General features: G+C 67.8%; 46 protein-coding genes and 2 tRNA genes (2 of these 48 only partly in view). 28 read left to right on the top strand and 20 right to left on the bottom strand.

The window, feature by feature from the left end; translation table 11 throughout:
* Nucleotides 1–2,074, bottom strand: partial view of a Tex family protein gene (locus tag PW734_00820; protein ID MDE1169744.1) — the 5' portion only. 203 nt of this gene lie to the left of the window's left edge; only the first 2,074 of its 2,277 coding nucleotides appear in the window; its start codon is at nt 2,072–2,074; its stop codon lies beyond the left edge, outside the window.
* A 102-nt stretch (nt 2,075–2,176) separates the two neighbouring features.
* On the opposite strand from PW734_00820, the gene PW734_00815 reads away from it, so the two are divergent.
* The 3 genes from PW734_00815 (at nt 2,177) to PW734_00805 (ending at nt 5,694) form a co-directional block, all read left to right on the top strand.
* Nucleotides 2,177–3,559: a hypothetical protein gene (locus PW734_00815; GenBank protein MDE1169743.1), complete on the top strand. Its 1,383-nt coding sequence runs from the start codon at nt 2,177–2,179 to the stop codon at nt 3,557–3,559.
* Nucleotides 3,560–4,141: 582 nt separating this feature from the next.
* A complete protein-coding gene (locus PW734_00810) occupies nt 4,142–5,338 on the top strand; it encodes a thiamine pyrophosphate-dependent enzyme (protein MDE1169742.1) in 1,197 nt (398 codons plus the stop codon).
* Entirely contained in the window at nt 5,335–5,694 is a 360-nt protein-coding gene (locus PW734_00805) for a hypothetical protein (GenBank protein MDE1169741.1), read from the top strand. The genes PW734_00810 and PW734_00805 overlap by 4 nt, the downstream gene beginning before the upstream one ends.
* Nucleotides 5,695–5,747: 53 nt before the next feature.
* On the opposite strand, the gene PW734_00800 is transcribed toward PW734_00805, so the two are convergent.
* The 3 genes from PW734_00800 to PW734_00790 form a co-directional block, all read right to left on the bottom strand.
* A tRNA-Met gene (locus PW734_00800) sits at nt 5,748–5,821 on the bottom strand.
* Between the two features lie 66 nt (nt 5,822–5,887).
* The gene (gene trxA, locus PW734_00795; protein MDE1169740.1) at nt 5,888–6,217 is read right to left on the bottom strand and encodes a thioredoxin; all 330 of its coding nucleotides are present in this window, start codon (nt 6,215–6,217) and stop codon (nt 5,888–5,890) included.
* A gap of 20 nt (nt 6,218–6,237) precedes the next feature.
* Nucleotides 6,238–6,975: a hypothetical protein gene (locus tag PW734_00790; GenBank protein MDE1169739.1), complete on the bottom strand. Its 738-nt coding sequence runs from the start codon at nt 6,973–6,975 to the stop codon at nt 6,238–6,240.
* Between the two features lie 130 nt (nt 6,976–7,105).
* Between PW734_00790 and treY the strand changes: the two genes are divergently transcribed.
* On the top strand, nt 7,106–9,916 hold the full coding sequence (gene treY / locus PW734_00785; protein ID MDE1169738.1) for a malto-oligosyltrehalose synthase: 2,811 nt from the start codon (nt 7,106–7,108) through the stop codon (nt 9,914–9,916).
* Here the strand turns inward: treY and PW734_00780 are convergent.
* From PW734_00780 to PW734_00765, 4 genes are all read right to left on the bottom strand, one after another.
* The gene (locus PW734_00780) at nt 9,913–11,562 is read right to left on the bottom strand and encodes a hypothetical protein (GenBank protein MDE1169737.1); all 1,650 of its coding nucleotides are present in this window, start codon (nt 11,560–11,562) and stop codon (nt 9,913–9,915) included. The genes treY and PW734_00780 overlap by 4 nt on opposite strands.
* Nucleotides 11,563–11,743: 181 nt before the next feature.
* On the bottom strand, nt 11,744–14,806 hold the full coding sequence (locus PW734_00775) for a glycoside hydrolase family 38 C-terminal domain-containing protein (GenBank protein ID MDE1169736.1): 3,063 nt from the start codon (nt 14,804–14,806) through the stop codon (nt 11,744–11,746).
* 4 nt (nt 14,807–14,810) lie between these two features.
* Nucleotides 14,811–16,415 carry a sialate O-acetylesterase gene (locus PW734_00770; GenBank protein MDE1169735.1) on the bottom strand — a complete coding sequence of 535 codons (1,605 nt, stop codon included), beginning with the start codon at nt 16,413–16,415 and terminating at the stop codon, nt 14,811–14,813.
* Between the two features lie 4 nt (nt 16,416–16,419).
* Nucleotides 16,420–17,919 (bottom strand): sodium/solute symporter, encoded by a 1,500-nt coding sequence (locus PW734_00765; protein MDE1169734.1) that lies wholly within the window; start codon nt 17,917–17,919, stop codon nt 16,420–16,422.
* 165 nt (nt 17,920–18,084) lie between these two features.
* On the opposite strand from PW734_00765, the gene PW734_00760 reads away from it, so the two are divergent.
* Nucleotides 18,085–19,221, top strand: a complete 1,137-nt coding sequence (locus tag PW734_00760) for a hypothetical protein (GenBank protein MDE1169733.1) — start codon at nt 18,085–18,087, stop codon at nt 19,219–19,221.
* Here the strand turns inward: PW734_00760 and PW734_00755 are convergent.
* A complete protein-coding gene (locus PW734_00755; GenBank protein MDE1169732.1) occupies nt 19,205–20,281 on the bottom strand; it encodes a CocE/NonD family hydrolase in 1,077 nt (358 codons plus the stop codon). The two genes, PW734_00760 and PW734_00755, sit on opposite strands and share 17 nt — an antisense overlap.
* Before the next feature lie 76 nt (nt 20,282–20,357).
* On the opposite strand from PW734_00755, the gene PW734_00750 reads away from it, so the two are divergent.
* Nucleotides 20,358–20,430: transfer RNA gene (locus PW734_00750), tRNA-Ile, on the top strand.
* A gap of 6 nt (nt 20,431–20,436) precedes the next feature.
* Here PW734_00750 and PW734_00745 read toward each other — a convergent pair.
* On the bottom strand, nt 20,437–20,982 hold the full coding sequence (locus PW734_00745; GenBank protein ID MDE1169731.1) for a hypothetical protein: 546 nt from the start codon (nt 20,980–20,982) through the stop codon (nt 20,437–20,439).
* A gap of 22 nt (nt 20,983–21,004) precedes the next feature.
* On the opposite strand from PW734_00745, the gene PW734_00740 reads away from it, so the two are divergent.
* Nucleotides 21,005–22,120: a serine hydrolase gene (locus tag PW734_00740; GenBank protein ID MDE1169730.1), complete on the top strand. Its 1,116-nt coding sequence runs from the start codon at nt 21,005–21,007 to the stop codon at nt 22,118–22,120.
* 12 nt (nt 22,121–22,132) lie between these two features.
* Here the strand turns inward: PW734_00740 and PW734_00735 are convergent, their stop codons facing one another.
* Entirely contained in the window at nt 22,133–22,546 is a 414-nt protein-coding gene (locus PW734_00735) for a hypothetical protein (protein MDE1169729.1), read from the bottom strand.
* A gap of 114 nt (nt 22,547–22,660) precedes the next feature.
* Between PW734_00735 and PW734_00730 the strand changes: the two genes are divergently transcribed.
* Nucleotides 22,661–23,302: a DnaJ C-terminal domain-containing protein gene (locus tag PW734_00730; protein ID MDE1169728.1), complete on the top strand. Its 642-nt coding sequence runs from the start codon at nt 22,661–22,663 to the stop codon at nt 23,300–23,302.
* On the opposite strand, the gene PW734_00725 is transcribed toward PW734_00730, so the two are convergent.
* Nucleotides 23,299–23,625, bottom strand: a complete 327-nt coding sequence (locus PW734_00725) for a lipid-A-disaccharide synthase N-terminal domain-containing protein (protein ID MDE1169727.1) — start codon at nt 23,623–23,625, stop codon at nt 23,299–23,301. The genes PW734_00730 and PW734_00725 overlap by 4 nt on opposite strands.
* Nucleotides 23,626–23,693: 68 nt before the next feature.
* On the opposite strand from PW734_00725, the gene trmFO reads away from it, so the two are divergent.
* The 8 genes from trmFO (at nt 23,694) to PW734_00685 (ending at nt 31,975) form a co-directional block, all read left to right on the top strand.
* Entirely contained in the window at nt 23,694–25,034 is a 1,341-nt protein-coding gene (gene trmFO / locus PW734_00720) for a methylenetetrahydrofolate--tRNA-(uracil(54)-C(5))-methyltransferase (FADH(2)-oxidizing) TrmFO (GenBank protein MDE1169726.1), read from the top strand.
* A gap of 13 nt (nt 25,035–25,047) precedes the next feature.
* Nucleotides 25,048–26,718, top strand: a complete 1,671-nt coding sequence (locus PW734_00715) for a putative manganese-dependent inorganic diphosphatase (protein ID MDE1169725.1) — start codon at nt 25,048–25,050, stop codon at nt 26,716–26,718.
* 42 nt (nt 26,719–26,760) lie between these two features.
* The gene (locus PW734_00710; GenBank protein ID MDE1169724.1) at nt 26,761–28,251 is read left to right on the top strand and encodes a circularly permuted type 2 ATP-grasp protein; all 1,491 of its coding nucleotides are present in this window, start codon (nt 26,761–26,763) and stop codon (nt 28,249–28,251) included.
* 4 nt (nt 28,252–28,255) lie between these two features.
* Nucleotides 28,256–29,242: an alpha-E domain-containing protein gene (locus PW734_00705; protein ID MDE1169723.1), complete on the top strand. Its 987-nt coding sequence runs from the start codon at nt 28,256–28,258 to the stop codon at nt 29,240–29,242.
* An 18-nt stretch (nt 29,243–29,260) separates the two neighbouring features.
* Nucleotides 29,261–30,145, top strand: coding sequence for a transglutaminase family protein (locus PW734_00700; GenBank protein MDE1169722.1), 885 nt, complete (start codon nt 29,261–29,263; stop codon nt 30,143–30,145).
* Nucleotides 30,146–30,268: 123 nt separating this feature from the next.
* Nucleotides 30,269–30,604 carry a hypothetical protein gene (locus tag PW734_00695; GenBank protein MDE1169721.1) on the top strand — a complete coding sequence of 112 codons (336 nt, stop codon included), beginning with the start codon at nt 30,269–30,271 and terminating at the stop codon, nt 30,602–30,604.
* A 13-nt stretch (nt 30,605–30,617) separates the two neighbouring features.
* On the top strand, nt 30,618–31,052 hold the full coding sequence (locus tag PW734_00690; protein ID MDE1169720.1) for a hypothetical protein: 435 nt from the start codon (nt 30,618–30,620) through the stop codon (nt 31,050–31,052).
* Nucleotides 31,049–31,975, top strand: a complete 927-nt coding sequence (locus tag PW734_00685; GenBank protein ID MDE1169719.1) for a hypothetical protein — start codon at nt 31,049–31,051, stop codon at nt 31,973–31,975. Before PW734_00690 ends, PW734_00685 begins: the two co-directional genes overlap by 4 nt.
* A 6-nt stretch (nt 31,976–31,981) precedes the next feature.
* Here PW734_00685 and PW734_00680 read toward each other — a convergent pair whose 3' ends face one another.
* Nucleotides 31,982–33,487 (bottom strand): efflux transporter outer membrane subunit, encoded by a 1,506-nt coding sequence (locus tag PW734_00680; protein MDE1169718.1) that lies wholly within the window; start codon nt 33,485–33,487, stop codon nt 31,982–31,984.
* Nucleotides 33,488–33,687: 200 nt separating this feature from the next.
* Between PW734_00680 and PW734_00675 the strand changes: the two genes are divergently transcribed.
* Nucleotides 33,688–36,966: an efflux RND transporter permease subunit gene (locus PW734_00675; GenBank protein ID MDE1169717.1), complete on the top strand. Its 3,279-nt coding sequence runs from the start codon at nt 33,688–33,690 to the stop codon at nt 36,964–36,966.
* Complete coding sequence (locus PW734_00670; GenBank protein ID MDE1169716.1) at nt 36,963–38,660, top strand: efflux RND transporter periplasmic adaptor subunit; 1,698 nt, start codon at nt 36,963–36,965, stop codon at nt 38,658–38,660. The genes PW734_00675 and PW734_00670 overlap by 4 nt, the downstream gene beginning before the upstream one ends.
* A gap of 8 nt (nt 38,661–38,668) precedes the next feature.
* On the opposite strand, the gene PW734_00665 is transcribed toward PW734_00670, so the two are convergent.
* Complete coding sequence (locus PW734_00665) at nt 38,669–39,166, bottom strand: hypothetical protein (protein MDE1169715.1); 498 nt, start codon at nt 39,164–39,166, stop codon at nt 38,669–38,671.
* An 83-nt stretch (nt 39,167–39,249) separates the two neighbouring features.
* On the opposite strand from PW734_00665, the gene PW734_00660 reads away from it, so the two are divergent.
* Nucleotides 39,250–40,431: a trans-2-enoyl-CoA reductase family protein gene (locus PW734_00660; protein ID MDE1169714.1), complete on the top strand. Its 1,182-nt coding sequence runs from the start codon at nt 39,250–39,252 to the stop codon at nt 40,429–40,431.
* Here the strand turns inward: PW734_00660 and PW734_00655 are convergent.
* Both PW734_00655 and PW734_00650 read right to left on the bottom strand, forming a co-directional pair.
* A complete protein-coding gene (locus PW734_00655; GenBank protein ID MDE1169713.1) occupies nt 40,428–42,062 on the bottom strand; it encodes a hypothetical protein in 1,635 nt (544 codons plus the stop codon). The two genes, PW734_00660 and PW734_00655, sit on opposite strands and share 4 nt — an antisense overlap.
* A gap of 36 nt (nt 42,063–42,098) precedes the next feature.
* Nucleotides 42,099–43,595 carry a hypothetical protein gene (locus tag PW734_00650; GenBank protein MDE1169712.1) on the bottom strand — a complete coding sequence of 499 codons (1,497 nt, stop codon included), beginning with the start codon at nt 43,593–43,595 and terminating at the stop codon, nt 42,099–42,101.
* Between the two features lie 346 nt (nt 43,596–43,941).
* Here PW734_00650 and PW734_00645 point away from each other — a divergent pair, with 346 nt between their 5' ends.
* Nucleotides 43,942–44,577 carry a ferritin-like domain-containing protein gene (locus PW734_00645; GenBank protein MDE1169711.1) on the top strand — a complete coding sequence of 212 codons (636 nt, stop codon included), beginning with the start codon at nt 43,942–43,944 and terminating at the stop codon, nt 44,575–44,577.
* Nucleotides 44,578–44,595: 18 nt separating this feature from the next.
* Nucleotides 44,596–44,880 carry a hypothetical protein gene (locus tag PW734_00640; GenBank protein ID MDE1169710.1) on the top strand — a complete coding sequence of 95 codons (285 nt, stop codon included), beginning with the start codon at nt 44,596–44,598 and terminating at the stop codon, nt 44,878–44,880.
* 76 nt (nt 44,881–44,956) lie between these two features.
* Here PW734_00640 and PW734_00635 read toward each other — a convergent pair whose 3' ends face one another.
* Together PW734_00635 and PW734_00630 are read right to left on the bottom strand one after the other, a co-directional pair.
* On the bottom strand, nt 44,957–45,916 hold the full coding sequence (locus tag PW734_00635; GenBank protein ID MDE1169709.1) for a ferritin family protein: 960 nt from the start codon (nt 45,914–45,916) through the stop codon (nt 44,957–44,959).
* A 44-nt stretch (nt 45,917–45,960) separates the two neighbouring features.
* The gene (locus tag PW734_00630; GenBank protein ID MDE1169708.1) at nt 45,961–46,596 is read right to left on the bottom strand and encodes a hypothetical protein; all 636 of its coding nucleotides are present in this window, start codon (nt 46,594–46,596) and stop codon (nt 45,961–45,963) included.
* A gap of 76 nt (nt 46,597–46,672) precedes the next feature.
* On the opposite strand from PW734_00630, the gene PW734_00625 reads away from it, so the two are divergent.
* The 7 genes from PW734_00625 (at nt 46,673) to PW734_00595 (ending at nt 55,663) form a co-directional block, all read left to right on the top strand.
* On the top strand, nt 46,673–49,306 hold the full coding sequence (locus tag PW734_00625; protein MDE1169707.1) for a VWA domain-containing protein: 2,634 nt from the start codon (nt 46,673–46,675) through the stop codon (nt 49,304–49,306).
* Nucleotides 49,307–49,444: 138 nt separating this feature from the next.
* Nucleotides 49,445–50,356 carry an ankyrin repeat domain-containing protein gene (locus tag PW734_00620; protein MDE1169706.1) on the top strand — a complete coding sequence of 304 codons (912 nt, stop codon included), beginning with the start codon at nt 49,445–49,447 and terminating at the stop codon, nt 50,354–50,356.
* A 29-nt stretch (nt 50,357–50,385) separates the two neighbouring features.
* Nucleotides 50,386–51,135 carry a hypothetical protein gene (locus PW734_00615; GenBank protein ID MDE1169705.1) on the top strand — a complete coding sequence of 250 codons (750 nt, stop codon included), beginning with the start codon at nt 50,386–50,388 and terminating at the stop codon, nt 51,133–51,135.
* Between the two features lie 2 nt (nt 51,136–51,137).
* Nucleotides 51,138–52,028 carry an ankyrin repeat domain-containing protein gene (locus PW734_00610; GenBank protein ID MDE1169704.1) on the top strand — a complete coding sequence of 297 codons (891 nt, stop codon included), beginning with the start codon at nt 51,138–51,140 and terminating at the stop codon, nt 52,026–52,028.
* A 4-nt stretch (nt 52,029–52,032) separates the two neighbouring features.
* Nucleotides 52,033–52,827: an ankyrin repeat domain-containing protein gene (locus tag PW734_00605; protein MDE1169703.1), complete on the top strand. Its 795-nt coding sequence runs from the start codon at nt 52,033–52,035 to the stop codon at nt 52,825–52,827.
* 24 nt (nt 52,828–52,851) lie between these two features.
* Nucleotides 52,852–55,362, top strand: a complete 2,511-nt coding sequence (locus tag PW734_00600; protein MDE1169702.1) for a hypothetical protein — start codon at nt 52,852–52,854, stop codon at nt 55,360–55,362.
* Between the two features lie 4 nt (nt 55,363–55,366).
* Complete coding sequence (locus PW734_00595) at nt 55,367–55,663, top strand: hypothetical protein (protein ID MDE1169701.1); 297 nt, start codon at nt 55,367–55,369, stop codon at nt 55,661–55,663.
* Here PW734_00595 and PW734_00590 read toward each other — a convergent pair.
* Nucleotides 55,660–57,042, bottom strand: coding sequence for an efflux transporter outer membrane subunit (locus PW734_00590; GenBank protein MDE1169700.1), 1,383 nt, complete (start codon nt 57,040–57,042; stop codon nt 55,660–55,662). The genes PW734_00595 and PW734_00590 overlap by 4 nt on opposite strands.
* On the bottom strand, nt 57,039–57,671 hold the 3' portion of the coding sequence (locus PW734_00585) for an HlyD family secretion protein (protein MDE1169699.1). The gene runs 255 nt beyond the window's last position; only the last 633 of its 888 coding nucleotides appear in the window; its start codon lies off the right edge, out of view — the gene reads right to left on this strand; its stop codon occupies nt 57,039–57,041. Before PW734_00585 ends, PW734_00590 begins: the two co-directional genes overlap by 4 nt.

Here is a 57,671-nt window from a genome sequence, read left to right as displayed (position 1 = left end):
TGACGTTCACCTTCTGCTGTACCTTCACCACCTCCGCCGGGTCGGAGACGAAGTGGTCGGCCAGCTGGCTGACGTGGATGAGGCCGTCCTGGTGGACGCCGATGTCGACGAAGGCGCCGAAGGCGGTGACGTTGGTGACAATGCCGGGCAGCTTCATGCCGGGCTTGAGGTCCTCCATCTTCTCGACGCCCGCCTGGAAGGAAAAGACCTCGAACTGCTGGCGCGGGTCGCGGCCGGGCTTGGCCAGCTCCGCCAGGATGTCCCGCAGGGTGGGCAGGCCGACGGTCTCCGTGACGTAGCGGGCGGGGTCGATCTTCTTGCGCAGCTCGGCGTTCTTCAGCAGGTCGGAGACGGCGCAGCCCAGGTCCTTGGCCATGGCGTCGACCAGGGCGTAGCTCTCCGGGTGGACGGCGCTGGCGTCCAGGGGATGCTCCCCGTCCCGGATGCGGAGGAAGCCCGCCGCCTGCTCGTAGGCCTTCGGCCCGAGGCGCTCGACCTTCTTGAGGTCCGCGCGGGACTTGAACGGGCCATGGGCGTTCCGGTGGGCCACGATGCTCCCGGCCAGGGCCGTCCCCAGCCCGGAGACGTAGCCCAGGAGCTGCTTGCTGGCGGTGTTGAGTTCCACGCCCACGCCGTTGACGCAGCTCACGACCACGTCGTCCAGGCTCCGCTTGAGGGCGCCCTGCTCGACGTCGTGCTGGTATTGGCCGACGCCGATCGACTTCGGGTCGAGCTTCACCAATTCCGCCAGCGGGTCCATGAGGCGGCGGCCGATGGAGACGGCGCCGCGCACGGTCAGGTCCTGGTCGGGGAATTCCTCCCGCGCCGCCTCGGAGGCGGAGTAGATGGAGGCGCCGCTCTCGTTGACCATGACGATGGGGATGGTCAGGCGGAGCTTCTTCACGAAGGCCTCCGTCTCCCGGCTGGCGGTGCCGTTGCCGATGGCGACGGCCTCGATCTGGTATTTGCGGATCATGCTCAGGAGCGCCTCGGCGGCGTCCCGCATCTCCATGACGGAACCCGCCGTGGGATAGATCACGTCGTTGTGGAGGAGCTTCCCCTGGCGGTCCAGGCAGACGATCTTGCAGCCGGTGCGGAAGCCCGGATCGATGGCCAGGACGCTCTTGCGCCCCAGCGGGGAGGCCAGGAGGAGCTCCCGCAGGTTGTCGGCGAAGACGCGAATGGCGGCCGCGTCGGCCTTCTTCTTGGAGTCCATCCGCATCTCCACCTCGATGGCGGGGAGCAGGAGGCGCTTGTAGCCCTCCTGCACGGCCTGGCGCACCTGGGAGGCGGCGGGGCCGGTCCCGATGGCGAAGAGCGGCTCCAGCAGGGGCAGCGCCTCCTCTTCCTGCACGGAGATGCGCATGAGGAGGAAGCCCTCCGTCTCCCCGCGGCGGATGGCCAGCAGGCGGTGGCTGGGGATGGAGGAAAGCGGCTCGGTCCAGTCAAAGTAGTCCTTGAACTTGGCCCCCTCCTCTTCCTTGCCGGTGAGGACCTTCGACTTGATGACGCCCTGCTTGAGGAAGAGCTCGCGCAGGCGGGCGCGGGCCTGGGGATCGTCGCTCACCTGCTCGGCGATGATGTCGCGCGCGCCGGCCAGGGCGGCCTCCACCGTCTCCACCCCCTTCTCCGCGCTGACGTAGGCCTGGGCCTCCTTTTGCGGGTCGGTGGCGGGGTCCTGCTTGAGGATCAGGACGGCCAGGGGCTCCAGGCCCTGCTCCTTCGCCACGGTGGCGCGGGTGCGGCGCTTCGGGCGGTAGGGCTGGTAGATGTCCTCCAGCTTGGTGAGCGTGTCGGCGGCGCCGACGGCGGCCTTGAGCGCGTCGGTCAGGAGGTTCCGCTCCGTGAGGGACTTGAGGATCGATTCCCGGCGCTGGTCGATCTCCGCCAGGCTCAGGAGCCGTTCGCGGATGGCGGTCACGGCCACCTCGTCCAGGGAGCCGGTGGCCTCCTTCCGGTAGCGGGCGATGAAGGGGACGGTCGCCCCCTCGGCAAAGAGCTTGGCGGTGGCGGTGACTTGCCGGGGCTGGATCTTCAGCTCCTGGGCGATCGTTTGGATGTAGGCCTCGTTCATGGAAGGAAAGCAGTCTTTTTATCAACCGCCCGCCCGGAAGCCAGCCCTATCGGCCCGCCGGAAACTCTGGCGCAAACGCGCGCGAACGCTAAAAGCAAAGGGGTGCAGCGCCGCCCCTTCCGCCTCCTCTCCTGGGCCTTCCTGTGCCTCTGCGCGGCGGTCCCCCTGGACGCGGCGGAGGAGGTCGAGAAGGCGAAGGAGGACGACGCCATCTCCAACACCCTCCACGGCACGCTGCCGCCGGAGGTCAGCACCTTCCCGGACGTCTTCGCCAAGGGGCGCTTCACCCTGGGGGCGCGCTACAAGTTCGAGCGCCTCAGCCAGGACGCCGGGCCCAACCCGCCCGCCAACGGGCCGGTCCAGCACGTCGGCTACGCCTCCACCCTGCGGCTGGCCGTGGGCTACGAGACGGCCCCCGTCCACGGCCTGACCGCCTACGGGGAGGTGGCGGGCGTCTACGGCCTCGGCTTCGACGACGACTACCGGGTGACCACCCTGCCGGACCAGAACCACGCGGGCTATCCCTTCATCAACGACGGGCGCGGCACGCAGATGAACCAATATTGGATCGACTGGAAATCGCCGGAGGCGCCCGCGCAGCTCCGCTTCGGGCAGGAGGAAACGCAGCTGCTCAACGGCCGCTTCGTCAGCTCCCAGCTCTACCGGCAGACCCACCAGACGCTCGACCTGGCCAGCATCCGCCTGACGCCCGTCACGGTGGCGGACGGCCAGCTCTCCGCCCGCTACGCCTATGTCTACCGGGCCCACCGGCCCAACACCGACGGCGCGACCGACAATCCCCTCGACATGTCGACCCACGTCATGGAGGCCGCCTGGACGAAGAAGGACCGCGGCACCGTGGCCGCCTACGCGCTCCTGCTCGACTTCAACGTCTCCGACTACGCCCTGGCCGGTTTCAACCCCAACACCGTCCAGTCGACCCGCACCACGGGAATCCGCGCCGAGGGCCCGTGGAAGATCGACGACGACTGGGGCGTCCACTACGTCGCCGACTTCGCCCACCAGGCCGATTGGGGGACCAATCCCCACCACGTTTCCGAGAACTACTGGGAGGCCGAGCTAGGCCCCGTTTACAAGAAGCACCACTTCTTCATCGGCGGCACCGGCCTGGGCGGGAAAAGTGCCACCGACCTGCTCAGCACCCCCCTCTCCCCGCCCATGAACGGATGGAGCGAATTCTTCGCCGCCAATCCGGCCCTCCCCGCGCGGAGCGCCTACGGCCTGACCGCCGCCTACGTCACCGCCACCGGCCCCCTCCCCGTGGAGGGCCTGACCTACACCGTGACCGGCTACGACTACTGGGCCTCCAACAACGGCACCCACTACGGCCGGGAGCTGGACGCGGGAATGGACTACAAATTCGCCAGGCACTACTTCGCCGGGTGGCGGGTGGGCGGCTACTTCGCCGACGCGCTCTACACGGACAGCGTCCGGACCTCCGTCACCGTGGGCCTGGCGTTCTGACCGGCCCCTGTTTTGCTTCGGGGCGGATTGGGCGTAAGGTAAACCCACTTTATGAGCAAAAAAACCGTCGCGGCATTGATGGTCGACACCCTGGTCGCCGCCGGGGTCAAGCGGGTCTACGGCGTCGTCGGCGATTCCCTCAACGGCTTCCTGGAAGAGATCGGCCGGCGGAAGGAAATCGTCTGGATCCCCGTCCGGCATGAGGAAACCGCCGCCTTCGCCGCCGGGCCCAGGCCCACCTCACCGGCGAGCTGGCCGTCTGCGCCGGCAGCTGCGGCCCGGGCAACATGCACCTCATCAACGGCCTCTACGACTGCCACCGCAGCCGCGTCCCCGTCCTGGCCATCGCCGCCCAGATTCCCAGCGCGGAGATCGGCAGCAACTACTTCCAGGAAACCCACCCCGACCAGCTCTTCCGCAACTGCAGCCACTACTGCGAGCTTATCTCCCAGGCCTCCCAGATGCCCCGCGTGCTGGAGACGGCCATCCAATCGGCCCTCGCCCACCGGGGCGTCTCCGTCGTCGCCATCCCCGGGGACGTCGCCCTGCGGCCCGCCGAAGCCCGGCCGCCCCAGCGCCAGCGTGCGCCCCGCCGCGCCCGTCCTGCGCCCCTCCGACGCGGAGCTGGACCAGCTGGCCGCGCTGCTGAACCCCGCCAAGCGCGTCACCATCCTGGGCGGCGCCGGTTGCGCGGGCGCCCACGCCGAGCTGATGGAGACGGCCGGAAAACTCAAGGCCCCCATCGTCACCGCCCTGCGCGGCCGCGAGCACATCCAGTACGACAACCCCTACGACGTCGGCCTCACCGGCCTGATCGGCTTCTCCTCCGGCTACCACGCCATCAAGGAGGCCGACACCGTCCTCCTCCTGGGCACCGACTTCCCCTACACCCAGTTCTACCCGGAGAAGGCGACCGTCATCCAGGTCGACCGGCGCGGGGAAAACCTGGGCCGCCGGACGCGGATCGACCTGGGCCTCATCGGCGACGTGCGGGAAACCCTCTCTGCCCTCCTCCCCCGCCTCCCGGCGAAGGAAGACGACGCCCACCTGCGCCGCTTCGTCGGCGACTACGAGAAGGTCCGCAAGGACCAGGACGAGCTGGCCGTGGGCAAGCCCGGCAGCAAGCCGATCCACCCGCAGTTCGTCGCCAAGACGGTGGATGAGCTGGCGGCCGAAGACGCCGTCTTCACCTGCGACGTGGGCACCCCCACCGTCTGGGCCGCCCGCTACCTGACCATGAACGGCCGGCGCCGGCTCCTGGGCTCCTTCAACCACGGCTCCATGGCCAACGCCCTGCCCCAGGCCATCGGCGCCCAGCTCGAATTCCCCGGGCGGCAGGTCGTCACCTTCTCCGGCGACGGCGGCCTGGCCATGCTCCTGGGCGACCTCCTCTCCCTGCGGCAATTGAAGGCGCCGGTGAAGATCGTCCTCTTCAACAACGGCGCCCTCGGCTTCGTGGAGCTGGAGATGAAGGCCATGGGCGTCCTGGAAAACGGCACCACCCTGGTCAACCCAGACTTCGCCGAGCTGGCGCGCGCCGCCGGACTCCACGCCGCACGCGTGGAGGACCCCGCCGACCTGAAGCCCGCCCTGGCCGCGGCCTTCCGCCATGACGGCCCGGCCCTCGTCGACGTGGTGGTGAACCGGCTGGAGCTTTCCATGCCGCCCACCGTCCAAATGGGTCAGGCCATCGGCTTCAACCTCTGGGCCGCCAAGGCCGTCCTCAACGGCCGGGGCAGCGAGGTGATCGACCTGGCCGTCACCAACCTCCTGCGATGATCCGCGCCTACCGGCTGCACACCGGTCCCGACGGCCACTCCCACGTCTCCCGGGGCAGCGTGCGGCTCCATCACGCCGCCGCCGTGGAGACAATCCATGTCGAGGAATCGCCGCCCCATTCCTCCCTGGACTGGCACCCCGCACCCACCACCCAATACGTCATCACGTTGGCGGGGACGCTCGAATTCGTTACGCGGACGGGAGAGGCCTTCACCCTGCGAGCGGGGGAAATTTTGATCGCCGAAGACACCGCCGGCAGCGGCCACGCCTGGAAATTAGTCGATGACCAACCCTGGCGACGCGCCTACGTCACCTTCCGGAAAGGGACCGACACCGGCTTCCAGGCCGGATCCTGAAAAACAAAAAGCCCGGCGGAAGCCGGGCTTTTTTTCGTACGATCGGAAATGGGTTGCGGGGCTAGGATTTGAACCTAGGACCTTCAGGTTATGAGCCTGACGAGCTACCGGGCTGCTCCACCCCGCGGTGAGGAGGGGCGAAGATGCACGATCCGCCCCGAATAGGCAACTAAAAAGATGCCCGCCGCGCCGCTTAGGCGACGGCGGCGATCTTTTCCAGGAGGGCCTTCTTGGAAAGGAGGCCGACCTGCGGCTGGCCCTGAGGCTCGCCGTTCTTGAAGAAATAGAGGGTGGGGATCGACTGGATGTTGTACTTGGCAGCCAGGGGGCCTTCCTGGTCGACGTTGACTTTCAGGATCTTCACTTTGCCGCCCTGTTCGGTGGCGATTTCGTCCAGCAGGGGAGCCAGCGCCTTGCACGGGCCGCACCATTCGGCCCAGAAATCGACGATGGCCACGGGGGCGGATTGGACGGCGGCATCGAATTCGGATGCCGTAACGGTTTTGACGTGTTCGCTTGCCATAAATTTCGGGGAGTTGCGGGTTAGTAGCTGAGGATGCCCAGATAGGTCAGCGCCATGTAGGCGGCGGCCGCCAGGTTGACGGCGGCGGCGACGCCCGCCAGGACCAAGGCACCCTTGTCATCCGCAGGCGCGGCCTGGACGACGGGCGCGACGGGAGTGGGCAGGGGCTTGGCCGGAGCGGGCGCCGGGGCCGGCGACGGAGTGGCCGGTTTCGGCGCGGCGGCCTCAAACGGCGCGGGCGCGGGAATGGAGCCCGCCGTCGGCGCGGCGGAGGGCAGCGACGGATGGAGGGGGGAACCGCCCAGGGGAGCCTTGAAGGGGGCTCCGCCGGAAGAGGCCTTCGGCGGCACGGGAATGGCCGCGGTGGAGGCGCTGGCGGAGGAGGCCGGATCGGGAGGCAGGGGGTTTTTGGCGATCGGCCCCGGAGGGGGGCGGAAGCCGCCCGGCGCGCCGCCCATGGGAGGCGCGGGCGGGGCGAAGGGCGCGCCGCCCGCCTTGGGAGGCAAGGGATTGACCGGCGGAAGCGGGGCGCCACCGATGGAAGGAAGCGCGCTGGGCGCGCCGGGGGGGGGCGGCAAGGGCGCGGAGACGGCGGGAGGGGTCACGGCCGGAAGCGGGAGCTTCGACGGAGGGGGGGAGATGGTGAATTCCCCTTCCACGACGGCCGGACGAGGCGGCACAGGCTCGAGCGGTTCCAGGTTGGCGAAGATGTCGTCGGGAATCTGGGGAGTTTCGTCGGGGGGGGGAAGATCGGCCATGATGGGAAGTGCCTTTCTGTGGAAGGAAGATTCAATTTATGGGAGGCCGGAGGGGATGGCAAACGGTAATTTGGCCCTGGGGGGGGGCAAGTTGACGCGGGCTTTTTCCTGGCGGAGGTTACGGCACTCCATGGCCTTAAAGACCGCCTCCCACCTCCCCACCGCGACTTACCGATTCCAGCTTCACAAGGACTTCCCGTTCAAGGCCCTGCAGGCGCTCATTCCGTATCTGGACGATCTGGGCGTCTCCGATTGCTATCTCTCCCCGATCACCCGGGCCGTTCCCGGCAGCCTTCACGGCTACGATGTGAGCGACGCCGCCGTTCTTAACCCGGAGTTGGGGGGCGAGGAGGGTTTCCGCTCTCTGGCCGCGGACTTGAAGGAACGAGACATGGGCTGTCTGGTCGATTTCGTCCCGAACCACATGGGCATCGCCAGCGCGGTGAACCGCTGGTGGTTTGACGTGTTGGAGAACGGCCGCCAGAGCCGCTATGCCCATTATTTCGACATCGAGTGGTATCCCCGCCACCAGCAATTGCGGGAGCGGGTCCTGGTGCCGATGCTGGGGGACTACTACGGGCGGCTGCTGGAAAACGGTGAGCTGCGCCTCACTTACGCGGAGGGGAGCTTTGCCGTCGCCTATGGGGAGGGGCCGCGCTTTCCCGTCCGGCCGGAGCACGTCCCGCAAATTCTGACGGCTCTGGAAACCGCCGCCCAACCCGCGCTGGAAAACGCGGCCCAGGAGCGGCTCCACCACGCGCGGAGCCTCTTCCAAATCCTCCCCCAGCCCGCCGACCGGGAGGCGCCCGCCCCGCAGGAGTTCGAGGAGCGGGAGCGGCTCCTCCTGCTGGCGAAGGAGGCCCTGGCCGCCCTGCTGGAAGGGGAGCCGGCCCTGGCCGCCGCGCTGGAGGAGGTGCTGCGGGACTACAATGGCCGCCCAGGCGACGCGCGGAGCTTTGACCGGCTCCACGCGCTCCTGGACGACCAGAACTACCGCTTGGCCTTCTGGAAGACCGGAGCGCACGAGACGAATTACCGCCGCTTCTTCGCCATCGACACCCTCGTCGGCCTGCGCGTGGAGGAGATGGAGGTCATGCGCGCGACGCACGCGCTCCTGGCCTCCCTCATCGCGGAGGGGCTGGTACGGGGCGTCCGCCTGGACCACATCGACGGGCTTTGGAATCCCACCCAATACCTTCAGGACTTCCAGGCTCTCTGCACGCCGCCGGGCGGCGGCCCTCTCTACGCGCTGGTTGAAAAGATCCTGGCTCCGGGAGAGACACTCCCCTCCGTCTGGCCGATCCACGGGGCGACGGGCTACGAGTTCATCCCGCAGCTGGCCGACGTCCTGGTGGACGGCTCCGCCGCGCCCCACCTCACGGAGACCTACGAGCGCTTCACCGGGATCACGGCCACCGCGGCGGACACGGTTTACGAGAAGAAGCGCTTCGTCCTGGAGGAACTCTTCGCCAACGCCATCGGCAACCTGGCCATCGGTCTGGACCGCATCATCGAATACGACCGCCGCTGGCGCGACCTGACGATGCACGACTTGCGCGTGGCCGTGCGGGAGACGATGGCCTGCCTTTCCGTCTACCGCACCTACCGGCAGCCGGGGTTTCCCTCCGGCCCCGCCGACGGGAAGGTGCTGCGCGAGGCCTGCGAGGAGGCCAAGCGGCGCAACCGCTGCCTGGATCCCCTTCCCTTCGACTTCGTCCACGAGGTGCTGCGCGGCGCCTATCACGAGGACCCGCTGGCCGGCCTGCGCAAGCAGACGACGGACGACTGGACGCTGAAGTTCCAGCAAGCCACCGGCGCGGTGATGGCGAAATCGGTGGAGGACACTTCCTTTTACGTCTACGTCCGCTTCTTCGGCCTGAACGAGGTGGGCGGGGAGATCGGCCGCCTGGGCGCGGGCACGGTGGAGGAATTCCACGCCGCCAACGCGCGGCGGCTGGCGGAGGAGCCCCAGGGAATGCTCACCACCTCCACCCACGACACGAAGGTGAGCGAGGACGTCCGCGCCCGCCTCTACGCCCTTTCCGAGCGGCCCGGGCGGTGGCGGGAAATTTTGGGGGCCTGGTCGGCCCACAACCGGCCTTTCAAGACCGTCGTCGACGGGCGGCTGGCTCCCGACGCGAACGAGGAATACCTCCTCTACCAAGTCCTCCTGGGCGCGTGGGCGCCAGGGGCGGAAGAGGCGGACGCGGACTTCGTCTCCCGCATGAAAGGCTACATGCGGAAGGCGGTGTCCGAGGCGAAGGTGAACACGAACTGGGTCTACCCGAACGAGGCGTGGCTCGCCGCCGTGGAAAACTTCGTCGAGCGCATCCTGGCCCCCGCCGGGCGCTTCCTCCCCCTCTTCCTGCCGGAAGCCCGCCTTTTGGCGGAGCACGGCATGGTCAACTCCCTGGCTCAGACCACGCTGAAGCTGGCCGCCCCCGGCATGCCCGATATCTACCAGGGAAACGAGGTGTGGGACTTCAGCCTCGTCGACCCCGACAACCGCCGCCCCATCGACTTCGCCGCGCGGCAGGCCCTCCTCTCCGGCCTGGCGGGGCGGACGCCGGAGGACCTCCTGTCCGGCTGGCAGGACGGCGGCATCAAGCTCCACCTGACGCGCACGCTCCTGCAACTGCGGCGGCGCTTCCCCGCGCTGTTCCAGCAGGGGGAATACCGCCCCGTCCTCGCGGAAGGGCCGCTGGCGGAACACGTCGTCGCCTTCACCCGCGCGTGGGAGGGAAAGACCCTCACCGTCGCCGTCCCCCGCCTGCCGGGGAACGTCGGCCTGCCGCCCGTGGGCGAAAAATGGAGGGAAACGCGGCTCCTCTGGGAAGAAACGGACGGAGTGGAACTCTTCACCGGCCGGCCGGTGCGGGGAGGCCGCCTTTCCGAATGGCTGGCCGCGTTTCCCTGCGCCGCCGTTCTGGGCGGCATCTAATCCGGCATCGAGAGGTCGAGCCAGACCAGGTTCGCCGTCGCGCCGTGCTTGAGCGTGATGTCGATCCGGTTCTCCCCTTCCCGCGCCAGCGCCGCCGGGACATGCCAGGCGCGGTGCTCCTCCGGCGTGCCGGTAAGCTGGCGGTAAACGGACGGATAGGGTTCTGCCACGTCGGGCGTCCAGGTCAGGGGCGTGCCGTTGAGATGGGCCTCCCATTCCCCGGGGCCGAAGGGATGCTCCGCCTGGATGCGGAGCCGCCCGCAACGCCTCCAGCCGCCGACAGGCGGCGCCATCCCCAGCGTCACGGTGAAGGGCTCGCCGAGCTTCGGCTCCTTCGGGAAGATGTAGGGGCGGCGCGGGTCGCTGTTGTAGGGGAGGCCGATGAAATAGAACTGCGGGAACTCCGCGACGCGCGCGGGATCGCCCTGCGGGCGCACGATCTGGAAGGGCGGCTCGGTATAGGGCGGGTCGGCGGGCTGACCTGCATCCCGGTAGTCCCGGTAATACTGGAAGTTGAAGAGCGCGACCCCGTCCGCCCCGCCCGCGTAGGCCAGGTGGGCGGTGGTGGCGTACATCTCCGGCGTCATCCTCCGCTGGGAGCGGCCCGTGGGGCGGTTGTTGAAGGAGGCGATCTGGGTCATCTCCTGGTAGACCGCCGCGCCGGGGACCTGCCGCCGGATCTCGGCCAAATCGTTCCGCTGCTCCGTGTGCGCGTAGGTGGAGAGGTCGAACATGTCGGCGCCCGCCGCAGCCATCGCCGCGCAGTCGATGCCCATGGGATCGTGCAGCACGCGGAGGGCCGGGACGCGGACGGAGAGCCAGCGGCGGCGGCCCCCTCTCCGGCGGGCGGTCTCGTCCAGGCAGCGGCGGACGCGGGCGACGAACTCGGTCATGATCTGCCGCCGCTGCGCCGCATCGGTCTCCCGCAGGCGGAAATAGTAGGGAGCGCGCTCGAAGTCGAGTTCCAGGCCGTCCAGGTCGTAATTGCGGCAGAGCTCCTGAATGAGGGCAAACTTGAAGTCGCGCACGGCTGGGATCGCCCAATTCTGCAGGTCCTTGGCCCACGCGGCCTGGGTTTCGGCGGGTTGCGCGCCCAGGAGATATTCGGGATGGTCGGCGTAGAAGCGGGGGAGCGAATCGATATGACCGGGAGAGGGCGTCGCCGCCTTGTCCTTCCCGTGCGCGTCGTTCAGCCGGTAGCTGATAAACGCCGCCATCCCCTTGGCATGGCAGCGGTCGACCGTCTGCTTCACGAAGTCGCCGCCGTTCAGGACGAAGCGGAGGTAGGGATTGTCCGCCTTCGGGAAATGGAAATGCTGGCGGAACCAGGCGACGTGCTCGGAAAGCGGCAGCACCCGGCTGGGCCACCAGGGCACCCAGCCCAGGCCGGGTTGGAGGAGAAAGGCATCGGCCCCCGCGGCAGCGGCCTCATCCACCACCGCGTCAAACATCGGGGCGGCGAGCGGCGCGCCCTCCGCATGCCACGGGCTGACGCAGGTGAGGATGTTCGTCGTGTCGCTGCTGTAAAGGCGGCGGAAAGGCGCCCTGCGGCTTTCCCCTGGCAGGGCGAAGGCGGCGGCGGGCAGGAGCGACGCCAGCGAGGCCCCGCCCAAGACCTTCAGGAATTCCCGGCGGGCGACACGCACCCGGCTATTCCCGTTCGTCCGCCCCAAAGGAGCCGACGCTGAAATCCTGACGGACCGCGAAGGGAAGCGAGGCCGCCAGGCAAAGCATGAAGAGGAAGCGCATTGAATTTTTCCTGCGCTTGAGGATGGAACCCGCCCCCCTCCCCGTCAACGCCAAAGCTGCCATTAAAGCAACAGATATTTATTGGCGGATTTCCAGCCCCAGGACAGCGAAGGGGGCCACCTCGATCCGTCCGCCCGGCAGCGCCCGGTCTCCCGGGCCGGGGAATGCCTTTTCCAGACGGCGGATCGTCCAGCCCGCAGGCATGGCCACGCGCAGTGTACCGCTCCGCCCCATCGTCTCGTGAAGGCGAAGGACCCAGCGGTTTTTTCCGATCGGCGCGGCCCATGCGGGCAGCACGGAGGGCATCCCCTCCAGTACCGGGAACGGGAAGGCCCGCCGGGGCGCGGGCGCGGCCAGGGGCTCGGCAAAGAGCGTCTCCGCCAGGGCGGCGGGGTAGGCTTCCCGCCGGGAATGCGCCCCCAGGACGCCCAGAGCGATCCGGATGCGGGACTTGCCCAGGTCGGAAAAGGCGTCCCGGCGCGGCCCCGGCACGCGGAAGGCGGCCGGGAAGGCGTTGGTAAGAGTGACCTTGGCCGACTTGAGAAGGCTGACTCCCAGGATGCCGTCCCGGGCGGAGAAACCATACTTCGCCTCGGCCAGGAGGAAGACTCCCTGCTGCCGCCCGTCGTCGCTGGAGAGGACCCAGCGGCTGGCGGGCGCCTCCCATTGCGCGGAGGCGCGGGAATCGCCCGGCTGCTGGGGCCGCCAGGCGCCCCCGTACGGCGCGCCGAAGAGGGCCGCCTGGCCGCGGAAGGGCGTCGGCACCTCAAAGCGCAGGAGCGTTTCCGGCTCGCGCCAGTCGACGTCCAGCTCCGCCTCCAGCGCGGAGAATCCGGAGCGGAGCTTCCAGAACAGGTCGACCGTGGAGCCCCCGGCCGTCTTCCACCGCTGGCGGACGCCTTTCCAGCCGGGGCCGGAAGCGGGCTTCCCCGCGCCGTCGAGGACCAGCGGCGTCCCGGCGTCGAGGGCCTGGCGGTCGATCTCCCAGGCTTCCAAATCGTACGGCACGTCGCGGTAGGCGACGAGGCGCGTCCCGGCGACGTCCTGGCGGTCGAGCGACCGCAGGGAACCCTTCGCGTCGAAGCGGGCCTCGGCGAGGCCGTTGGCCAGGGTGCTTTTCTCCCACGTCACGCCCGCGGCGGCGGCGCCGGAGGACGAGTGGCCGAGCGGCGGGACGACGACGGTCTTTCCCCCCGCCTGGGCCGGGAGCGGATGGGGCTGGGGATTGAAGAAGCCCGCGCCGCCCTTGCCCGCGCCTAGGGAGGCCTTCGCCTCGCGCAGGGCCTCCTTTTCGAGGGCCTGCAGCTCGGGGACCATCTCCTCGTAGACCTCGTGGATCGAGCTGCCGGGGAGAAAGTCGTGGAACTGGGCGAAGACGAGGCGCTGCCACGGATGGGCGGGGATCGGTCCCCCTCCCCCGGCGCAGCGGGCCGCCTCCCACGCCTGCAGGGCGCGCTCCAGGCGGCGGTAGGCCTCCTTCATCCACCCGTGGGTGGTGTAGGTGCCGCGGTGGGCCTCCAGATAGATCTCCCCCTGCCAGACGGGGAGCGCGGCGCGGACCGCCTCCATCCGGCGGTAGAAGGCGTCGATGCGGCCCCACTGCGCCGGGGGCTGGTTGCGCAGGTCGGCCTGGCGGCGGACGCGCTCGATGATGTCGGCCGTCGGCCCGCCGCCGCCGTCGCCCCAGCCGCTGGGGAGGAGGAACTCGGGATGGCGGTCGGCCTGGCGGTGGGCCTCCGCCTCCAGCCGCAGGTTGCGCGGCCGGGCGGGGTTGTTGTAGCCGGTCGCGCGGGAGACGTGGGCCAGCACCTCGCTGCCGTCCGCCCCGCGCCAGACGAAGCTGCTGTGCGGGAAGCGGTGGATCATGTTCCAGGAAAGCTTGTTCGTGTAGAAGCCGGTCACGTCGGCCAGCCGCATGAGCGCGGGGAGGCACGCGGTGAAGCCGAAGGCGTCCGGCAGCCAGAGGACGGGCGAGGGCTTGCCGTTGATCCGGCGGAAGTCTTCCTGCCCCAGGGTGAGGCTGCGCAGGAGCGCCTCGCCGCAGGCCAGCAGGGTGTCGGACTCGATGTACATCGCCCCCAGGGCCTCCCAGCGGCCGCCCCGGATCTGGCGCTTCACCTTCCGCATGAGGCCCGGCGCGCGCCGCTGGACGGCGGCGTAGCTGGCGGGCTGGGAATAGCCGAAATAGAACTCCGGGTAGGCGTCGACCAGGCGGTTGACGGTGGCGAAGGTGCGGACGGCCTTCTGCTCCCCGGTCTTTTCCGGCCAGAGCCAGACCAGGTCGATGTGGGCGTGGCCGGTCAGGGTGACGCGGGGCTGGGCCGCCTCCTGTTCCCGCAGCAGACGGTAGACGGGGGCCAGCTTCCGGCGCAGCGCGGCGGGGCCGCCCGCGTGGAAGGCGGTGACCGCCTCGTCCAGGAGGGCGAAGACGGAGCGGAGGAGCGGCGGCAGGCGGTCCATGTCGGGCCGGTGGCGGTTGGCCACACCGGTGCCGACGCCGTCCGGCAGGAAGGAGCCGCTGGCGCCGTCCATCTCCGGCCAGGCGCGGAAGCCGGCCAGAAGGTTCTCCGCGTCCTGGGGCAGCACGCGGCGGATCTCCTCCTCCAGCCAGTCGGTCAGGACCTCCAGGTCGAAGTAGGCCTGCCAGGCCTCCTCGCTCTTTTGCACCAGGCAGGCCTGCGTGAGGACGGAGCCGAGGGGGCCGATCCCCTTGGCCGCCGCGTGCCAGATGCCGGACTGGCAGAAGATGCTCTCGATCCACACCTCCCGCGCGCCCGCGGGCCAGGGCCACTGGCGGTGCGTCGCGTCGAAGCCGTAGAGGGGCTCGCCGTCGGCCCAGGCGGTCGCCTCGGCGTTGTCCTCCCAGCGCAGGTGGTCGCCGGGGCGCGCCTTCCGCCCGGCGGGCAGGCGGACGCGGAACCAGGTGGTGGAAAAGCCGGGGGCCTGCCACACGCCGGGCAACGTCATCGGCTTCCGCTTGGCGCGCCGCGCATCGGCGAAGGGAAACTCCCCCCGCCGCGCCTCGGTGCGAGAGACTTCCAGGTTGAGCGGGTCGTGCCAGATGCCGAGCGCCAGGCGGTTGAGCGCGCGGCGCAGGCGCGGGAAGAGGAGCTGCGGAAACGGGAGGAGCGGGGAGCGCATAAGGTTATTTGACGGGAGTGCCGATGGGGACGGGAGCGGGAGCGTCGGGAGTTTCGGGGTCGGTGCGGAAGGGGCGCAGCGGCAAGCCCGCCGCGTTCTCCACGGAAAGCGTGGGATAGGAGGCCCAGCCGTAGCGGACCGCCGCGGGCGCGGAGACGGAGGGGCTGGAGACGACGATGTCCTGGCCGTCGATCCGCGCGTCGCCCCAGACCCAGTCCCCGTGCGCGCCGCGGAGGGCGAAGCCCTTGAGCGGGCCGCCGTCCTTCGCGCGGAGCCCCTCGGCGTGGGTGAACTTGAGACGGACGGAGTTCCCCTCCACGGCGAAGCCCTCGAACTGCGGGCTGTCCACCCCGCCCACCCGCTGGCCGTAGACTTTCTCCAGGGCCAGGCCCGCCAGGCGGTTGCCGACCTCTTTCTTGAACGGCGGGTGGATGTTCTTCGGCAGGCCCAGGTCGACGGCGATGGCGACGCCGGTCTTCGGCAGCTGGAGGACGCCCGCCTGCGCCTCGCGGATGTAGGCGGTGCCTCCCTCGGCGGGCTTCTGCGGCGGGTTGCCGCAGCCCGCCAGCTCGACGTAGAAGAAGGGCAGCTCCGCCTCCCAGTCCTTCCGCCAGGCGTTCACCAGGGCGCGGATCTGCTCGGCGTACTGGGTGGGATTCTTGCCGTCGGCCTCCCCTTGGTACCACAGGAAGCCGCTCAAGGTGTAGGGCGCCAGGCCGTGGATCATGCCGTTGTAGAGGCGGACGGGGGCCAGGCTGCATGTGGCGTAGTAGGGCATACGCGGCATCTTCCGCTTGTTTTCGGCCTGGAGTTCCGGCGTCGGGTTGGCGGCCTTCCAGGCGGCCAGATCGGCGTCGTACTTCTTTTTGGCCGCGGGGAACTGGGCGATCAGCTCCGCGTGGTGCTTCCAGATGTCGGCGGCGACGGAGGTGGCGTCGAGCGCCTCGCGCGGGAGCCAGGACTGGACCGGCGTGCCGCCCCAGGTGGAGAGGATGAGGCCGACGGGCTGCCGCAGCGCGTCGTGCACCCGCAGGGCGAAGTTCCAGGCCACCGCGGAGCACTCGCCGACGTTCTCCGGGGTGACGACGATCCAGCTCCCCTTCACGTCGTCCTGCGGCGCGTCGGCGCCGAAGCGGGTGACCTGGAAGTAGCGGATGGCTCCCTCCAGCGGCGCGGCTTCCTTGTGCGCGAGGGCGACGTTGCCGTCGACCTCCTTCTCCCGCGGCGCGTAACGGCTGGCGGGGGCGTCGACGTTGTATTCCATGTTCGACTGGCCGGAGCAAAGCCAGACTTGGCCGGCGAGGACGTCGGCGATCTCCTTCTTTGTCCCCTTCGACTCGACGGCGAGCGTCCCCCGCGCGCCCGCGTCCAAGGCGGGCAGCGCCGCCTTCCAACGCCCGTCGGAACCGGCCGCGGCGTGGACGGGCTCCTGGCCGGAGAAGGTCACGGTGACCTCCGCACCCGGATCGGCCCAGCCCCAGACGGCGGCGGGCGCACCCGCCTGGAGGACCATATGGTCGGCAAACAGCGCGGGAAGGCGGAGGGCGGCCCAGGCCGGAGAGGCGGCCAGGAGCAGGACGGCGGCGGCGATCCGAAGGAGCTGCTTCATAGAATCAATGCCCCGCGTCTTCTTTCCGCAGGGTGAAGATGGTGAGGTCGGTCAGGCTGTGCCGGCAGCGGCGGTTGAAGAGCCGCGCGATGAGCCAGGCCAGCGCGAAGAGGGAGACGTTCGAGAAGACGGAGAGCCAGAAGAGATTCGGCAGGTAAGGAGATAGCCCCGGCCAGCGCAGGCGGGCCCAATCGCTCTGCAGGAAGACCCACAGGCTGACTCCCGCCACGGTAAGGCCGGTGGCCCAGGCGGCGGAGAAGTTGTCCACCCGGCGGCTGAGGAAGCCGATCATGAAGAGGCCGAACGACCCTGCGGTGATGATCATGATCATGAGGGCCTGGAGGTCCTGGAGAGTTGACTGGCGGAACCAGTAGACCAGCAGCGCCATGCCGATCATCCCCGCGCCGAAGAGGCAGGAGATCCAGCGCCCCGCGCTCAGATAGTGGCGGGGGGGCCGGCCCGGGGCGATGAAGCGCTCGTAGAAATCGCTCGTCGCCGTGGCGGCGCAGGCGTTGAGGCTGCCGTTGATGGCGCTGACGGAGGCCATGAGCATCCCCGCCAGGACGATGCCGCCCAGGCCGGAGGGGAGCTGGGTGAAGATGAAGTAGGGGACGATCTTCTCCGGGTTGGCCTGCGCCATCGCCTGCACGTGGGGATCGGGGAAGGCCTGGTAGAAGGCCCAGAGGACCGTGCCCAGGAAGCTGAAGAGGAGCCACACCGGCACCATGGTGAAGGCGCTCACCCCCAGGGCGATGCGGGCCTCCTTCTCCGACTCCGGCGCGCGGTAGCGCTGGATGGCGTCCTGCGCGGTGGTGGAGGCCGAGCTCATGGAGAAGATGCTGGTGATGACGATCGTCCAGAACGTCCGCTCCGTCAGGCTCAGGTCCATGCTGCCGAGGGACATCTTCCCGCCGTGGTAGGCCGTCGCGGCGACGTGGGAGAAGCCGCCCGGCACGCCGTGGAGCGCCGCGCCGATGCAGACGACCGCGCCCACCAGGAGGATGCCGCTCTGGAAAAGGTCGGTCCAGATGACCGCCTCCAGGCCGCCGGAGATGGCGTAGACCGCCGCCGTGACGCCCAGGACGACGACGATCCACGGCAGGCGGATGCCGGTGGCTGTCTCGAAGGTGAGCGCGATGGCGTAGAGGATGATCCCCATGCGGAAGCTGTTCATCACGACGTAGCCCAGCGCCAGGTAAACGCGGGCCCACGTGCCGAAGCGCCGCTCCAGATATTCGTAGCCGCTCGGCGTCTGCACCTTCCGAAAAAACGGCATGATGAAGTACATGGCGAAGACCGCCACGAAGATGTAGACGCAGCTGGAGGAGACCCACAGGTAGTCGTGCTTGAACGTGAAGGCCGGGATCGCGGTGAAGGAAAGGCAGCTGATCGTGGTGGCGAAGATCGAGATGCCGACGAGCCAGCCCGGCAGGCTCCGCTTGGCCAGGAAGTAGTCTTCCGAGGTCTTCACCTTGCGCGAGATATAGAGACCAATTGCCACCATCGATGCGATGGCGAAAATCAGGATGGCACTGTCGAGGACCGAAAGATAATTTTGTGATTCAGGCAGACGAAACCAGGAAGAAGCACCCATTGTTATAACCTTGGTGGGATGTTAAATTCCAATTCCCCAGTCTGTCAGTATTCTATTTCAAGTAATTTGGACTTTTTGCCTCGCATCCTTTTCCTCCCCGTCTTGGGATGGTCTCTGGCCCTCGCGCCGGCGGCCCCCTCCCTTGTCTTCTCCGCCAACGACCAGGCCAGCGGCTACCGGGACGCCCGGATGTTCGTCGCTGCTCCGGCAGGCCCAGGCAGCGTCACCGCGGCCGACTTCTCAACCCTTCCTCCCCGTACCTGGACGCTGGAGGGGGTGCCGTGCAGCGTCATCGGCCCGCCCACCTGCATCGCCGCCACGCGGGACGGCGGCACCGTCCTCGTCGCCGGGGCGATGGCGCCGGACGCCTCCCAGCCGAAGGGCTTGCGCGTCGACCGCCGCCTGACACGGCTGGCGTGGACGCCCGGCGGCCTCCGGCAGGTCGCCCAGGCGGAGATCGGCCTCCAGCCCTCCGGCGTCTCCCTGAGCCCGGACGGGGAACGCGCCTACGTCACCCTGCGCGGGGAGGGAAAACTGGCCACCATCGACCTGCGCGGGGGCGGCCTTAAAATCGCCGCCCTCCTGCCCCTGGCGACGAAGGAGGAATCGCTCTCCCACTTCGCCCTCTCCCCGGACGGCACCCGGGCCCTGGCCTCCCTGCACGACGGCGGGGCGGTCCTGGCCTGCGCGGTCACGCCGGAGGGCGTCCGGCAGACACAGCGCCTCCCCGTCGGCAAGGGGCCCTATGACGTCGAGTTCTTCGCCGACGGCCGCCGCGCCCTGGCCGCCGACAATTACGGCGACGCCCTTTTCCTCCTGGCCGAGCGGGATGGGACGTGGAGCGTGGCGCAGCGGCTCCCGGTGGGCCGCAACCCGGAAGGGATCGCCGTCTCCCCGGACCAGTCGTGGGTCGCCATCGCCTGCTTCGACGGGGCCAACGCCGAGACAGGCAGCCCCTGGTACGGGGAGCCCTCCCGCGTCTACCTCTTCCGGCCCGGCGCGCACGGACGGCTGGCACAGCAGGGCGCGCTAGAAATTCCCTGCATGCCGCAGGGCTGCGCCTTCACCCCGGACGGGCGCTACCTGGCGGTGAGCCAATATGGCCTGAAGACCCTCCGCGTCTTCAAGCTGGAGGAGGGGCGGTGGATCGACGCGGACGCGGGCGTTTCCCTCTCCGGCGACTCCGCCGCGCTGGTCAGGGCTGGCCGTTAGGATCCCAGACGACCTTGTCGTCGATCGCGTAGATCCCGCACTCCAGATTGTGCTGCGCGGCGAAGGCCTCCGCCGCGCCGACCGGATCGTAAGGAGTCCGCAGCGCCACGCCGCGCCCCTGGGAGGTGATGAGGAAGACGCGGGGCCATTCCATCTTCAGGAATTCCCGGTACCGCTTCCGGTCCTCCTCCTCCGCCACCGGCACGGCGGAGACGTCCTCCAGCGGAGCAAAGCCGCTCGGCTTCGGGAAAGGCTTCGGCAGGTAGCCGGGATAGAGGGGCTTGGCGGGGAGGTTGAGCCGGTCGAGGAACTCGTCGATGCGCGGCGTCCAGATCGGCATGGCCTCCACTTCTCCCAGGAAGAAGTGGCCTTCCCTCATGAAGCTGCCGAAGTTGACCAGCTGCGCGTGGCCGCCGGAGCCGGTGTAGCGGTTGAACATCGCCTCCCGCGTCTCCTTCGGGAAGAGGCTGTCGTTGTCCCCGTAGAACCAGAGGGACGGGATGGAAGGCGTCTGCGCGCCGAGGCGGCCCGCCGCGGCGGCCAATTCGTCCGACCAGGTCGTCAGCGCCTCATAGCGCCGCCCGCCGGCGAAGACGATGAGCCCCTTGAGCCCCGGCATGCCCAGCGCGCCCAGGGCCAGCGTGTTCCAACCGCCATAGCTCTGCCCCAGCGCGACGACGCGGCCCATGTCCAGCGGCACGGAGGCGTGGCTCCCCACATATTGCACGGCCTCCTGGATGTCCTGGGCCTGGAGGAGGGCCTCCTTGGCCGGATCGCCCCGGAACCAGACCGTCCCGCCCGATTGGGAAAAGCCCCGCAGCATCGGGATGACCACCGCGTAGCCCCGGGAGAGGAAATAGCGGGAAGCCAGCACCGCCCGGTCCCGGGGCTGCCGGTGGGCGTCGCCGCCGTCCTTGCCGTGGTTGAGGACCGCCACGGGGAAAGGCCCCTCCCCGTCCGGGTGGTAGAAAGTCACCTCCAGCGCCACCGGCGGACTGCCGACCGGCACGCGCAGGACTTCCTCATGGACGTCCGCCGCCGCCCGGGCCGCGACGGCCATCCCCAACATCAGGACGATGGAGAAAAGCGCCTTGATCCCCCCACCCTGCCAGAAGCACCATACGGAGGCAACCCGCGGGGGTGTAGCTCAATGGTTAGAGCAGGCGGCTCATAATCGCTTGGTTCACGGTTCGAATCCGTGCGCCCCCACCGCCCCTACTTCGCGCGCTCGTCGAGGATCCGCTTGGGGTCGAAGCTCATGGAGAGGACCGCCCCGCCGCCCGTCGCGTGGCGCTCGAATTCGACGGCGTGGAATTTTTTCTCGTACAAGGCCTTGGGGCCGCGCTCGTTGACGGAGAAGACGATTTCCGGCTTTCCGTGCTCCACCGCGCCGGTGAGCATCGGCTGCGTCATCGGCTCGAAGAGGCCCGCCCCGCGATAATCCGGGCGGATGAAGATGGGGCCGAATTTCGTCCGCGGTTCCCGGCGGCTGTGGTAGGCCTGCACGAAACCGACCAGTTCCCCCTGCGGCGTGAAAACGACGTTCGCCAGATAGTCGCCTTTTTTCTGGCCGATGTTCCGCACCGCTCTCTCGATGCCGGAACGGCCATAGAGCCAGGGCCGGAGCGGGACCACGCCCCATTGCCGGCGCGCCGCACGGCTGACTTCCAGGTAAAGCTGGTGGATGGCCTCCATGTCCCCCGCCTCGGCGGGGCGCATGAGGACTTGCCGGCCGTCCTTGAGCTTGATTGTCTCCCTCACTAAGACTAATTCGGCTATTCCCATGCCGTTGAACGATTTCCCCCGCACCGCCCGCCTCCTGGAAGCGGGGCGCGATGCCGGGCATCATCTAGGAGCCCAGCTCTTTATTCAAAAGGACGGGCAGGTGCTTCTGGACGCCGGGTGGGGCGAGGCGCGCGAGGGGGTCCCGATGACCCCGGAAACGCTGATGACGTGGCTTTCCTGTTCCAAGCCCTTTGCCGCCGTGGCGCTGGCCCGGCTTAAAGAACAGGGCCTCGTGGAATGGGACCGCCCGGTTTCCGATTGGCTGCCGGAATTCGGCCAAAACGGAAAGAAGCCGCTGACCGTCCGCCACCTGCTGACCCACACGTGCGGCTTCCGTTCGGCCGACTCGGTCTGGAATTCGATGTCCCCGCAGGAGAACCTGGAACGGGCCTTCGCCGCGCCGCTGGAACCGGGATGGGTGCCGGGAGAGACGGCGGGGTATCAGATTTCCGCCAGCTGGTTTGTCCTTGGCGCGCTGGTGGAGAAGCTCTCCGGGATGCCCTACGCGGAATACGTGCGGCAGGAAATCTTCCGCCCCCTGGGGATGGAGAGCTGCTGCTTTGCCCTCTCTCCACAGGAATATCAGGCGGTGGAGGGGCGCGTCGGCTTCCTGCATAATACGGCAGCGGGACGCAAGGAGCCGCACCGCTTCTGGGACAGCGAGGCGGGCTACGGGCGCTGCTGGCCGGGCGCCAGCGGCCACGGGCCGATGCGCGAATTGGCAAAGTTTTACGAGGCGCTGGGCCGGGGCGGCTCCCCTCTCCTCCGCCCGGAGACGGTGGCGGAGCTGACCGCGCGGCAGCGGGAGGGGCTCTTCGACCTGACCTTCCAGCACAAGGTGGACTGGGGCCTGGGCCTCATCGTCAACTCGATCCACCACGGCCCGCACGTGCCCTATGGCTTCGGCCCGCACGCGTCGCCGGAGACTTTCGGCCATAGCGGGGCGCAGTCTTCCTGTTCCTTCTGGGACCCGGCGCACGGGATGTCCGTGGCGTGGGTGGTCAACGGGATGCCGGGAGAGCCGGTCCATCGCCGCCGCGCGCGGGAGCTTAACGCCGCGCTGTACGAGGACCTGGGCTTGGCCGCGGAGAATGCGCGGCAGGCGGAGCAGTAGGCCTGGAAAGGCCTAGCTTTCCAGCATCGTGGCCGCGGCGGCCCGGTAGGGATTGACCGCCTTTTGCCAGTTGTTGTGGCGGCGCTGGAGGTCTTCGAGCTGGACGGCGATGACGTTCATCCGGTGCTCCAGCATTTTCTTGAACTGGTATTCCAGGTCGATGATCTGGGATTCCAGGATGAGAAGCTCGGTGTCCTCCCGCTCGCGGGGCTGGCCGCCGGTCCAGTCGTAGCCGGACATTTCCTGGAGGATGTCGCGCTTGCGGGCGTCGTAGGCGGGGAGTTCCTCCCAGCGGCCTTCCTTCACGGCGTTCCACTGCCACATGATGACTTCGATCATCTGCCGCAGGATGCGGATCTTGGAAGGGGTGTCGATGGGCTTCATGGCGCCGGTCGGTTGAGTGCGGTCGAAGGGCGGAAGAATCATCCTACATAGTATTTCGACCGTCATCTTCTTTTCTTTAATCAAAACCGATCCCATTGATTGAAAATAATTTGTGGATCATTTTTTCTTGTTTTAGTATAAAAACACTCCGTGAGCATGGCCCATTACTATGCCTTGCTGGGCGTTCCGCCCCGGTCGACGCCGGAAGAAATCCGGCGGGCCTACCGCCGCCTGGCGCGCCGCCACCATCCCGATAGCTCCCCGGAAGGCGCCCACTCCGCCCCTCTTTTTCAGCAGATCCATGAGGCTTACCGCGCTCTGACAGAGCAGAAATACGATGCAGCGCGCGGGCTGGAACGGCCCGGCCTGGACTGCCATGTCACCCTGGCCATCACGCTGGAGGAGGCGGTCCGCGGCGGCTCCTATCTCTACCGGGGGACGCGGCGGCTGGATCTGCCGCCCGGACTGCGGGCCGGAGAGCGCCTCCGCCTGCCGGGGGAAGGCAGCGTGCGCGACGGGAAACGCGGGGATCTCTACGTCTTCATCGCCTACGCGCCGCACGCGGGGCTCCGCGTGGCGGGCGCCGCCCTCCACACGGAGCTGGTGCTGATGCCGTGGGAGGCCGCCCTGGGAATCCGGCGGCGGGTGCCGACGCCGGAAGGAGCGGCCCTCCTGGCCATACCGCCCGGCACGCGGGCGGGCGCGCGCTTTACCCTGCCCGGCCGGGGCTTGCCCCGCGCGCGGGGCGGACGGGGGGACCTCCACGTCACCGTGGCGGTGCGGACGCCCTCCCTTTAGACCGTGACTTTTTTCTGCGACCGCTTGTGCGTCGCGTCGAGGTAGAGGTTGTAGAACGCGACGGCGGTGGGGAAGAGGTTGGAGAGAATGCCCACGGAATCGTTCTTCCCGAAGATGAAGTAGGAGAGGAGCAGGACGCTGCCCAAGGCGCTGATATACCAGAAAAGGGAAGGCACCACGGGCCGTCCGTGGCGGCGGGAAACAATGACCTGCACCACCCACCGCCCGCCGAAGACGAGGCTGCCGCAGTAGCCGACGAGCTTCCAGGGGGTAAGGACGACGAGATGGCCGAAGAGGTGGAAGGCCGCCAGGGTAGAGTTCATCGGGACGTGTTACCCGCAACCGGTGATTGAATCAAGGAAGGCCCTGCGTATCCTCAGGGTCCCTTCTTATGCATGACGCGCACGTGATCGGCGCCGGCCTGGCCGGAGCGGAAGCCGCCTGGCAGCTGGCGGAGCGCGGGCACCGCGTCCTCCTCTCGGAGATGCGGCCCGTCCGCCCCACTCCGGCCCATTTGACCGACCGCTTCGCCGAGCTGGTGTGCAGCAACTCCCTGGGCTCCGACGTGCCGGACCGCGCCGGGGGGCTTCTCCACGCGGAAATGCGCCGGATGGGCTCCTTCATCCTCCAATGCGCGGAGGCGGCCCGCGTACCGGCGGGGGCGGCCCTGGCCGTCGACCGGGAGAAGTTTTCCGAGGAGGTCACCCGCCGCCTGGAGGCCCACCCCCGCGTCACCGTCCGGCGGGAGGAGGTGACCGCCGTCCCCGCCTCCGGCGTCACCGTGATGGCCAGCGGCCCGCTGACCAGCGGGCCCCTGGCCGCCTCCATCCGGGAGCTGACGGGGACCGACGCGCTCTACTTCTACGACGCCATCTCCCCCATCGTCGACCGGGACTCCCTGGACATGGCCGTCTGCTTCCGCGCCTCCCGCCACGGGCGCGGGGAACAGGCGGAGGGGGACTACATCAACTGCCCCCTGAACCAAGAGGAATACCGGCGCTTCGTCGCCGCGCTGGCGGCGGCGGAACGGATCCCGCTGCGCGATTTCGAGCGGGAGGACGCCGCCTTCTTCGAGGGGTGCCTGCCCATCGAGGTCCTCGCCTCGCGCGGGGAGGACGCCCTGGCCTACGGGCCGATGCGTCCCGTGGGCCTGGACGACCCGCGCACGGGCCGCTGGCCGCACGCCGTCGTCCAGCTGCGGCAGGACAACCTGGCGGGCTCCCTCTACAACCTCGTCGGCTTCCAGACGAATTTGAAGTGGGGGGAGCAGGAGCGCGTCCTGCGCCTGATCCCCGGCCTGGAGAAGGCCGAGTTCGTCCGCCTGGGACAGATGCACCGGAACACCTTCATCAACGCGCCGCTCCTCCTGGACGAGACGCTCCAGTTCCGCGCGCGGCCCGATCTCTTCTTCGCCGGGCAGATCGTCGGCGTGGAGGGCTACGCCGGGAACGCCGCCACGGGCCTGCTGGCCGGGTGGAACGCCGCGCGGCGCCTGGAGGGGAGCCCCCCCCTCTCCCTCCCCCGGGAGACGATGCTGGGCGCCCTCTGCTGGTATGTCTCCCACGCGGAGGCGAAGCACTTCCAGCCCATGAAGGCCAATTTCGGCGTCCTGCCGGAATTGCCCGCCGGCTCCCGCCCCCGGGAAAAGGCCAAGCGCGGGGCGGCCTATTCCGCCCGCGCGCTGGCTTCCTTGGAAGAAGTCCTTGGCAAGGACGCCCCGATTGCGGTTTAAATCTGCCCCTCTCATGCCCACGTACGTCATCGGACACAAGAATCCCGACACCGACGCCATCTGCTCGGCGATCGGCTACGCCGACTTCCTCCGCCGCACCGGTTCCATCCCGGAGGCGGAAGCCGCCTGCTGCGGCGAGATCAGCGGCCGCACCCTCTACGCCCTGCAACAGGCGGGCGTGGCCGCCCCGCGCCTGGTCCTGGACGTGCGCCCCACCGCCGGGCAGATCTGCAAGCGGGACGTCGTCGCCGCGCAGGAGGGGGATTCCCTCCTGGCCGCCTTCGACACCATCCGGGACCGGGGCTTTCACAGCATGCCCGTGCTGGACGCCGCGGAGCGCCCCGCCGGCATGCTCTCCCTTTACAAGCTCGTCGACCTCATCCTGCCGAAGCGGGAGTCCGGCGCGGAGCGGAAGGAAACCCGCCGCGTGGCCACCACGCTGGCCCGCGTCGCCAAGACGCTGGCCGGCAGCGTCTCCCACGGCGTCGACCTGGAGAAGGAAGAGGAGTTCCTCCTCATCGTCGCCGCGCTGCGGACGGAGATATTCCAGGAGCGGCTGCGCCGCCACGATCCGTCCAAGCTGATCGTCGTCATGGGGGACCGCCCCACCGTGCAGGAGAGCGCCATCGACTTCGGCGCGCGCGCCATCGTCCTCACCGGCGGTAACGGCCTCTCCCCGGCGCTCCTGGAAAAGGCGAAGGCCAAGGGCGTCGCCGTCCTGGTTTCCCCCAGCGACACCGCCACCACCACCCTCCTCATCAAGTGCGCGCAGGCCATCGCCGACGCCACCCTGACCGACTTCCAGAGCTTCCCGGAGGGAGCCAGCGTGGAGCAGATCCTCTCCTCCCTGGAACCGGGCAGCCACCAGGCCCTTTTCCCCGTTCTGCGGGAAGACGGCAAGCTGGCCGGGGTCTTCTCCAAGTCCGACCTCGTCGACGTGCCCCGCACGCGCCTGGTCCTGGTCGACCACAACGAGTGGAGCCAGGCCGTCCAAGGCGCGCCGGAAGCGGAAATTCTGGAAGTCATCGACCACCACCGCCTGGGCGGAGGCCTTTCCTCCCGCTACCCCATCCGCTTCATCAACGAGCCGGTGGGCTCCACCTGCACCATCGTGGCCCGCATGTTCCGCCAGGCGGGGCTGGAACCGGAGCCAGGCGTCGCCCTGGCCCTGGCCGCGGGCATCATCTCCGACACCCTCCACCTCACCGGCCCCACGACGACCGACGTCGACCGGGAAATCCTTCCCTGGCTCGGCAAAGCCGCCAAGGCCGACCTGGCCCGCTTCGCCGAGGGGTTCTTTGCCGCCGGATCGCTCCTGGTCAACACGCCTGCTCCGCAGGCCGTGCGGACCGACTGCAAGAACTACGACGAAGCCGGCTGGAAAATCGCCGTGGCCCAGATCGAAGAGCAGGGCCTGGACAACTTCTGGAAACAGCGCGACGCGCTGGCCGAGGCCCTGGAAGGCGTCCGCGCGGAAGGCGCGCTCGACTTCGCATGCCTCCTGGTGACCGACATCGGCACGCACAACAGCGTCCTCCTCACCACGGGCCGCCCGGAGATCGTCCAGGCCATCGACTACCCGCGCCTGGGAGCCGACCTCTTCGAGCTCAACGGCATCGTCAGCCGCAAGAAGGAGCTGCTGCCCCACCTGGCCCGCACCCTGCAAAAGGTCCGGCGCGTCTGACGCCCCTTGCCGGAAGCCGGTCTTGCCGCTAGCTTGGGCGGCTTGAAGAACCCGCCGCCCCCCATCCCCGCCCCGGCCGAGGCCTCCGGCGCCTTCGCGCGCTACGCGATGGGGGAGAGCTATGACGAGATGTTCTCCGCGGCGGGCGCCCCCCGGAAGGCCTACCGCACCCTTCACCGGCGGCTAAAGGACCTCCCCCCGGACGACCTGCGCCGCCGCCAGACGGCCGCCGACGCCTCCTTCCTCCACCAGGGCATCACCTTTGCCGTCTACGGGCGGAAGGAGGGGACGGAGCGGATCATCCCCTTCGACCTCCTCCCCCGCATCATCTCCGGCGCGGAGTGGCGGACGGTGGAGCGCGGCCTGGCCCAGCGGATCACCGCCCTCAACCTCTTCCTGAAGGACATCTACGGCCCGGCCAGGATCCTGGCGGATAAGGTCATCCCCCGGGAGCTGATCTACAGCTGCCCGCAGTTCCGCCGGGAAATGCGCGGCTGGAGCGTGCCCCGGGACAGCTACGTCTCCATCTGCGGCTCCGACCTGATGCGCCTGGCCGACGGCAGCTTCGTCGTCCTGGAAGACAACCTGCGCGTCCCCAGCGGCGTCTCCTACATGCTGGTGAACCGCCAGGTCATGAAGGGGACCTTCCCCTCCCTCTTCCAGAATTACGGCGTCCGCCCCGTCGACCACTACCCGCAGGCCCTCCTCTCCACCCTGCGCGGCCTGGCCGCCAACGGGCGGCCGGACCCCACCGTCGTCCTCCTGACCCCCGGCGTCTTCAACTCCGCCTACTACGAGCATTCCTTCCTCGCCTGGCAGATGGGCATCGAGCTGGTGGAAGGGCACGATCTGCTGGTCCACGACAACATCGTCTACATGCGGACGACGGGCGGCCTCCGCCGCGTCGACGTCATCTACCGCCGGATCGACGACGACTTCATCGACCCCGTCACCTTCCGCCCGGACAGCCTCCTGGGCGTCCCCGGCCTCTTCAACGCCTACCGCGCGGGCAACGTCAGCCTGGCCAACGCCGTGGGCACCGGCATCGCCGACGACAAGGCCGTCTACGCCTTCGTCCCGGACATGATCCGCTACTACCTCCAGGAAGAGCCCGTCCTGCGCAACGTGGAGACCTACCTCTGCGTCCGGGAAAAGGAGCGGGAGCACGTCCTGGCCAACCTGGACAAGCTGGTGGTGAAGGCCGTGGGCGAGTCGGGCGGCTACGGCATGCTCATCGGCCCCCAGAGCACCGCCGCCCAGCGGGAGGAATTCGCCGGGCGCATCCGGGAAAACCCGCGCAACTACATCGCCCAGCCCACCCTCGACTTCTCCTGCGCGCCCTGCTGCGTGGACGGGCGGATCGAGCCGCGCCGCGTCGACCTGCGGCCCTTCATCCTCTTCGGGGAAAAAGTCACCATCGTCCCCGGCGGCCTCACCCGCGTCGCCCTGCGGGAGGGCTCCCTGGTCGTCAACTCCTCCCAGGGCGGCGGGAGCAAGGACACCTGGGTCCTGAAGGACGAGGAGGAAAAGTAGCCCCATGCTCTCCCGCGTCGCCGACAACATCTACTGGATGGCCCGCTACCTGGAGCGCGCCGAGCACACCGCGCGCCTCCTGGGCATCCACCTGAACCTGATCCTGGACCTCCCCACGGAGAGCGAGGCGGAGCGCACCGGCCGCCTCTTCGAAGGGCTGGGCATCGCCCGCCCGCCGGAGGTGCCACCGCAGAGCGTGCCGGTCACCCACTACCTGGCCCTGGAGCCCACCCTTCCCGGCTCCGTCTTTTCCTGCGTGGCCGCCGCGCGGCGCAACGCGCGCGGCCTGCGCGACCACATCAGCTCGGAAATGTGGGGCCAGCTCAACCGCCTCTACCTCCGCCTGGGAGAGAGCGAGGCCTCCGAACGGGTCCATTACGATCCGCAGGGCCTCCTGCGGGAAGCCGTCGACGGCATCTCCCTTTTCCACGGACTCTCCGCCTCCACCCTCCACCGCGGGGAGTGCTGGCAATTCATCGAGCTGGGCCTCTGCCTGGAGCGGGCCCTGGAAGTCACCGCCCTCCTCTCCACCCACTTCCGCCACCTTTCCAAGAGCCCTTCCGGCCGCCTGCGGGACGAGGCCCTGGCCGGGGCCGACTTCATGGAGTGGGCCGGGCTCCTCAGGGCCTGCGGCGCCTTCGAGGCCTACTGCAACCGCCACACCGCCGACTTCCGCCCCGCCCGCATCGCCGAGTTCCTCCTCCTGGACGGCGGGTTCCCGAAGGCCGTCCGCTTCGCCGCGGAGCGGGTGGAGGAGTGCCTCGTCCGCATCGCCGATTTGAGCCAGTGCCCGCCCGATCCCGAGCTGCACCGGATGGCGGGCAAGCTGGCCTCCCTCCTGCGCTACGGAAAAATCGAGGAAATCCTCAACGTGCGCGGCGGCGGCGTCCCCGTCACCCTGGACTCCATCCGCGCCCAGTGCGCCCGCCTGCATGAGGCGGTCTACCGCTCCTTCATCCACTACGCCGTCGACCAGGCCATCCCGGCCTAGGCCCGGCAACCTGAGCCCATGCTCTACTCCATCACCCACCACACCCGGCACGACTACTCCGAGCCGGTCCGCGAAAGCATCATGGAGGCCCGCGCCATGCCCCGCACGGAAGGGCCGCAGCGGTGCCTGAGCTTCTCCCTGACCACCGATCCGCGCGCCCGCGTCCTTCACTACACGGACCATTTGGGAAACGTCGTCCACCACTTCGACCTGCCCGGCTGCCACCAGCACCTCCAGCTCACCGCCCAGGCGGTCGTCGAGATCGTCGACGACTTCCCCGCCCCCACTGCCCTGGGGCCGGAAGCATGGGCGGAGATCGACCGCCTGGCCTCCGAGGGGGACTACTGGGAAAGCCTCTCCCCCAGCCGCTTCGTCCAGTTCACGCCGCTCCTGCGGGACCTGGCGGCGGAGTTCAACGTCGTCCGCCGGGATGATCCCCACACCCTCCTGAAGGAGATCTCCCGCCGCATCCACCGCTCCTTCCGCTACACGCCGCAGGCGACGCGCGTCGACTCCCCCATCGACCAGGCACTCTCCCAGCGGCAGGGCGTCTGCCAGGATTACGCCCATATCATGCTGGCCCTGGCGCGGCTGGTGGGCATCCCGGCCCGCTACGTGAGCGGCTACTTCTTCTCCGGCACGGCGCAGGGCGATCCCGGCGCAACCCACGCGTGGGTGGAGGCCCTCCTGCCCGGGCGCGGGTGGGTCGGCTTCGACCCCTCCAACGACCTGCCCGCGGGCACCGGCCACATCCGCGTGGCCCTGGGCCGGGATTACGCCGACGTGCCCCCCACCCGCGGCGTCTTCCAAGGCCAGGCAAAGAGCGACGTGGACGTCCAAGTCCTGGTGCAGACACTCCAGACGCGGCCGGAAATTTCCCGCCCACCCCTGGCCGTCTCTTAACACAGGATTCCATTCCTCCCGGTCCCCGGGTCAGTTCCCCATTTTCACGTAAGTGTTTACCATGAAGGCGACAGAGTGTTTTCATGGTTTGACTTTCATCAACTGAACTTCAATTTTAAGAGTATGGTTAAAAAGGAAAAAGCCGGGTTCTGGTGCCCGAACGATGTCGACGACGGCATCCGCGGCCTCATCGAGCGGGGCGTCTACCAAGACCGCTCCAAGGCGATCGTCGGCCTGTTGCGCAACTCCCTTCAGGGGGCCAACCAACTTCCGGGCGACCTACAGAAACGGGTCGATGCCCTGGCCTCTTTCCTGCAGCGGGATTCCCGCGTTGTCATCCGGCAGTGCGTGGAAGGCATCCTGGAAATGATCGACGCCGCCGAGCCGACCACCCCCCTGGTGGTGGAAGAGGTGCGCCTGCGCCAGGAACACATCCAAAAGCCCGGCAAGCAGCGGTAGTTCATCCTCCACGATGCCGCTGCCGGTCCTCCAACAGGGCATCCTGCCGGAAGGCTGCCATGAGTGCAGCCTGGAGGAGGCCGAGGAACTCTTTTGCGAAGGCGCCCTGCGCCAGGAGCTCTGGTCCGGATTCGTCCGCTTCGCCGAATACCTGCGCGCCGCCGGGAGCTTCCGCTTCCTCTACCTGGACGGCCGCTTCATCAGCGACGAGGCCTGGCCCGACCTGATCGACGTGGGCGTGGAGCTGCCCGAGTCCCGACGCTACCCGGCCGACATCTTCACCATCGATTTCCGCACCCGCTTCGGGGTGAACCTCCTGCTCTACGCGCCGCACCGCCCGCTGGGGTGCAATTTCCACGACGTTTTCCAAATCCCGGAAATTACCTTCGCCGACCAGCGCGGCCTTTCCGCCCTGGCGCGGAAGGGATACCTGAAAATCTGGCTATGACCTGGGAAGAAATCCTCCTGGGCAAGGCCCACGGCATCCACGGGGAGATCGGCGCGCTGGACCACTTCCTGCGCGGCCAGGCGGAGCTGCCGCCGGGCGCCGAGGCGCTCTTCGCCGGGCACTACGCCCTGCTGGACGATCTTTACCTGCGGCAGATCCCCTTCGCCCGCGCGGCGGCGGGCTGCGACCTGCTCTTAAGCTACCGCCCGGCGGCGGGAGCCGCCGCGCCGGAACAGGCCGGCCTGGCGGCCGTGGACCGCCTCTTCGGCAACGTCCGCGCGCAGATCGGCGCGGTGACGCGTGCGGTGCTGGACGCCCGGCCGCAGGCGGGCGAGGAGGAAGGGGAGCTTTCCGTCAGCGCCTACGCGCCGGGCCGCTTCGTCGGCTTCCTCCTGCCGGAGGGGGACGGCTCCCCCGCCCTGCGGCAGAGCCTGCACCACCTGGGCGCCGCCGCCCGCGCCCTGCCCCAGGCCGATCCGGCCGCCGTGCTGGCCGGGGAGATCGACGATCCGGAAGCGCGCGACGCCGCCCTGGGAGCGCTCAAGAAGCTTTTCCCCTCCCGCGACGCCTCCATCGAGGCGCTGGAGCTGCGGGGCCGCGCCCTGCCCCTCCCCGCGGAGGAAGCCGCGCGCGTCGACCGCCAGGCGGTGGAAACCGCCGGACGGCTGATGGCGCAACCCGCGCGGGACAGCCGGGAAGCCCGCTTCACGGGAGACCTTTTGCAGATCGACTATGAGTTGCGCCGCTTCGAGCTGCGCAACATCGACGGCGCGCCGGTCCGCGGCCTGCGCTGCGCCTACGCGCCGGAATTGGCCGCTCTTTGCGAGGGGTTGGCGAAGCGCCGGGTGGTGGTGGAGGGAGCCGTTTCCCTGCGCCAGGGACGGCCCCGGCTGCTGCACGTGGCGGCGATCCGGGAAGCTTAAGAAAGCCTAGTTCGGCGCGGGCGCGTCGGAGATCTGGAGGCGCGGGGAGGAAGGGGCCAGCAGCGCGATGGGGGAGGTGCTCACCTTCGGCAGCTTGTTCGGGATCAGGGTATTGTCCTGCCAGCCGCCGCCCAGGGCCTTGATGAGCATGACGGCGGTGACGAAGCGCTGTCCCTGGATCTGGGTGGACTGGCGCTGGTTGTCGAGGAGCGTCCGCTCCGAGTCGACGATCTGGAGGTAGTTCACCAATCCCTGCGTGTAGCGGTCCTCGGAAATGGTGGCGGCCTGCTGCGCGGCGTCGACGGTCCGCTTCCGCACGTCGGCTTCCTGGGAAAGGATGCGCAGGGAGGAGAGGCCGTCCTCCACGTCGACGAAGGCCTGGAGGACCTGCTGCCGGTAGAGGGAGACCGATTCCTGATAGCGCGCGCGGGCTTCCTTAAGCCGGGCGGAGTTGACGCCGCCGTCCAGGAGCGGCACGGAGATGGTGGGGCCGACGCCCCAGCTGCGGCTGCCCCAGGTGAAGAGGTTGGAGATGTCCTTGCTCTGCAAGCCGAAGTTGCCGTTCAGGCTCAGAACGGGGAAGAAGGCGGCCGTGGCGACGCCGATTTCCGCGTTGCGCGCGGCCATGGCCCGCTCCGCCTGGGCCACGTCAGGGCGGCGCTCCAGGAGGTCGGAAGGCAGGCCGGCGGGGATGACGGGCGGGGCGGCGTCCGGGGAGAACGGCAGGGGGAGGATCTTCACCGCCGAGGGGGGCTTGCCGATCAGGATGGCCAGCGCGTGCTCCAGCTTGGCCCGCTGGACGCCGATGTCGAGGGTCTGGGCGCGGACCGACTCGAGCTCGGTCAGGGCCTGGGCGACGTCGAGCTGGCTGGAGGCGCCGCCCTCGAAGCGGGCCTTCGTCAGGTTGTAGGCCTTCTCCCGCAGCTCGACGGTGCGCTGGAGAAGGTCGGCCTCCGTGTCGAGGGAGCGCAGGGAGAAATAATTCTGCGCCACGTCGGCCTTGAGGGTCAGGAGGATGTTTTCGTAATCGGCGACGCTGGACTGGGCCTGGGCGTTGGCCGATTCGAAGCCGCGGCGGACGCGGCCCCAGATGTCGATTTCATAGCTCAGGTCGAGGGGCACCTGGTAGGTGGTGCCGGTATAAGCACGGGGGGCGACGGCGGGGGCGTAGAGCTGGTTGGCGTTGTAGTGCAGTTCCTGGACGGTGGGGTCCAGGGTGATGTTCGGGTAGAACTGGGCGGCGCTGACGCGGGCTTCCGCGCGGGCCTGGGCGACGCGCGCCACGGCGGCGCGCAGGTTCTGGTTGTAGGCGGTGGCCTGGGCCTCCAGGTCGTTAAGGACTGAGTCGTGGAAAATTTCCCACCAGGCTCCCTTGGCGATGGCATCCTGGGGCGCACCCTGTTTCCAGGCGCCGCTGGGGTTGCCCGCTTCCTTCCACTGGGTGGGGGTCTCCGCCGGGGGACGGTGGTAGTCCGGGCCGACACTGCAGCCGGAAAGGAGGAGCAAAAGCACCCCGGTGCGGAAAAAAGGATAACGGCCGGACCTCATCGAGCGATGGGGCGGAGTCTGCCTTAAGACTCCTGAAAATCGGAAGCCTTTTTTCTTCTGAAAAAATGTAGCCAGAGCCCCTGCGGTGGTTCTAGGGTTCCGACTGCCGGGAACGACTCCTTACGCCACCTGCTGTGGCGCGGAAATCGCAGGCATACTTTACCATGTGGATCGTCCGTCTTGCCCTTGACCGCCCGTACACGTTCATCGTCTTCGCGCTCCTGGTTCTGATCATCAGCCCGCTGGTTATCCTCAAGACCCCCACGGACGTCTTCCCGAACATCGACATCCCGGTCATCAGCGTCCTCTGGAACTACACCGGCTTCTCGGCGGAGGACATGGCCAACCGGGTGACCAGCCCCTACGAGCGGGTCCTCACCACCACGGTCAACGACATCGAGCGGATCGAGTCCCAGTCCATGCAGGACCGCGACGTCATCAAGATCTTCTTCCACCCCGGCGCCAACCTGCCCCTGGCCCTTTCCCAGGTAACGGCGGTCTCCCAGACGATCCTGCGCCAGATGCCCTCCGGGTCCACTCCGCCCCTCATCATCACTTATAACGCATCCAGCGTGCCGGTCATCCAGCTGGGCCTCTCCAGCGACACCCTTTCCGAGCAGGACCTGAACGACCTGGGCATGAACTTCATGCGCCCGCAGCTGGTGACGGTCCCGGGCGTCGGCATTCCCTATCCCTACGGGGGCAAGATGCGCCAGGTCATGATCGACCTGGACCTGGCCGCCATGCAGGCCAAGGGCGTCTCCGCCGACGACGTGCTGACCTCCCTCAACAACCAAAACCTGATCCTCCCCTCCGGCACGGCCAAGATCGGCGACATCCAGTACAACATCGACCTCAACGGCAGCCCCCTGACCGTGGCCGAGCTGAACGACCTGCCCGTACGCCAGTTCGGCGACGGCAGCACCATCTACATCCGGGACGTCGGCCACGCGCGGGACGGCTTCGCCATCCAGACGAACGTAGTCCGGGACAACGGCCGCCGCGGCGTGCTCATGGCCGTCATGAAGACGGGCAACACCTCCACCCTGGACATCGTCAGCGGGGTCAAGAAGATGCTCCCCTTCCTGCAGAACCAGCTGCCGAAGGAGCTGAACGTCAAGGCGCTCTTCGACCAGTCGATCTTCGTCCGCGCCTCCATCAACGGCGTCGTCCGGGAGGCGGTGATCGCCGCCTGCCTCACCGCGCTCATGATCCTCCTCTTCCTGGGCAGCTGGCGCAGCACCCTCATCATCGCCGTCTCCATCCCCCTCTCCATCCTCTGTTCCGTCTGCGCCCTGAGCGCCCTGGGTGAAACCATCAACCTGATGACCCTGGGCGGCCTGGCGCTGGCCGTCGGCATGCTCGTGGACGACGCCACCGTGGCCATCGAAAACATCAACCGCCACCTGGAAGAGGGCCAGCCCCTCATCGAGTCGATCCTGGAAGGCTCCCGCCAGATCGCCATCCCGGCCTTCGTCTCCACCCTCTGCATCTGCATCGTCTTCGTCCCCATGTTCATGCTCAGCGGCGTGGCGCGCTACCTCTTCGTCCCCCTGGCGGAGGCGGTCTGCTTTGCCATGATGGCCTCCTACTTCCTCTCCCGGACGCTGGTCCCCACCCTCTCCATGTACCTCCTGGGGGCCGACCACCACCACACCCGGGGCCAGGAAAAGAAGGCCGCCCCCGCCGACCCCGGCTTCCTCCGCCGCTCCGGCGCCTCCTTCTGGGCCTTCTGCAGCCGGGTGCGGGAGCGTTTTGAAGGCGGGTTCGAAAAGATGCGCCAGCGCTACCGCCGCGCCCTCACCGGCGCGCTTCACCACCGCGGCCCCTTCTCCCTCATCTTCCTGGCCTTTTGCCTCCTGAGCCTCGGCCTCATCCCCTTCCTGGGTCAGGACTTCTTTCCCGACGTCGACGCCGGGCAGATCCGCCTCCACGTCCGCGCCAAGACCGGCACCCGCATCGAGGAAACGGCCAAGTTGTGCGACGAGATCGAAGCCGAGCTCCGCCGCCAGATTCCGGCCAAGGAACTGCACACCATCATCGACAACATCGGCCAGCCCTACAGCAGCATCAACACCTCCTACGCCAACAACGGCACCGTCGGCCCCGCCGACGCGGAAATCCAGATCGCCCTTTCGGAAGACCACCACCCCACCTCCGGCTACATCCGCAAGCTGCGGAAGATCCTTCCCCAGAAATTCCCCGGCACCGACTTCTTCTTCCAGCCCGCCGACATCGTCACCCAGATCCTCAACTTCGGCATCCCCTCCCCCATCGACATCCAGATCGCCGGGGCCAACATCGTGGAAAACCGCAAGGTGGCCCGCGAGCTGCGCGAACAGATCAGCCAGGTCCCCGGCGCCGCCGACGTCCACATCCAGCAGCTCTTCGACCAGCCCCACATCCAGCTCAGCGTGGACCGGACCAAGGCCAGCCAGCTGGGCCTCACCATGGCGGACGTCTCCCACGGCCTCCTCGTCGCCGTCTCCGGCTCCGGCCAGGTCTCCCCCACCTACTGGCTCAACCCGAAGAACCTGGTGAACTACAACCTCGTCGCGGAGATGCCGGACTACGCCATCGACTCCCTCTCCACCCTGCAAAACCTGCCCATCACCAGCACCGCGCGCCGCGGGCAGCCGCCGCAGATCCTCAGCAACCTGGCCGATTTCTCCCGCTTCAACGGACAGAACGTCGTCACCCACTACAACGTGATGCCGACCCTGGACATCTACGCCACCAGCCAGGGCCGCGACCTGGGCGGCCTGGCCTCCGACGTCCGCAAGCTGGTGGACAAGGCTCAAAAGGAACTGCCCCGCGGCAGCCGCATGACCATCCGCGGCCAGGTGGAGACCATGCACGCCTCCTTCCTGGGCCTGGGCATCGGCCTCCTGGGAGCCATCGTCCTCGTCTACCTCCTCATCGTGGTCAACTTCCAGTCCTGGAGCGACCCCTTCATCATCATCACCGCCCTCCCGGCGGCACTGGCGGGCATCGTCTGGATGCTCTTCATCACCGGCACCACCCTGAGCGTCCCCTCCCTCATGGGATCGATCATGTGCATCGGCGTCGCCACGGCGAACAGCATCCTGGTCATCTCCTTCGCCAAGGAGCAGTTCGAAAAGCACGGCGACGCCCTGGAGGCGGCGCTGGAGGCCGGCTCCACCCGCATCCGCCCCGTCATCATGACCGCCCTGGCCATGATCATCGGCATGATCCCGATGGCCTTCGGCATGGGCGAGGGCGGCGAGCAAAACGCCCCCCTGGCCCGCGCGGTCATCGGCGGCCTCCTCTTCGCCACCTGCGCCACCCTCTTCTTCGTCCCCGTCGTCTTCACCGTGGTCCGCCACGGCCAGACGCCGGAAACGGACGCCTCCCGACAGGAACCCGAACGGAAGCCGGAAACCGGCTCCTCCCACGCCTCCCTGGAAACCGCTAACTCATGAACGACAAGCCGACCGGAAAGAACCCGGAAGCCTCCCTGCCCGAAGAAACCCTCTCCTCCGTCGAGAAGCCGCTGGTGAACGCGGAAGAGTCCCTCACCACGGCGGAGGAATCCCTGGCCGCCGCCAAGGACTCCCTTTCCGAGGCCAAGGAATCCCTCCTGGCCGCCGAGGAGCCGCTCCTGGCCGACCCCGTCACCGCCGTGGAAGAACCCCTCGTCGAGGCGGAGGAATCCCTCACCGTCGCGGAAGAGTCCCTGGCCTCCATGGAAGAATCCCTGGCCGCCGCCCGGGAATCCCTGCTGGCCGCGGAAGAATCCCTTTCCGCCGCCGAGGCCGCCGGAGCCGCCGGAACGGAAAACACCAAAACCTCCGACGCGCCGAAGCCCGGCGGCACGCCCCCCGCCTCCAAGGCGACGCTTCCGCCCCCGCCGGTCCCCGCCAAGCCCCCTCTCTCCCTCCCCTCCCATACCGTGCTGGCTTTGCCCGCGCATGAGGCAGGCCCCGCTTCCCGTCCGCCCCGCACCGCTCCGCCGCCGGTCCCCGCGGAGGGCCGCGTCCGCTGGACGCCGATCGTCATCGGCCTGCTCGTGGCCCTCGCCGTCGTCGCCGCCGTCCTCATCCCCCGCTACTTCCGCGACGAGGGGGTCAAGGAAGACACGGAAGCCATGGCCGTGCCCACCGTCACCGTCCTCAACCCGAAGGCCGGCCAAACCGACATCGATATCTCCCTGCCCGGCAACGTCGAGTCGTTCTACGACTCCCCCGTCTACGCCCGCACCAGCGGCTACCTGAAACGGTGGCTTGTCGACATCGGCGCCAAGGTGAAAGCCGGCCAGCTCCTGGCCGAGATCGAGACGCCGGAAGTCGACCAGGAACTCGACCAGGCCCGCGCCTCCCTCTCCCAGACGGAAGCCAGCCTCATCCTGGCCCGCACCACCGCCACCCGCTGGCGCGACCTGCTCAAGCAAAACGCCGTGGCCCAGCAGGAAGTCGACGAGCGGAACAGCAACCTGGCCGTCCAGGAGGCCAACCTCTCCGCCCAGCAGGCCAACGTAAAGCGGCTGGAAGCCCTCGTCTCCTTCCAAAAAGTCGTCGCCCCGTTCGACGGCGTCATCACCGCCCGCCAGACCGACGTCGGCGCGCTCATCAACGCCGGGTCGGGCACCTCCGTCGGGCCGGAGCTCTTCCACATCGCCCAGACGGACCGCCTGCGCGTCTACGTGAACGTGCCGGAAGGCTACGCCAGCGCCGTCACCCTGGGCACGCAGGCCAAGATCCTCCTCAACTCCGCCCCCAACACCCCCGTCACCGGCAAAGTGACCAACATCTCCGGCGCCATCGACCCCTCCTCCAAGACCTTGCTCGTCCAGCTGGAAGTCCCCAACGCCGACGGCAAGCTGCTCCCCGGCGGCTACGCCCAGGTCGCCTTCCAGGTGGTGCTGCCTCGTCCGCCGCTCATCGTGCCGATCAACACCCTCCTCTTCCGCTCCGCCGGGAGCCTCGTCGGCGTGGTCAACGGGAACAACACCGTCGACCTGCGCAAGGTGAAGCTGGGCCGCGACTTCGGCAACACCATCGAAATCGTCGACGGCCTCAAGCCGGAAGACCGCGTCATCCTCAATCCCGCCGACTCCCTGCAGGAGGGGACCCAGGTCCACGCCGAGATGCAGAAGCCCCCGGCGAAGAAGAGCTAAGAGCGCCCTTAGAAATCGGCCTGGGAAAGGCCGGAGGCCCAGCGGGCCAGGCCGTCCTCCGCGTCGTGCAGGCGGTTGAGCCCCGCCATGTAGTCTTCCACGCCCTTGATCTGGAGGGCGTCGGGCCCCTCCGCCGCCGTCGCCTGGCGCGCCACCAGCGAGCGCAGCGCCTCCGCCTCCCGGCGGTAACGGGCCCACGCCCGCTCCCCCGCCGCCACGGCCTCCGGCCTTCCCCGGCGGGCCACCCAGGCGCGGAAGGCCTCCCAGCCCGCCCCTTCGTCGGCGGCCAGATAGCGGTCCACTTCCCCCAGGCGCTCCCGGGCCTCCTCCGGCGAGGTCGGCGCGGGTAAAAGATCGATCCCCGCCTTCACCGCGGCGGCCCGGTCCAATAGGGCGATCTGCCGGGCCAATTCCAACGCCACCGGCACCGGCCTGGCATGCCACCACGCCGCGGCGGCCACGCCGAAGAAGAGGGCGATGAGAATGAAATTGGTCCGCCGAGCCATAGGGAGAACACACATTCTCGCCCCCCTTTTCCGGGGACGCAACGCGGCCTTGTATAATTTTCGCATCGGCTCTTAATTCCCGGATGATTTTGCGCCCCCGTATCCGCGGTTTCATCTGCCTGACCACCCATCCTGACGGCTGCGCCGCCCACGTGCGCCAGCAGATCGACGTGGTGAAGAAAGGCGGCCCCCTTCCCGGCGTGCCGAAGCGGGTCCTGGTGATCGGCTCCTCCACCGGCTACGGCCTGGCCGCGCGCATCGCCGCCGCCTTTGGCGGCGGAGCGGCCACCCTGGGCGTCTTCCACGCCAAGGCCCCGGAGGCCGACCGCACCACCAGCCCCGGCTGGTACAACACCGTCGCCTTCGAGCGGGAAGCCCACGCCGCCGGACTCTACGCCAAGGAAGTCCACGGCGACGCCTTCGGCGACGACGTGAAGGCCCAGGTCGTGGCCAAGATCAAGGAAGACTGGGGCCAGGTCGACCACGTCGTCTACAGCCTGGCCGCCCCGCGCCGCGTCGACCCGCGCACCGGCCAGACCTCCAAGTCGTGCCTCAAGCCGATCGGCGCCCCCTACACGGCCAAGACTCTGGACACCGACCGCCTCCGCGTGCACGAGATCACCATCGAGCCCGCCAACGAGCAGGAGATCGCCGAAACGACCGCCGTCATGGGCGGTGACGACTGGGAGCGCTGGATCGACGCGCTGGAGCAGGGCGGCGTCCTGGCCCCCGGCGCCACCACCCTGGCCTACTCCTACATCGGCCCCGTCCTCACCTTCCCCATCTACCGCAACGGCACCATCGGCCGGGCCAAGGAAGACCTGGAAACGACCGCCGCGCGCCTGCGCAAGAAGCTCGACGCCCGCATCGTGGTCAGCAAGGCGCTGGTCACCCAGGCCAGCTCCGCCATCCCCGTCGTCTCCCTCTACCTCTCCCTCCTCTACAAGGTGATGAAGGAAAAGGGCCTCCATGAGGGCTGCATCGAGCAGATGCGCCGCCTCTACGCCGAGGTCCTCCCCGCGAAGTCCTACGACGAGGCGGGCCGCATCCGTATCGACGACTGGGAGATGCGCCCGGACGTGCAGGCGGAGGTCGAGAAACTCTGGCCGCAGGCCTCCACGGAAAACGTGAAGGAGATCTCCGACGTGGCCGGCACCCAGGCCGAGTTCCTGCGCCTCTTCGGCTTCGGCCTGCCGGGCCTCGATTACGAGGCCGAGTCCGACCCCCTCCTCATGGAAGGCAAGCCGGCGACGCTGGCCCACTAACGCTGGCGGACCCGGCCGGGCTTAGCCTGGCCGGGCAGCGGCGCGGCGTCCCCACCGTATCCGGGCTGGCTGCCCAGCACCTCGCCCTTCGTCGGCTCCGGCCGGGAGGCTTCCGGCTCCTTGCCGATGTCCTTTACCGACGTGAAGGCAAAACCCTGCCGGTCCGGCAGCCTTGCCCCGTAAGAGCGGAGGATTTCCACGCTTTGCCGGGCGTGGGCGGCCTCCACCGCGCCGGCCGGGCGCGCCGCCACTTGAATCGCCCCCTGCAATAGCCCCGCCTTGCCGGAATCGCTGATCCGGTAGGCCTTCGGGTTCCGGTCCGCCGCGTCCAGGAGAGCCTGGAGCGCTTCCGCGTTGCGGTGGACGACGGAAAGCTCGCACAGGCGCTCGATCTTCTCCGGCTCCACCTTCGCCGCGACTTTCCGCCACATCCGCGCATCCCACGCGGCCGCCGCCCCGCGCCGGTCGTAGATCAAGTGATGGGCAAAGGCCATGCTGTAGACCGGGCCGGCGGGCAGCCCCATCTTCACCTTACCGCTCCGGTCGCCCAAATCCTCCAGCAGCTCCCCGTAGATCTCCGGGAGGACCTGCTCGTAAAAGGCGGGGCGATTGGCCTCGGGAATGCGGGAAAGCGCCTGATCGACGACGCGCTGGGCTATGTCCAGCTCCGGATCGGCGACGGGCGCGGGAAAGGCGTTGCGCCGCTTCTCCCCTTCCCGCCCCACCAGGGAGCGGTTCACCGCGTCCGGCCCCTTCGCCAGGCCTCCGGCGAAATTGTAAAAGGCGGCCCACAACTCCTGCCGCGTGGCGGGCAGGCGGCTCCACGCGCCGCTGGAAATCCCGCCGATGAGCAAGTCTCCCAGATAGGAGCGCAGCTCGGTGTAGTGGAGGCAGTAGTCGGCGTCGTCCCCCTGCTCCGGGGAAACGGACGCCATGCGGGCGTGCCGCGCCTCCGTCTCTTCCCGCGTCTCGCCGGAAGCCAGGAGCGCCTCCAAAGCGGGGCCGTGCCCCGTCAGGCGGGAGGCGCCGACGGAGTATTCATGCGCCCCGCTTTCCAGGACGGCCAGCAGGTTCTCCCGCTCGTAATGGTTTCCGTGCACCCCCTCGTGCGCCTCCACGTGCATGGCGGCGGAAAGGTCGTCGATATTCTCGATCGGGGCCAGGTGGGAGTTGAGCACCGGCTCGGTGAAAGCCGCCTTCTCCACCTGCGGATAGGCGGGGTCGAAGAGGTCGAAGCCGTTTTGCTCCAGCATCGCCATGCCGTCCGTCTCCGCATGGATCGTTTCCCGGGTGGCGTCGAAACGGGTCCGCGTCTCCACCGATTGGGAGCGGAGCAGGTCGGGGTCGAAATCGACCGCCGCCACCGGCCACCGGCCGAATGCCGCGGCCAGGAAGGCGATGGTGTTGCTGCGGCCGCGCAGTTCCGTGCGCTGCGTCAGCGCCTGGTCATGGAAGCCGATGCCCTGGAGCAGCCGGTCTTCCCGGGCCGCCAGATCGGCTCCGGGCGCCGAGTTGGCCCGCTGGGCCCGGATCTGCGGCGGCTGGGGAATCTCCACGCCGAACTGCCCCGGCAGCCCCAGCAGCAGGGCCGCCTCCAAAACGGCGTTGCGGACGTAAGTTCTCCAACCCATCGCCCCTTAAAATACGCCGCCCGCGTGAAATGACAATCAGGGGAGAAACACCCAGCCGCCTGCCGGCTTCGGCGCTTCCTTCGCCTCCGGCGCGGGCGCCAGCTTGAAGTCCTTCGGCAGCAGGATGCGGGGCACCAGGGGCAGGCGGAAGACGCCGGGGTCGATTTTCTGGGGCTGGGGAGCCTCCGGATAACGAGCTCCGGCGGCCAGCAGGGCCTGCACGTTCCGGCTGGCCTGGAGCTTGCCCAAAAGGTCGTCCGCCGGATCCCACTCCTGCGCCAAGGCGGCTTCCGAGTAGAAGCGGTCCTTGGCGTCCTGAGGCAGGGAGCGGCCCTGCGGGGTCTGAAGCAAGGCGTCCAGGGCGATCGACTGACGGTGGGCGATGGCCAGCTCGCACACCCGTTGGAAGACCTCCGGCTCCACCTGGGCGGCCACCTTTTGCCACTGCTTTTGCGTCCACGGCTTTTCGGGGTGGCCGGCGTAGATCAATTGATGGGCAAAGGCCATGCCGTAGACCGGGCTGGCTGGGAGGCCCATCTTCACCAAGCCCTTGGGATCGCCCCAATCTTCCAGCAGCTCCCCATAGATCTGGGGCAGGACTTTTTCAAAGAAACCGGCCCGCTTCTCTTCCGGAACCATCTTCAAGCCGCGCTTGAGCCAGACGCGGGAATCGCGCGCCGCCTCGTTGGTCAAAACGACCGGAAACTGCTCCCGCATCTTCTTGCCCTCCGGCGAGGCCAGGTAGCGGCCCGATTCCCCGCCCTTGGGGGTTTCCTCCACCACGTTGGCGTAGGCGGCCCACAGCTCCTGGGGCGTGGCGGGCAGGCGGCTCCAGGCCTTTGAGGCGATCTGGTCAGTGATCGGGCCGGTCAGGTAAGAGCGGATCTCCGTGACAAGGAGAGGATACTCATGCAGGGCGGTGTCGTCCTCGCCGGCATTCATCATCTCGTATCCGGTCTGGAGCCGCACCTGCCGGATCATCGTTTCCAAGGGCGTCTCTCCCTCTTCCAGCAGGCTTTCCAAAACCGGGCCGTGGCCGGAAACGGGAGAGGCCAGGATCCCCTTCTGCCGCCAGGCCGGGCGGGTGAGAAGATCGAGGAGCGCCATCCGCTCGTTAAAAACGGCGTGGGCCGTTTCATGCCCCTCCACCGTGATGCCGATCTCCACGCCTTGCTGAAGGGGGGGCAGGGCGGAACGGATTTTAGCAGGCCCAAAAATCTCCCCCTCGTCCTCCAAATAGTCCTGCCGCGCCATATCCCGGGACTCGGTGCCGAATCCCGCGTAACCGTTCGTCGTGGCGTGGTAGCCGCTCGGCGAGCGATCAAAGCGGGTCGTTAATTCCAGGGGCACTTCCCGGACGATGTCCGGGTCGAACTCGACCCCCGGCACGGGCCATTGGCCGAAGGCCAGCTTCCAAAAATCGGTCACCTGCGCCTTGGCCTCAAAATCCCCTTTCACCGCCGGCCGGGGAGTGACCAAGGCGGTGAAGGTCTTTTCCCGCGGCGACGCCAGGAGAGAAAATAGGGAAGCCATATTCGGCGGGAGGGGAGCCTCCACCTTCGGCTCATGCCCGAAAAGGGGCGTCTGGAACGGGGCCTGAGCCCATGCGGGCGCGCCCAGGCCCAAGGCCAAAGCGGCCTCGAACGCGACGTTCCGGAGATGGGCTTTGCGAAACATTGGCCCCTCTTAAGCAAATTTTAGGCCAAGAGCCTCTTTTCCGCGCCATCGCTCAAAATTGCCCCTCCCCCACCCCGGTTCATGCGTTTTGCAACAAAACCATGATACTTACCCCGGCGGATATTCTTGCGGAATTCCTTCGCCTCAAGGGGATTGCGGCCTTCCAAGCCGCTTTAGGCACATGCGATGCGGGTTTTCATCCATGATCAAGAAACGCCACACCACAACCCGGGTGCCGCGGCGCGGCACGAAGAAGAAGCAATCCTTCAAAACCGTGACTCGCGGGGTGAAGGAAAAAGCCCAGGCGATCTACGAGGCGGTGACCCACATGGGCCAGGAGAAGATCACAAGCCTGGAGCAGCTTTTCATCGAACAATTGAAGGACCTCTACAGCGCGGAAACGCAGCTGGTCGATGCCTTGCCGAAGATGGCCAAGGCCGCCCATGCGGCCGAATTGCGCAAAGGTTTCCTGACCCACTTGGAGCAGACGAAGGTCCACGCCCAGCGGCTGGAGGAGATCCTCTCCCGCTATGAGGAATCCCCCACCGGAAAGACCTGCAAGGCCATGCAGGGCCTAGTCGAGGAAGGCAGCGAGACCATCTCCGAAAACGCCACCCCGGAAGTGAAGGACGCGGCGCTCATCGCCGCCGCCCAGCGGGTGGAACACTACGAGATCGCCGGTTACGGCACGGTCCGCACCTACGCCCAGCTCCTGGGCGACCGGGCGGCGGCCTCCCTGCTTCAGGAAACCCTGGAAGAGGAGGCGGCCACCGATGAGAAACTGACCGCCGCTTCCCGCAAGCTCAACGTGAAGCCTCCCCGCACCCAAAAAGATTAACCTTAAAAAAGGACCCCAATGAAAAAGCTCTCTCCTCTCCGCATGCTGGCCTTCGCGGCGCTTTCGGCCGCGTTAAGCCTGGGAACCCTGCAAGCGGCGCCCGCCACCCCCTCCAGCCCGGCCACCCCGGGCGGAACGTCTCCCGGTCCGGCCAACCCCAACCGTCCGGCGAAGCCTGGCAGCCCCGTCGACCCCAGCACCCCGGCCCCGGACGGCCCGGCGACGAACAATCCCTACACGCCGAATAATCCGCGGTCCGGCTCCAGCGCCCTCTACACCCGCGGACCGATGCTTTATTGCTAAACCCTTTCCCGTCCAAGACGGGAAAACAAAGCCCCGCCCCCTGTTCGAGGGGCGGGGTTCTTTTTTGCGCCCTTCCTTAGGAAACGCCGATGAGAATGCCGGTGATGAAGACGAGCGCCCCGCCCACCACCACCTGGAAGGCGGCGGCCAGGAGCGGCGTGTCCATGTACCGGTGGCGGATCCAGGAGATGAGGGCCAGCTCCACCACCACCACGGCGACCGCCACGTACGTGGCGAAGTAAAAAGCGGGGATCAGATAGGGCAGCGTGTGGCCGATGCCGCCCAATGTCGTCATCAGGCCGCAGATGAGCCCCCGCACCCAGGGATGGCCGCGCCCGCTTAACACGCCGTCGTCGGAAAGCGCCTCGGCAAAGCCCATGCTGATGCCCGCCCCCAGGGAGGCGGCCAGGCCGACGAGGAGGGCCGTCTTGCTGCTATGGGTGGCGAAGGCGGCCGCAAAGACCGGGGCCAGCGTGGAAACGGATCCGTCCATGAGTCCGGCCAGGCCGGGCTGGATGTATTGCAGGACGTAACGGCGGCGCTCCGCCTCGTCTTCCTTGTCCCGTACGCCGGAGGCCCGTTGCTGTTCCTCCATGGTGGAGGCCAGGTCGTAATGGCGGCCCTCCTCGATCGCCAGGTCGCCCAGGAGCTTGCGGACCTCGATGTCGGCCGTCTTCTCCATCGCCGCGGCGTAATAGGCTTGGGCGTCGGCCTCCATTTCCTCCACCTCGCCCCGGATCAGGGAGACGGTCAGGATCTTGGCCAGCCAGAGCGGCTTGCGGGAATAGTAGCCGCGCACGTCCTGGCGGCGCACCAGGGGGATGTGCTCCCCGTAACGCTTCCGGTAGACGTCGATCAGGCGGTTGCGGTGGCCCGCCTCCTCTTCCTGCATGCGCAGGAGAGCGGCGGCGGTCTCCGGATAATCCTCCCGGACTCGCTGGGCAAACTCGCCGTAAATGCGCCCGTCTTCCTCTTCCTGGGAGATGGCCAGGGCTAAAACCTCCTGGGCCGTCAGATCTTTAAATGCCTTCGCCATGGAGGGCGGACCCTAGCATAAAGCGGCCGGAGGCGCACCGGCTTTTAAGGCGTGGGGCCTTCCTGGGAGTGGTCCCGCTCCGGCTCGGCCTCCGGATGAGGCACCTCGTGGGAGTGATGGGCGCTCAAAAGTGCTGCCAGCCCTTCCCGCAGCCAGTTGATGCGGACCTTCTCGTCCAGCGTCCGCAGTTGGAGCCGCGCCTCCGCCGGAGTGACACGGTTGGCCCGCTCCAGCCCGATGATGCTGTGAAGATAGCCGATCAGTTTTTGCGCCTCCTGGCCGTCCATCGCCGCCAGGGCCCGGATCTCCTTCATGATCCGGTTTTCAAAATAGATCGCCACCGCCTGGTCCCGGCGGATGTCGAGGATCTCCCCCTCCTCAAAACCGAATTCCGCCGGGGAATGCCCCGGGACGGAAAGAATCTGCTGCCCCTGCTGGAAGCGGTACGCCCCCCGGCCAAAAGCGGCGCGCTCCTGGGCCACCAAGGCCATGAGGGCCCGCATCACCAGATGGCGGACGGCGGTGGGAAAACTGCCCAGGAGGAGGTTGATCTCCTCCTCGATCTTTTTTTCCAGGAAAAGGGCCAAATCCTCGTCCTTCGGGATCTCCTCCTTTTGCGAAACCTCCGGATTGATATGGACGTGCCCCAGACTGGTGCCGTCCGGTCCATCGTTGCCCATGGAGCGATTTTCTCTCTTTTGGCCCATCAGAGCAAGCCGTGCCCGGCCAAAAATAGCCGAATTAGGTAGCAACCGTATGAAGCCCCTGGAAGAGATCCGTGCCGAGCCGCTGACGCGCCTGCGTTCCGATCTCTTTAACGCGTTCAAGACCAAGCAGGTTTCAAGGGAGTTCCTCGCCAATTTTCTGCTCCGGCTGGAGAAGGAGCTGCCCGGCGGCGAAAACCTGCCGGAACTGGGAAACATCCAGAACGCCCTGCAAAACGGCCAGGTAGACATCCCGCCCGACCTCAATTCCCCCGCCAATGCCCTGGCCTGGGGCGCCCTCTTCAGCCACCTTCAGCAGCAGCCGGACGCCATGCAGGCGTGGCCGGAAAACCGCCGGGCCCCTACCCTCAAAGAAAGCCCGCTTTGGAAGCAGGCCATCCAGTCCCCGCGCGCCAATTTCGAGAAAATCCAAAGCGCCAGCCTCCTGCTGGACCTCGTGAACGATTCCGTCCGGCTCGGCTGGGGGCCGCCGGGGAGCTGGTACTGCTTCCTGCCCGAAGAAAAGCGGATCAACATCGATTTCCTCAACACCCTCATCTTCGGCTTCGAGCACAGCCGCTCCATCGTCGTCCATGAGATCGCCCACAGCCTGCTGAGCAAGGAATTCCCCCCGGCCATGACCGCCCTGCGGGAAAAGATGGCCGCGCTCAAGAAAACCGGCAAGACCCGCCCCCTGACCCAGGACGAGTACAAGGAACTGCGCCTGGCCGACACCGAATGGAAACTCCGCCACGGGATCACCAATCCCGCGGAGGACAACTGCGTCAACCGCTACGCCGCCATCCAAGGGGAACGGCTCGACGGCGTCTCCCAGCACTACGGCACCTCCCTCAACTACATCGAGACACTCCTCATCTCGCAAAAGGCCGAAGCCTTCCCGACCGGCCCCAAAGGGGATCTGGCCAACCTGGGCCACGCCGTAAACATGGCCTTTTTCTCCCGCAACGGGCTGTTCCAGGACACCCGGGAGGGCTGGACGCAAAGCGGCGTGGAGGTGGACCGCATCACCCGCCCCGGTGCGGGCCCTTCCGCAGTCCCGCCCTACCGTGAACTGGCCGAGCGGCTGCACACCCTGGCCTCCCTCCAGCCCGACCTCCAATTGCGCGTGTGGGAACGGGGCTACGGCCAGGACTACTACGCCGCCAAAACGCTGGATCTTTGCCGCCGGCGCAACGAAATCATCGACCGCATCTGGGACGACTACGCCGCCCCCTTCGCCCAGGAACTCCTCGACGCCAAGGAGGAGGAGATCGAAAAGAAGCTTCAACAGAACCCGTCCCAGGAACAGCAAAACTCCCAGGGCCAAGGCCGCGGCGGCGGCGGGGAGGAGCAAGACTCCGGCTCCGGCGGCATGGGGGAAGAGGAGGAAGGAGGCGAAACCCTCGAAGTCGAAGGCGCCGGCCAGCAGCCCAGCCCCCAGCTCCCGCCCCGCACGCCCGACCAGGAAAACGCGGAAACCGCGCCGGGAGAAGATAAAGACCAGTCCGGCCCGAAGCAGGAGGCGGACGAGGAGAAGACCCTCCGCGAACTAATCGAAGAAGGGCAAAAACAAGCCAAGGCGGAGGACCGGGCCCGGGAGGAACGGGAAAAGCAGGCGCAGGATCTCCGCGCCACCAGCGCCCAGTCCATGAGCGCCGGCCCCGGCATCGACGAGCTGCCCGTGGGCAGCTGGGAGGATTACGCCGCCGAAGTCGCCCGCCTGGCGGGGCCCATCCGTTTCGTCGCCCAACAGCTGAAGCAGATCCAGGAAAAACAGCTGCAAAGCATCCAGGCTCCCTCCCGCCAGCGCACGCTCCTCCCCGCCGACGGGGACTTCGAACGCTTTCTGCCCAAGGCCTGGGACCAGCTGGGCGAGAAAAAGCTCTCCGGCAACGTCCAGCTGCGGGACTACCACCTATTCCGCGCCGACCACGAAAAGTTCAAGCCCTCCAGCATCGACGCCGTCATCCTCATCGACGGCTCCGGCAGCATGCGCTCCTGGTCCTGGGGGGAAGAAGGCAAGCTCCCCACGCCGGAGGAGCGGGCCCTCCAAACCGCCATTATTTTCTACGAGGCCACGCGCCTCCTCAACCGCGGGAACAAGGGCTCCGGCATCGACACCTACGTCGGCATTTGGGGTCCGCCCCAGCCCTTCCTCATCGCCAAGCCGGGGGACGACCATCTCACCATCGGCAAGACCTTCGCCGGACTCAAGGAGGGCCTCTCCAGCGGCACCACGCTGGCCCCCGCCCTTCAATGGACCGCCTCCACCCTGGGGGCCAAGAAGCCCCATCCGGACGCCGTCACCGGCTTCACCCACCTCCACATCATCTCCGACGGGGATATTTACGACGACACCGCGTCCAAAGCCGCCTTCGAGCACCTCTTTTCCGCGTGCGACCTGGTCACCACCGACGTGGCCATCCTCAACCGCAAGGGAAACACCCCCATGGAAAAGCTGGCGGCCAACGTCCGCACCGTCCGTCCCACCCAGCGCATCGACGTCACCCACGGAAAAGACCCGGCCCACGTCTCCAGCCAGATGCTGGAAGCCCTCCTGGGGAAGATGCGCGCGTGCAAGAGCTTCGTCGCCGTCCCGGCCTCCTCCAAGCAGGCCCAGTTCCGCCGCGCCGAGCGGGCCATGATCCTGGCGGCCGAAAACCAGGAAAAGGCGAACGAGCGCTGAACCGGAAGAAATCCCATGGGCCTTTTAAATTTTCCAAGCGAAAGCCCGGCCGCCTTCCGCACGGCGGCACGGACCACCATCGCCGGCCTGGAGACGCCCTCCACCGCGGCCCTCCAGCAAGCTCCATAACGGGACTCCATGCTCTCCTTCGGCAAATCACCCAAGAAAAAGTCCCTGCCCCTTAGCAGGAAGACGTTCAGCCGCCTGCTGACGGCCATGCAGATGGAAGAGCTGCCCTTGCTAGGCCAGACATACGCGCTCTCTCCCAAACACTTTCTCATCCGAAGCAAAAACGGCGACACCCTCTTTCACAAGGCGGTTCTCAGCGGCGGCCTCGACCAAATAGCCCGCGCTCTCAAAGAGGCCGGACATCCCCTGTCGCCGGATCATTTCCTGGTCCCGAACAAAGAGGGGGACACTCCGCTATGGCTGGCGGCCACCGTCGGGCGGCTCGAACAAATCGCCTCCCTCTTGAAGGCCTCCGGCCAAGCCCTTTCCCCGCGGCACTTCCTTGTCCCCGGCCAGGACGGTCAAACCCCGCTGCATTGGGCCCTCTGCAAAGGCGGCCTCGAACACGCCGCCCTTCTGGCAAAGGATTCCGGCCAGCCCCTTTCCTCGGAGCATTTCCTGGCCACGGATAAGGGTGGCAGGAATTACTTGTTTTGGGCCGTCGCCTTCAAGGCCCTTGGCCAGGTTTCCCGCATCCTGCGCGATTCCGGCCAGGCCGTCCTGCCGGAGCAGCTGCTCCTAAAGGACAACCTTGGCCAGACCACCCTGGACCTGGCCATCCAACGCCAAGTCCTGGACCAAATCTTCCAGCCGACCCTCTGGCAAGGACGCCTGCCGGCCATGCTCCAGCTGTGGAGCCATGTCCCGGAAAAACACCGGTCCCAAATCGATTTCGGGCAGATCTGCGACGAAACGGCCCTGCTTAGCCTGCCCGGCCGTCCCCGCTTCGACCCCGGCGCCTTCCGCACCGCCGTGCGCCCCGCCCTTTCCATTCCGGCCCTGGAAAACGCCCACGCGCCCGGCGCCCGGAGCAAGGCATGAGGATTTTTTCCCTAAGAACCCGCCCCGCCTTGAACGAGGGAACCCGGAAACGGCTTTGCAAGGCCATCGACGAGGGCCACCTGCCCGCCTTCGCCAAAAACCACGCCCTCTCCATCGACCACTTCCTACTGCAGCAGTGGAACGACCGCACAACCCCGCTGCACAAGCTCGCCTTCGCCGGGCAGATGGACCAATTGGCCGCCGTCCTCAAGGAGGCGAAGGAGCCCCTGCTCATCGGCCACGTGCTGGCCAAGTCGATCATGGACATGACCCCGCTCCATAGCGCCGCTTGGACCGGGCATCTGGACCAGATGGCCTCCGTCCTCAAGGAATTCGGCCAGCAGCTGACCCTGGCCAACCTGTTGACCCCGGACAAGGGCGGCTCGACGCCGCTGCACGAGGCCGTGAGCCGCGGCCACATCGGCCAGGCCTTCTCCATCCTTCAGAAAACGGGGGAAACCCTTTCCGCCGACCACCTCCTTTTGGAAGAGGAGCACGGCGACACGCCGTTAAGCCTCGCCGCCAGCGCGGGCCATCTGGCCACCGTTTTTCAGCCCTCCCTGTGGGTGGGACGGCCGCAGGAGATGAGCCGCCTTTGGAGCCACGTGCCCCTTCCCAAGCAGGGCCAGGCCCCCTTCGAGCAACTCCTGCACGAGACTCTCTTATTGAGCCGCAGGCCCATCGCCCTCCTTGCCCCGGAGGCCTTCCGCACGGCCCGGCGCACGGAACTGGAGCCGCCGGAGCAAAAGACCCCGCCCGCGCAGGGACGAACCCCCTAGGCATGGAACCTTCCGATTCCAAATTCACCCCGCCCGCCGACGTGGCCGCGGCCCTCGACCTGCGGCACGCCATCCAGGAGGGGAGCGTTTCCCATTTTTTCAGGCATCGCCGCCTTTCCCTGGCGCACTTTCTCACCGACACCCCGTCGGGAACCCCGCTGACGAAGGCGGCGGAATGCGGCTGGCTCACGACCGTCGCCACCCATCTCCGGAAAAACGGGGAGACGCTTTCCCTCGATCACCTCATGGCCAAGGACCATCTAGGGAACACCGCGCTGCAGCTCGCCGCCGACAAAGGAAACCTGAATCAGGTGGCCTCCCTGCTCCAGGCATCGGACGAAACCCTCACCCTCTCCCATGTCCTGGCCGATCACGGGGCGGACAACACCCTCCTCCATTGGGCCACCAATAAACGCCAGCTGGACCGGATCGCCGCGCTGCTGAAAAAGTCGGGGCAGGTCCTGGAGCTGGACCACTTTCTGCGGCCGAACCAATTCGGCCAAACCGCCCTGCATTGGGCGGCCTCCCGCGGCTGCCTCGACCAGGTGGAGGAGATCGTGCGGCCTGCCGGAAAAACGCCTTTCACCTCCGCCCTGCTCCTCCTCCCGGACAAGCAGGGAGCCACCCCGCTGGAACGGGCCGTCCTGAGCGAACATCTCGACCGCGTCTTCGTCCCCGCCCGGTGGGCGGGCCGGGCGCCGGAAATGCTGGCCCTCTGGAACCACGTCCCGGAAGCCAAGCGGGGCCAAATCCCCTTCCAGGAATGGCTGCATGAAACTCTCCTCCTAAAACGGACCCTTCCGCTCCTGGAAAAGGACTCCTTCCGCACGGCGGCGCGCCCCTCCTCCCCCTTGCCGGTCCAGGACTCTCCCCGCCGCGAACGCTCCTCCTAGCTCCATGCGTCTTTTCCCATTCAAAACTCCGCTCCCGTTGAACGAGGAGACGCGGCAACGGCTCCACGGCGCCATTGCGGAGCATCGCCTGCAGGAATTCTCCCAAAGGCACCGGCTCTCCCTGGATCACTTCCTCCTCCGGGACAGCAACGGATCGACCGCCTTCCACTTGGCCGTCGGAAAAGGCGCCATCGGCGAAGTCGCCTCGATTCTCAAGACGACGGGCACTCCTTTTTCCCTGGAGCACTGCCTCCTGAAGGACCGCTCAGGCCGGACTCTCTTCCATCAGGCGGCGCAAAGCGGCCACCTCGACCGGCTCGCCGCGATTCTCAAGGAATCGGGCCAATCCCTCTCCCTGGACCATCTGCTGGTCACAGACCGGGACAAACGGACCGCCCTGCACCGGGCGGCCTGGGGCGGCCACCTGGAGCAAATCGCCGCCGTGCTGCGGGAGTCCGGCCAGGTCCTCCTCCCGGAACATTTCCTTCTCAACACGTACAATCATCGCACCCCTCTCCTTTTGGCGGGCAATAACGGCCACCTGGAGCAGGTCTTCTCCCCCGCCCTTTGGCTGGGCCGCTTCCCAGAAATGCGCCGGCTGTGGGAGCACGTCCCGGAAAAGCACCGCCCCCAGGTCGACTTTGACCGCGCGGCCCATGAAACGCTCCTTTTGAGCCGCCACCCGCTGCCCAGGCTAGGTCCCCAGGCCTTTGGCGCCGCCCGCCGTCCCAGCCCGTCCTTCCCGGAAACAAGAGGCCAAAATCCCGGGCTTTTTCAGGGAAATCCCCCCGCGAAATAGCCGAATTACCTTCAACCCTCTCTTATGGACGACGCTTCCCTCCACCCCATCGCCCTGGGCGCGCCGGGACGGCCTTACCCCACGATGGGCACTTCCCGCACCCTGGACGACGGGACCTATATCCCGCCCACCCTGGAAGCCCTGGAAGAACCGCTCCTTTTCTACAGCAAGCGCCCTTACGCGGAGGTCATGGGCCTGGCTCTCCGGGAACTGCCCTACCCCAGCATGCTCTCCCTGCAACAGGAGGGGATCATCGCCCGCCAGCCCGACGCCCGGCGCAAGCTGCGCCTGACGGTGGGCCCCCCGGGCATGGGCAAGTCCCACGACCTGGGCGTCCTGGGCCGCATGCAGACGCCGGAAGGCGCCGTGATTTTCAACTTCGCGGAGAACGCGGAAAACGCCCTTTTCGAGACGGTCCTGGACGCCGACAAGGCGGGCCGCAGCGTCTACAAGATCGTCGAGGAACGGCTGGCGGAAAAGACGCTCAATCCCCTTTCCTTCCAGATCCTAAAGGAAACCTTCGGCGAACATTTCACGGAAAAGGACGACGGCACAGCCATCATCGCCTGGGGAGACGTAAAGCTCTCCGCCGACAAGGCCGCCCATCCGGCCTTCCAGGCCCTGGAAAAGGTGCGCGGCCTGGAGCGTCTGGACGCGGGCCTCGACAGCCTGCCCATCAAGACCCGCTTCGGCCCCCTCATCCGCGCCTGGAACGAAGGCCGCCCCTTCATCGGCGAGGAATACATGCGGACCGACCCCTCCACCGACGCCAAGCTCTATCCCGTCTGGGAAGTCCTCATCGGCCAGTCGCCGGAGACGACCGTGGAAGGCGCCGGCGGCCTCAAATTCACCTTCCGCCGGAAGGATATGAAGCCCGGCTTCTTCTGCGACCTGACCGGCAACATGAAATCGGACGGCGTCGGCATCAAGGACCGCGACTATTCCGAATACAGCCGCCTGCAGCCCCGCTTCGTCCCCGACGCGACGAAGGAGGACTACGAGCACCAGATCAGCCACATGCTGACCGGCCTGCCCCTTTCCACCCTGAATAAGCTGCCCCTGGCCGCCGGCCTGGAGCCGAAGAAGGCGACGGCCTTCTGGAAAAGCGTCCGCCACCTGGGCCTTTCCCCCGCCGAAAAGGAAAACGTGCCCGACTGGCACTACCGCATGATCGAGAAGCAGGCCGACGTCCTCCAGGCCGCCCGGCAGCTGGCCGGATTCTACAAGGACTGGGACAACCTCCTCGACCCCGAATCGCCGAACCGCCCTTCGGAAATCATGATGGAAGTCGACGAGCAGGACCGCCGCCGCCTGGGCAGCGGCCTGCGCATGATCATCGACCACGTCAACGAGGCGCTGAAGCCCCGTCCCCACTCCATCCCCCTGTCCCAAAGCGCGGGCCTGGACGTGACGCAGGACTGGAGCCAGCCGCCCGCCGTCTCCCCCTCGCCCCGCGTCACCCCGGACCGCTTCCTGGGCACCAACCTGGAATTGACCGTCCTCCAAGCCATTGAGAACGCCTCCCTGCGCCAGGGGAAGCCGAACCTGCACAAGCTCCTGCTGCAAAAGGCGACCGACCACGGCATCACCGGTACCTCCTTTGCCGAGGCCACCGCCAATCCCAACCTCAAGCCCATCTCCAAGCTGCTGGACAACGATCCCTACAAGGGCCTGCAGCTCTCCCCGGAGACGGAAACCCTGCAGAAAATCCTCTGCGCCCAGCTGCGGGAGTTCTACCCCCAGCTGAAGGGCTCGGACGACAGCCTGATCAAGCCGCTCGACCTCCAGCTCTGCGTCAACCGCCTGGAAGAGGAGCGCAAGAGCCTGGAAACGCCCACCACCAAATTCCTCTGCGTGGGCAATCCCCACTTTCTGGAAGGCACCGTGGGCGACTCCGCCCCCCTCTCCCTCCTGCCGGTGGGCGATTCCCTGATCCTCGACGGCCAGGGATCCCACGACATCCTCTCCTTCCGGGAAACCCTCACCGCGCTGGCCCTGCCCGGCCTGAGCGGGAAGAACCTCGACGCCCTGTGGAACGCCAACGTCGGCGTCTCCCTGGACGTCCCCGATCCCGAACAAGCCAAGCTGATCCCCACCATCGCGGCGGCGCAAAACCAGTCCCCCAGCGGCCTGGCCATCACCACCCTCCTCTGCGCCGACGTGGCGGGAGGCAAGGGGCCGGAGGAACTGCGGATCGTCCGCAACGCGCGCGAAGGCAAGACGCTGATCACCGGCGAGACCTCCCTGACCCCCGATTTGGAAAACCTCCTCAAGAAGGCCGACATCCTCTACGTCGACCGGACGGACCGGGACGCCTCCGCGCAAATCGGCAAGGCACTGGATAAGTGGGTCCACGTTCCCAAGGAAAAGGAAACCCTCCTTCAGCAGGCTCTGGAACTGCGGCAGGCCGGGGAGCCGGGCACGCCTCTCACGCGGTCGTCCACCCCCCTGCTCGATTCCCTGATCCGCCGCAGCGGGGAGATTCCCAGCTTCCCCGTCTACCTGGAACCGGCCCGCGCCACCGCGAAAGGCTGAGGCCGTGAGCGCCTCCCTGGTCTCCCTAGCCCGCCTGGCGCGGCAGCGTTGCCTGGCCTCCCCCCTGGACGCCGCTCGCCGCATCTACCGCCTGGAAGGGGAATGGGAGCCGATGCTTTTGCAGAAAGATCCCGCCACCGCCCAGGCCGATTCCCTGGAAGCCCTGCGGCGGGCGCTGGCGGACATCGCCATCGCCACCGTCCTCCTTCCGGCGGGCAGCGGCGTCACGCTGGAGGAAGCGGCCCGCGCCGTCGACCAATCCGGCCAGCAGAAGACGCTTTTCCTGGAACAGCGGGATTAAGATCCGGACTGGAAGCCCCCGCCCAGCGCCTTAAACAGGCGTACGGAGGCAATGCGCTCCATCGCCTCCGCCCGCACCCCTTCCAGCCGGGCCTGCAGGCGCCCGCCCTCCGCCTCCGTGACCTGGAGGTAATTCGTCACGCCGCCCTGGAAATTTCGGCGGGAGAGATCCTCCGTCGCCGCGGCATCGGTCGTCGCTTCGCGCAGGAGGGAGGCCTGTTCCTCATAATGGTGCAGGTCGTCCAGCGCGTCCGTCACGTCCCGCAGCGCGGCCAGGACGGTCTGCCGGTAATCGGCGCAGGTGGCCTGGTAGGCGGCCCGGGCGCTGCTGACCCCCGCGGCGATCCGGCCGCCGTTGAGCAGGGGCAGCGTCGCGCTGGGCCCGATCTGGAAGAGGCGGTTCTCCCAATCCAGCAGGCTGCCCGCCTTGAAGCTGGAATAGCCCGCGTCCCCCGTCAGGCTCAAGGCGGGGAAATAGGCGGCGTAGGCCACGCCGATGTCGGCATTGGCCGCCTGCATCTTCCGCTCCGCCCGCGCCACGTCCGGCCGCCGCTCCAGAAGGGAAGCGGGCAGCCCCACGGGAATCCGGGGCACAGCGCCGAGGGAGGTCGCCGGAGGGATGCGGAAGGAAGGAGCCGCCTCCCCGCACAGGAGAGCCAAGCCGCTCTGGAGCTCCTCCCGCTGGCGCGCCGCCTCCACGGCCTGGCTCTTGGCCAGCTTCCACTGCGTACGGGCCCGGTCCAGCTCGGAGCCGGCGATCAGGCCGCCGCGGAAGCGCTCCTCCTTCAGCTCGGCCTCCTTTTGCCGCAGGGCGGCGACACGCTCAAAGATCTCCTGCTGGGCGTCCATTTGCCGCAGGAGAAAATACTGGATGGCCACCTCCCCGCGCAGGGAAAGGAGCACGTTGTAGTAATCGGCCACGCTGGCCTGCGCCCGGGCCTGGGCCCCCTCGTAGGAACGACGGACCCGCCCCCAGAGGTCGATCTCATAGCTCAAATCCAGGGGAACGGTGAAGGTGTTGGCGGTGAAATTCTGCGGCACCACGGTGGGAGGCGTTTTGTAACGCTTCGCGGAAGGGTCCAGGCTCAGCTCGGGGAAGAACTCCGACTTGGCGATGCGGGCCGTGGCGCGGGCTCCGTCGATGCGGGAGAGGGCGGCCAGGACCTGCTGGTTGGCCTTGCCCGCGCGCGTCTCCAAATCGTTCAGGACCGGATCGCCGAAAGAGGTCCACCAGTCGGGCTTGATCCGGTCGTCGGCGGGCTCCGCTATCTTCCAGCCCCAGTCCGGCGGCATGTCCACGGTGGGCCGGTGGTAGTCCGGCCCCACGGCGCAACCCGCCAGCCACAGGGAAAGGAACAGGCCGGCAAGACGGGTTTTCATGAATGGCGGCGGTGATGCACGGAAACCGTGCAGGTCATGCCGGCGGCCAGAATCACGCCGGACGGCACGCGGTCGATGATGATGCGGACGGGGATGCGCTGGGCCAGGCGGACCCAGTTGAAGACCGGATTGACCTCCGCCAGCCCCTGGCCCAGCCCCGCATTGGCGTCGACAATGCCGCGGCTGATGCTTTCCACGTGCCCTTCCAGCGGGTCGCCCACGCCCATCAGGCGGATGGTGGCGCCGTCCCCTTCCCGGATGCGGGGGATCTTCGTCTCCTCGAAATAGCCGGCGATCCAAAATGAATCGGAGTCGATGACCGACATCTTCGCCTGCCCGGGGGTGGCGTAATCGCCCACGCGCAGGTGGAAATTGGTGACGTAGCCGTTGGCAGGGGCCAGGACCTCCGTCCGCCGCATGTGCAGGCGGGCGGTGGCCAGGGAGGCCTGGGCCTCCGCATACGCGGCGGCGGCCACGGCGGCCTCCGATTCCGCGGTCTCCCGCTCCTCCTGGGAGACCGCTTCCACGCTGAGCTGCCGCCGCCGCGCGGCGTCGGCCTGGCGGATCTCCATCTGCTGGCGGCGGGCTTCACAGGTCGCCTCCGCCTGCGCCAGCTGCAGCCGGTAATC

Source organism: Verrucomicrobium sp. (genome assembly GCA_028283855.1).
Classification (GTDB): domain Bacteria; phylum Verrucomicrobiota; class Verrucomicrobiia; order Methylacidiphilales; family GAS474; genus GAS474.
The sequence above is the reverse complement of the archived record's forward strand: the minus strand, read 5'-3'. Positions and strand labels throughout refer to the sequence as shown.

Coding starts and splice junctions, on each gene's coding strand:
- PW734_00755 (MDE1169732.1), bottom strand. CDS start 20,281: ATGGCCGTCGCGGCCCGGGCGGCGGCGGACGTCCATGAGGAAGTCCTG.
- PW734_00775 (MDE1169736.1), bottom strand. CDS start 14,806: ATGCGCTCCCCGCTCCTCCCGTTTCCGCAGCTCCTCTTCCCGCGCCTG.
- PW734_00700 (MDE1169722.1), top strand. CDS start 29,261: ATGCTCTACTCCATCACCCACCACACCCGGCACGACTACTCCGAGCCG.
- PW734_00665 (MDE1169715.1), bottom strand. CDS start 39,166: ATGGCTCGGCGGACCAATTTCATTCTCATCGCCCTCTTCTTCGGCGTG.
- PW734_00625 (MDE1169707.1), top strand. CDS start 46,673: ATGAAGCCCCTGGAAGAGATCCGTGCCGAGCCGCTGACGCGCCTGCGT.
- PW734_00590 (MDE1169700.1), bottom strand. CDS start 57,042: ATGAAAACCCGTCTTGCCGGCCTGTTCCTTTCCCTGTGGCTGGCGGGT.
- PW734_00620 (MDE1169706.1), top strand. CDS start 49,445: ATGCTCTCCTTCGGCAAATCACCCAAGAAAAAGTCCCTGCCCCTTAGC.
- PW734_00735 (MDE1169729.1), bottom strand. CDS start 22,546: ATGATTCTTCCGCCCTTCGACCGCACTCAACCGACCGGCGCCATGAAG.
- PW734_00770 (MDE1169735.1), bottom strand. CDS start 16,415: ATGAAGCAGCTCCTTCGGATCGCCGCCGCCGTCCTGCTCCTGGCCGCC.
- PW734_00600 (MDE1169702.1), top strand. CDS start 52,852: ATGGACGACGCTTCCCTCCACCCCATCGCCCTGGGCGCGCCGGGACGG.
- PW734_00670 (MDE1169716.1), top strand. CDS start 36,963: ATGAACGACAAGCCGACCGGAAAGAACCCGGAAGCCTCCCTGCCCGAA.
- PW734_00655 (MDE1169713.1), bottom strand. CDS start 42,062: ATGGGTTGGAGAACTTACGTCCGCAACGCCGTTTTGGAGGCGGCCCTG.
- PW734_00805 (MDE1169741.1), top strand. CDS start 5,335: ATGATCCGCGCCTACCGGCTGCACACCGGTCCCGACGGCCACTCCCAC.
- PW734_00650 (MDE1169712.1), bottom strand. CDS start 43,595: ATGGCTTCCCTATTTTCTCTCCTGGCGTCGCCGCGGGAAAAGACCTTC.
- PW734_00740 (MDE1169730.1), top strand. CDS start 21,005: ATGCCGTTGAACGATTTCCCCCGCACCGCCCGCCTCCTGGAAGCGGGG.
- PW734_00725 (MDE1169727.1), bottom strand. CDS start 23,625: ATGAACTCTACCCTGGCGGCCTTCCACCTCTTCGGCCATCTCGTCGTC.
- PW734_00685 (MDE1169719.1), top strand. CDS start 31,049: ATGACCTGGGAAGAAATCCTCCTGGGCAAGGCCCACGGCATCCACGGG.
- PW734_00640 (MDE1169710.1), top strand. CDS start 44,596: ATGAAAAAGCTCTCTCCTCTCCGCATGCTGGCCTTCGCGGCGCTTTCG.
- PW734_00660 (MDE1169714.1), top strand. CDS start 39,250: ATGATTTTGCGCCCCCGTATCCGCGGTTTCATCTGCCTGACCACCCAT.
- trxA (MDE1169740.1), bottom strand. CDS start 6,217: ATGGCAAGCGAACACGTCAAAACCGTTACGGCATCCGAATTCGATGCC.
- trmFO (MDE1169726.1), top strand. CDS start 23,694: ATGCATGACGCGCACGTGATCGGCGCCGGCCTGGCCGGAGCGGAAGCC.
- PW734_00630 (MDE1169708.1), bottom strand. CDS start 46,596: ATGGGCAACGATGGACCGGACGGCACCAGTCTGGGGCACGTCCATATC.
- PW734_00715 (MDE1169725.1), top strand. CDS start 25,048: ATGCCCACGTACGTCATCGGACACAAGAATCCCGACACCGACGCCATC.
- PW734_00730 (MDE1169728.1), top strand. CDS start 22,661: ATGGCCCATTACTATGCCTTGCTGGGCGTTCCGCCCCGGTCGACGCCG.
- treY (MDE1169738.1), top strand. CDS start 7,106: ATGGCCTTAAAGACCGCCTCCCACCTCCCCACCGCGACTTACCGATTC.
- PW734_00645 (MDE1169711.1), top strand. CDS start 43,942: ATGATCAAGAAACGCCACACCACAACCCGGGTGCCGCGGCGCGGCACG.
- PW734_00635 (MDE1169709.1), bottom strand. CDS start 45,916: ATGGCGAAGGCATTTAAAGATCTGACGGCCCAGGAGGTTTTAGCCCTG.
- PW734_00695 (MDE1169721.1), top strand. CDS start 30,269: ATGGTTAAAAAGGAAAAAGCCGGGTTCTGGTGCCCGAACGATGTCGAC.
- PW734_00675 (MDE1169717.1), top strand. CDS start 33,688: ATGTGGATCGTCCGTCTTGCCCTTGACCGCCCGTACACGTTCATCGTC.
- PW734_00610 (MDE1169704.1), top strand. CDS start 51,138: ATGGAACCTTCCGATTCCAAATTCACCCCGCCCGCCGACGTGGCCGCG.
- PW734_00765 (MDE1169734.1), bottom strand. CDS start 17,919: ATGGTGGCAATTGGTCTCTATATCTCGCGCAAGGTGAAGACCTCGGAA.
- PW734_00605 (MDE1169703.1), top strand. CDS start 52,033: ATGCGTCTTTTCCCATTCAAAACTCCGCTCCCGTTGAACGAGGAGACG.
- PW734_00705 (MDE1169723.1), top strand. CDS start 28,256: ATGCTCTCCCGCGTCGCCGACAACATCTACTGGATGGCCCGCTACCTG.
- PW734_00690 (MDE1169720.1), top strand. CDS start 30,618: ATGCCGCTGCCGGTCCTCCAACAGGGCATCCTGCCGGAAGGCTGCCAT.
- PW734_00790 (MDE1169739.1), bottom strand. CDS start 6,975: ATGGCCGATCTTCCCCCCCCCGACGAAACTCCCCAGATTCCCGACGAC.